The sequence below is a fragment of the Spirosoma luteum DSM 19990 genome, assembly GCF_000374065.1.
In the GTDB taxonomy this organism is placed as follows: Bacteria; Bacteroidota; Bacteroidia; order Cytophagales; family Spirosomataceae; genus Spirosoma; species Spirosoma luteum.
The window spans coordinates 1-57,671 of sequence record NZ_KB893272.1 but is presented as its reverse complement, the minus strand read 5'-3'; the positions used below and the strand labels follow the sequence as shown (position 1 = coordinate 57,671).

The window sequence follows — 57,671 nt, the reverse complement described above, 5'->3', positions numbered from 1 at the left end:
AGAACCGTACTTGAGAGTTTCCCCTCATACGGCTCAAGCCTCACAAACGCCCGACCTTCGCCCGACGCGGCTTCTCGACAGAAAGACCAAGACTATGTACTTTCCGGTGGCAGTCAGGATGCAACAGTATCCGATTCTCCGACGTATCAGCTCCACCTAGCACACGGGGTTGGATATGGTGGTTATGCCAACCCGTCTGGTCGGTAATATACTCCGAACAGACAGGACATCGACCAGCCTGTTCGCGCCAGAGATAGTTTAGCTGCTCTCTACCCCGAAAGGTAGCCTTCATCCGTTCGGTCAGTCGATGCTCAAAGTACTCTTCCCAACGTACATCAAAAGGGTTGGCTCCCTCTTTGATGCGAACATGGCGCCGGATTTTGACGTCTGAAGCATAAAATAGATGCGGTTCAATTGGCTGACCATTTGTTTTGATCGCTTCGCCACTGAACGTCCAGTTACGGGTGCCGTATCGTTTAAAATACTTCTGTTTAATCCACCGCTTTCCCTTCTTCCGGTGTCGCCGGAGTGCCCACCGCCACAAGCAGCGGAAGAGTTGAGCGTCCAGCCAACGAAAGCTTTTCGAGCTGCAAACATGCCGGTAAAAGTAGGCCCACCCCTTGATTTTAGGATTGAGGTAGGCAATCAACACGCCGGCAGAAGCGGCTTTATTGGCCTTGATCAGTTGGCGCATCGATCGCACAAAAGCGAGTAAACTCTTCTTGGCTGGTTTAACGAGCAACTTCCCATTGAACTTCCGGAAGGTAAATCCCAGAAAGTCGAATCCCTCAGTGATGGCCGTTAGCTTGGTTTTCGATTCGGAGAGTCGCAAACCTCGTTTCCTTAGGAAATCACGGACGACAGGTCTGACCTGTTCATCCAGTTGCTGACGACTGATACCGGTAATAATAAAATCATCGGCATAGCGTACCAGCCGCACCTTGGGGTTATAGCCCCGGTCAGGCTGTCTGCGACTCTTTGGAAAGTGTGTGGCTAACTCCTTGGCTAAACCATCTAAGGCCATGTTAGCCAGTACCGGCGAGATGATGCCACCCTGCGGAGTGCCTTCCGTAGTAGGCCACCAGTTGCCTTTTTCGAGATAACCCGCTTTGAGCCACTTTTGTAGAATTGATTTCTCCATCGGAATATGTTGGAGCAACCACTCATGATCAATGCAGTCAAAGCAAGCCTCAATGTCGGCTTCCATTACCCACTGGGGACTGTCCTGACGGCTTAACAGGCCAAAGCACCGTTCGACCGCATCGGCTACCTGCCGACTTGGCCGGAAGCCGAATGAACAAGGGTCAGCCGTCGTTTCAGCCACTGGCTGTAGGGCCATCAGGTAGAGGGCCTGCATGGCCCGATCCTTCATGGTTGGGATACTCAGCGGTCGCTGTTTGCCATTGCGTTTGGGAATGTAAATACGTTTGAGCGGCTGAGGACAATAGCCCCGGCTTCTCAACTCACCGATTGCTTCCCGTTTACGGGGTGGATTGGCCCACCGTTGACCATCCACGCCACTAGTACGGTTCCCTTTGTTTTCTGTCACTCGTCGCACCGCCAAGGCTTTGGCACTGAACGAGCGGGTGAGCAGTCGTTGTAAGGCTTGCACCTTACCCCAACGGCCCGCCTGAGTAGCCTTCACAATACGCGCCTGAAGCCGCTTGACCAGGTAGCTAGCTCGTTGCCACTCAATGGCAAACCAGCTTTCCATCTCGCCGGAAACCGCACCAGTTGTGCCTTGCGGCCCTTCCGTCATCTGCTTTGTCTCCTGCATAGGTTAGTCAGTTTATCTTGTGAAGTGAGACCAAGTGGAAGTGGGCCCGCTTTCGCGTGGGGCGATATTGCAGCCCCTATCCAGTCCGTTACAGACTAGCCTTCGCTTTCTCCACTCTCCTTTACCCGCAGTTTCGTCGAGTTTCCTTACGGGAACTCTACCCCAGTGGGAAAACTACGGGCTTACCGTGTTTCGAGTTCTGAACATCGAATGGGTTAGGCTCCTTCTTTCCGCCGGTGGCTGTTTTGTCCACGGTTGGGGAAATATTCAGCCCCAACACCAGCCACAGTACCTTTTGGTTCAAGCCTATCAGCATCATTTGGCTTGTTCGCGATAACGACGTTTATCGAAGATTCACCTGAGTTAGCCATACCATCCACGCTTGCCCTATTCCGTCGGATGCTAACGGAACCACCTTCGCCTCACGGTTAGGGTGGATTTTGGTACGTTGTCAGAATGCTTAGTACCGACAGTTGCCCGTCCGCACGTCTTCCTAGCGTACAGCCAGTGGAATGGCTGGTTTTGTCGCGGGGTTGTCCCCGGCAAAACAATTCAGAACTCGACTTTTCACGTCGCACAAAATTATTACCATCAACGAGGCCGTACATACTTAGGTGGTTTAGAAACAATGAATGTGACCACACCTAGCACCCGAAATTGATCCTTGTCCAGGTGGACGTAGATCGGCGGGTACTTCTCATTACTGGATTCAAGCATAATCATGTGCCCTTTGCGGACGAACCGCTTGACGCAGCACTCCCCGTTGACCCAGGCCACCACCACGCTGCCTGAAAACACCATCTTAACCGAATCCACAATCAGAATTGAACCCGGATAAATGTAGTCGCCAATCATGCTCTCCCCTACTGCCTTAACAAAGTACGTACAGTCGGGATGGGCCACGCATAATTCATCCAAACTTAGCTTTTCACGGATATAATTCTCGGCGGGAGAGGCAAATCCGGCGGGAACTAATGACTCATAAAACGGCAGTCGCCTGCGCCGGGCGGCGTTAACCAGGTAGATATTTTCGGGTGGGATGCGGTCCGGGGTATCAATCATAGGCGGTTGATGCATACGGCATCAAACCGCTATAATACTTATTTGTTATATATAATACAAATAACATATAAAAGACATCACATCGGCTACGCTCTTTTCGTTACTACATACGATGACAGAGAGAGAAATTGCCCTGAATGCGCTGGCCGTTGGCCGGCTGGTTTTTGTGGATACCATCGCGTTTCCGGCCAATGGTCCCTTAGTATCTGTTGAGCTGTCTCCCAGACTAGTTTCCATCCTGCCCGCTGACTACCACGCGCTGCGACTACGGCGGGAAAGCTTTAATGTAGCCAGTGTAATCACCCGCTATGAGCGCTATGTCGTGACGTTAGAGCGGCACGGGTACGAGGAAGCGACAGCCGTAGCCGAGGAAATGCTGCGAACGGCTAAGATCCAGGCTGCTAAGCGTTAAGGCTTACCTACCAGGTAGATGGTAACCCTCATTGAGGATGAACGGCCGAACTGCCGTTGGATTCCTTTATACCTGAACGGAGTCGGGAGGTTGCCAACATTCCGGGAAAATGTTTCAGATTACTGGACATGGAGGGTAAAAAACAGAAAAGTGGCTGACCGACGGTAAGTTTAAGTTCGCTAAAACTTATCAAAACTATCACTATGGCCAAGCCACTTTTCGCCAAATGTAAACGCTTCTTTCCGGATCTGCCAGAACACGTCTTCCGAAACCTGCTGCTGGTCTGTGCAGCTATTGTGCTGGCTCGCTCAACTAACCGCCCGGCGGCCCGGCTCAATGTCCTCAAAGACTACTTGCCCCAGCTGCTGGATAACGATCACACCAAAGCAGACTCGCACTACAAGCGGCTCATTCGTTTCTTTCGGTTGACGACGCCCAATCAATTGATAATCTGCATTCTACAGTTCGTCTTTCGACTTTTTGACAGCCGGTTCACGTACCTAATTCTGGATGCCACCACTTGGCGGGTTGGTAAGAAGCCAATCCACTTGCTGACCCTGTGCATGCTTTATCGAGACACTGCCATTCCTATCTACTGGATTCAGCTCAATAAGAAGGGACATAGTAGTGAGGTGGAACGACAAGAGTTGATGACCGGAGCCTTGCGCTATTACCGCCTAAAGGGTAAAATTCTGTTAGCGGACCGCGAATACGTTGGCGAGAAATGGCTACGCTATCTTTGTCTGCAAGGGGTCGATTTTGTCATCCGGCTTAGCGCGGGTTGTTACCGGCTACCTATTGGGGCAGCACCCGGTCCAGCTTATTCAAAGTTAGTCCGACAAGCCCACCACCGCAAGCGGGGCGTGATCAAAGGGTTCGTCCTGAACGGCTGTTCGCTCTCCATTGTGATGCTCAAAAACCCCAAAACTGATCCTGAGGAGCCAATTTTATACTTCATATCCAGCTTGATTCACAAGGTCAAGATCACAGAAGCCTACCGCCGTCGCTGGCGGATCGAAACGTGTTTCAAACACCTAAAGACACAGGGTTTTAATATCGAAGATCTTAATTTCAAGGACGATGGGAAGATTATGCTGCTCATCGCTATCGTCGTAATGGCTTACGTTCTATCCCTGCGCGAAGCCTTCGAGAATGGCTCGTTGAAGCAAAAGGTGTACCGAGATGGCCGCTCGTCAATGGCCATCTCGTTCTTTCGTCAAGGCATCAGTTGTTTACGTAGCCATGTTCAGTCGCTGGTCGGCTTTACTCGCTACTTGGAGTCCATTGCGCAGACACTCATCACCCCCAAATGGGTCTATGTCCAGTAATCTGAAAATGTTTCATCAGCCAGTAGTAACACTCTGAATTTTAGTGCGTTATAGGAGAAGATCGGCGGGTAGGATTTCTCTGAGCGTCATGAGGGAGTAAAGTGAAACGAACGTATGAATGTACCTGTCCCCGAGCAGGAAAAGGATCAATAAACTCATTCTTAAGTGCTCAAATTAGTTAATCGAACTTGTTCAGCAATCAAGGTTCAGACTATTCGGTTAATCCGTCAGCTAATTTGAACAAATCCAATGAAAACAGTGGAGTGGCCGCAGTGGCGGACCATCAACATTCGTATCAAGAGGGAGACCGGAATCTAGATAAATCACTGTTTATCAAGTAGTAAACCTCATCTGACGAAACATTTTCCCGGAATGTTGGCAGGTACCCGGAGTCCTGACCTCAGCGTTTACATTAGTTGAGATGGAGCTGCCTGAGGGCATACAGATGCTGGTTTAACTTATCCAGTTGATTGGCCTGCTGTTGAATCATTGCCCGGTGCTCCTTGACCAGTTGCTCCTGCTCCTGTAAAAAATGACTGTGTCGTATTCGCTCAGTCTCCAGTCGCGCTATCTGCTCGCTATAAGTTTTCTTTTCAGTCCGTCGTTCCCGGCGAAGCACCGAATTTCTGGCGGCCAGGTAGGCTACGATGTTTACCAACAGAAAGGCCAACCACTCATCACGGGAGGGCATGTGGCTCAGGAAGTAGGTCAAAAACTCGGGCATGGTTAGTCCATCATTAACAGGTGTAAAAGCGTATGTTACTCGTTGCCTAACTCCTGTGTGGTCTCAAATCTCCCGAAGATATAGCGTGGTAATTCCCTGCCGGAGTTGAATAGGAAACGTTTTTAACTCCCGATCGATCAATTTGTGATCATGTGGCACCGATTCATTGATGTATTCGGGATCAATGAAAATGATGTTTAGCCGTTCATGTACCTCATGGCCTACCCGCTCGGTATGCTTGAGCAAATGTTCACTCGAGGTGGTGGTTTTCATGGTAGCCAGATCATCAAAATAGCGGTAGGTGCAATACCAGTAGTAATATTTGTGGTGGTAATTGGAGAAGCAGGCCTGGTAGGCATCGGGCTCTTCCCGAATGGTACGTAATAGTTCGTCCGTCTGTTGAAGTTCTTTGAGCTGGCCCACGCTAAGCTGCTGCATTAAGGACAAGTTCAATAATTCGTCCCGGTAATTCTTGATATGCTGCACGACATCACCGTGGGTGACGGCGCGCTCAATGGAGTACTTGTGCTTGAAAAAGAAAGACAGGGAAATGGCGGGCTTGTCGTAGTTGACCAGTTTCAGGTTTTTCAGGGGCTTACCCGGCCGGTTGTAGGCTTGGTACTGCTTCATATACTGCATGGGAATGAAGTAGTATTCCAGGTGGGGGTCCGCCGGGGGTGCATTGCTAATCTGGTTAATACCCGGCGAAAGCACAACGGCCTGTGTTTTGAGGACGGTGCGCAGGGCAGAAAGGGGTGCTTCGTCGTTTCGTTTGGCGGGTTTTCTGGGCATTAGTACAAGCTTGAAGTATAGGCCACTTATTTACTATAAAAGTAAATAAGTAATTGTTATCAACAAATATCTTATCCGATTTCTTTTATTTTTGATTTTCATTCCTTTTATCATTTCCACAAAAGCCGTACAATTCATTATTTATAGATAGTTATAGTCTTTTTTTTTCTATTGAATGGATATGATAGATAATAGGGGAGGTCTAACCAGTTGATGATTAGCTTTTTATCATGCTTAATTCTTACAAATCCGCTACTTCACCTTACAAATCCACTGCTTTACCTTACAAATCCACTGCTTTACCTTACAAATCCACTGCTTTTATCCTTACAAATCCGCTACTATTCCCTGACAAATCCGCTCTATTTGTGCTGTTTGTCCTTACAAATCTACTACTACTCTTACAAATCCGCTCCAAATAGTAAAGCGTTGAGCCCGAATGCACATGGGCCAACAAGCTAGCTGGCTATTTACTTCATAATCAACAGTATATTAGTAAAAGTTTTAGTTCATTTGCTCCATTCCCTTACAAATTTGCTCTATTCGGTATACCCAAGTTGCTTGGCAATTTCAGGGTTATATTTCCTCACAACAGGCGATGATTTCAGCATTTATACCGGGCAAAAATTTACATTTTATTTAGTTAATAGTATTTAAACTAATTTTTAAATTAAATTAGTTTGTGCTTATCAGAACATTCCTTATCAACCTTACAAATCCGCTACTATTTATAGCCATTTAACCTTACAAATCCGCTACGGTTTGAACAAAAATTACAGGCAAAAAGTGACTTTATACGCCCATACAGCTTCATTTTGGAAATTAGACTACGATGCCTTAAGCTCCTGGGGGCAATCTTTCACAAAGTAGATTTACCAAAAAATAAAGCTGTCAAATAAAATGAAAATGCAGGGAAAAACTAAATTTCATTATGTTACTACTTGTTCAGCGAAAAAGTTATCCTTACATGTCTTGTCTTCTTGTAATCTTACTCCGTTAGCTTACATTTGCTTATAAGTCAGCACGAAAGACCTTGTTTTTAACTGCTTTTAACCTTGTAGACCATGTCTGAGCCAATGCAACCCTCTAATCTTTCCGACCGACCCTCAAGAAATACGGCCCGGAAAGGACGGCATCAACAAGTGACTCAAGAGAATAATCAGCTAGCCATTGATTTCTACAGTGAGACCGTCAAAAAGTCAAACACGAAAAGTCTATCATTTGGGTTGCACTCGGCTCATACCAATGAACTCATTGTCAAATCGATTGTACGTGAGCCTATGCGCCTGTTACATGCGCTTATGCATCTGACTGTTTTGGAACGAAGACTGTACTGGTTGGTATTGAATCAGATTCGGAACATTCAGTATCGAAACCCAGATCAGGTTAAGCCCTATGGCGCGTTGACCTTTTATTTTCATTCGTCAGACATTATTGCCAATGACGTGAAATGGAGCGTTACCTACATCAAGGACATGATAAAATTGTTGGGTAAGCGCGCCGTTGACTGGGAGACGGAGGAAGGCGTTTATACGCATTTAACTGTATTTCCTACCGCTCAATACATACGCGGTAAAGGCGTCATCATGCTGCAACTCCATCCACTGTTGATTCCAGGATTTCTTGAGCTAGGCAATAACTTTGCGCAATTTGAACTGTATGCAGCACTAAAACTAACCAGCGAATACGCGCAGTTATTGTATTCGTATTTATCCCGGCATGCCTGGCGGGGCAAGTGGGTAATTGATCTGAATGCGTTTAAAGAAATTATGGGTGCCACCAGTAAATCCTATGAAGAATTCTCTAACATCCGAATTCGGATTTTAGAGCCAGCAATGGAGCAAATCAGCAAATTCACGGATTTGGATGTATCGTACGTCACATTGGGAGTCGGACGGAAAGTCAGTTCACTCGAATTTACGATTGCCTTTAAAGAAGCTAATTCGCTCGAAGCCAGTCAGGAAATCGAAGAGACGGCCAAACACAAGTTGAAAGAGTCTTTAGAAACGATTGCTAATTACACGATGGAGGAAAAGCAGATCTTTGTCCATAATAGTTTACGGGATTATTATAACCAGTTTACGGCCGATGAAAAGAACCAAATACTGAATATCCCAGAGTATTTAAACCGCTTTTGTGTCGCTGAATGCTACATCAGTTCGGGTCAGGTTAAGCGGGACAAGCATGATGCCTATATGCGTAAAAGTGTATTCTTTCCAATAGGCGCTAATCAGTTACCGGCTCCGAGCGGCCCAAAAAAAGGAAAGAACTGATGAAATTATACTAAATCGCTTAGTGGAAATAGAAACGATAGCTTAAAATATGAAAATTGCTTGTTTAGGATGGGGCTCTCTAGTTTGGGAGCCGGGAGATTTACAGGTTCAAAAGGTTTGGTTTGAAGATGGCCTATTCTTACCATTAGAATTTATATGGCAATCCCAAAATGGTAGAATCACACTCGTAATTAATAAATCCGAAAGAATAGTCCGTAGCTTATGGACGCTGACCAGAGTTACCAACTAAGATGATGCCAAAGAGTTGCTTCGGGTTGGAGAAGGTAAACCGAGACGGGAATGTATTCATTTTATAAAAAAGACAGACACTACAGAAGATCCGATAAAAGAGTCTATACGCCAATGGATGATAACGAAAGATATTGATGCTGTAATATGGACTGGGCTTCCTTGTAAGTTCTACGGAGTAGATTTTGTAAGATATACCATTGATCAAGTCATAGACTACCTTTCTAATATAGTGGAGCCAGACATTAAAAAGTTGGCGGAAGAATATATTCGCAAAGCTCCAAAACAAATTGATACTGACTACCGCCGAGCCATAGAAAAGGCACTGCAATGGTATCCCATAACTTAAGTCAGATTAAAGCATCAGCTAAAAGCCGTTTAATTAGAATTTAAGGAAGCAATTTTGACAAAGTTGTTATTTGATTAACTTAGTCAACGTATCCTATTTGAACTGCCCATGAAATCCTCTGAAGAAACCTTTCTATTCAAACAGCTCTGTCAATTTGTTACCTCCACTTTAAGTCAATCTGACCGCTATTATGAATTTCCAGAAGTGGCCAGGAAGCGGATTGTTTCTTTTTTAGCCGCCTGTCTGATGGTTATCATCTTAGCTACCGCCTGGGGAATTATGTACCTGGTAGCCAATGTATTGCCGGATAATCTATTAGGAGCTGCTCTATATACTAGCGCCCTTTATGCAATGGTATGCGCTAATTTCTGGGTAGCCTGGCTGGTACTGACGCGCTTATCGATTATGATTAATTATCTACCGAGTAGCTACGGACCGTTGTTGATCAGTGGGGTCATGCTGATGTGGCTGATGCTATCAGTTAGTGATAGTTCTAACGCTGATCTGAATCAACATGAACGCTATGTGTTGGTGCTTGCCTGGGCGTTAACCTGTTTACGGCCTGCTTTATTTGCCCGCGTATCCTCCAACCAATAAATAACCAGACTGCACGGGGTGGCAAAGAAGGGCGTCCAAAAAGAGGGACCGCAACAGAACAGACAAATCATTATGGCCAGGAGAAGACCCCGATCCCCTTTATCACCAGGCAAAGGGTTTGATTGCGGAGCCAAGATCATGGAAACGCTTCTGCTCAAATCCTTTAAGTAGGCAAGGCCCTAACGAAAGCAGGGCAACGCTCGATGGCTAGGTCGACAAAATCAGCTGCTTACCGGAGGCCCTCAACTCCTCGTTCTAAAAGTTCGTCCAGTATGGGCTCATGGCTAGTACTGGTACTGGCCATTGCTCTATTTTTTTCTTGATCCTTGGGTAGTTCTTCGGAGAGGGACGGGGCCACCTGAGCGGTCCGACTCGGAGCCGCGCTCGGCTTGCGGCCATTTGAGAGAAAAAAAATATCCCGCACCGGCGGAGCCCGTGGTGGCCCGGTCACAAACGCAGCTATATCCCTAAAAATTAGATTTTGATTCGTGCGATAGCAATTTGATTGGACTCAAAATTTAATTTAAAATTCATTTAAATTAAACTAATATAGTCGAATTAATAGTACTTTTAATAACTCAATCTGCCAGACGTTGAACCGCTGGTTTGCGTTGGCGGATATGGTGAGGATAGAACGGGGCCGCCCGCGCGGCTGAAACATGAGTCATCCCGAATTTTGGCTCCATAGATGAGTGAAGGCAATTCGGATTCGGTAAAGCGGTGCTGAGGCTTCTCGGCACCGCTTTCCAGTTCGGTGGCAACCCAGTCGCAAGAGTAATTGCTGCCAGTGGCTTAGCTCAGCCCGTAGTAAGGAAAGTAAAAAGGCATATAACAAAGCGACGATCATCATCAACTTGAGTCGGTTTTCCCAGAACCATAAGCGAGGGGATTCTAAAGCCAGTTCCGATTTGGAATAGCGGAAGGCGGTCTCAATCTGCCAACGACGGGCATAAGCAAATACCATTTGCCAGGCCGCTTCCACTGAGTCAATAACCTCATTCGTCAGCAAATACCAAGGCGTACGCCCCTTACCAGGGCGCGATACAATCAAATACAGAGCCACATCAGGGTAAGCTGGATGCCGGACTGGCTGGTAAATAATACCCATTTTTCGATAACACTTCTGAACGGCATCATACACTAACCGATGATCGACTGACCGTTTGCCACGGGTTATTTCCCAAGTCTTTATTGATTCGCCCGCTTGATGCAGTAAGCGATAATGGGTTTGCCACCGAATCAGGCCTTTCAGTTGAGCCGTCAATAACTTTCCTAACCAAGTCTGGGAGGCATAGCCTCGATCAAAGACATGCAAGACGGTCTGACCAAAACGCTGGGTCAGTTCGCTCAAAGTATCATCGAGCACATCCGTCCGCTGGCGGGCATGCTCCCCCCGCCTAGTCCACCACTCAAACTTATAGAGGCAAGGAGCCCCACTCGTACCAGCTAATAAAATGCCTACCCATTCCAGGCCTGGGACACAAATGGGTTTGCCATCGGGTGGATTGAAGTAGCCAGGACGAATGCGTTTGAGTCTCCGAGCTTTACTGCTGCGAACGGCTGCCAGATCCTCACTAGCCAGTGTCTCAGGCTTTTCCATCACACTTTCATCCCACAGGATCAACACGCGTTGGCCTTGTTGATGAAGTTGGTCATAAAAGGTTTGGGCTTTGGTCCGAATACCTTTCTGGATTAGGGTATGACTCCAATGAGGGCATCTTAGCAAATTGGAGATTCGTTTGGTACCCGCTGGGGCTTGACGAGCGGAGAGTAGATGTTCGCCTAATTCGCTCAATAACAGCCCATTATTTCGGTGCCTAAAGCGTAACAAAGTGATCAGAAGCTGGCTAAAGGTGCGCACCAGCCGCACATCCATCAAGGCTGTTAACTCCTCAACAATGCTTCGGGTGAACTGAGTTAAGCGTTGTTGATAAAAAAGGCCTACTGATAGCGGCCATTCTTGCTCAGAATTGGTTTGTTTTGCAGTAGTATTCATCAGAAAACCTCCTGTTTTGTAGTTTGGCGACCACAAAGTTCAGGAGGTTTTCGCTTTTCTAGTCAGACCCAAAAAATTCGGGATGACTCATGTTTTTTTACGACCCAACGATTTTAGTCTTCCACGACTGTATATAGAAGTTGAATGCAACCCTGGGGCCGCTGGTATCCGTTGTGCTTAAGGTAATCTACTGTCCATCCTTCACATTGTGACAGGTCTTCCAACCTATCATCTGTTAGGCTGCCGACTAACTCAACAGGCTGTTGTAACACCTTAACTATAAGCCGCTCGCCCTGGCCTACCACTTTCCCCGACCAGAATACCAGTAAGTCCCCCGGCTGCAGCGTTAAGAGCGACTGATAATGCCAAGGTGTTTTTTTATACCATTCTTTCTTCCGTAAGGTGGCCGTTCGTTTACCCGCTTTGACCGCTTCGAAGGTGGTCGTATACGCCGCGTAATCAGGTCGTTGCTGGCCCTGATACGCAAAATACATGGTCAACTGCAGACGTACACGAGGGAGTGTCGGAATGGATTTTGCGCGCGTAGTCATGATAGGAGTCGGCCGGTTACTGAAAATTATGTCGTTAAAAACAACAAAATATTAGGATGTAAAAATATTTAAAATTTATTTTAATAGTCGTAAAAGAAATGAATTTTAGATAATGGCTTTGGCTCAACACTGGATTATCGGCATAATGCTACTTCTGCTGGGGATATGGTTACTTTGGGTCTGGTTTGGCTTCGAACCCGATTTGACCAAAAACCCCAGGAGTTTGCATTTTGCCAGCTCAGCGGCTTACGCTGATTTCCTGACTCTAGCTAAACCTAACCTGGAAGCCCGCCGTCTGAGGTTTTTAAAGCAGGTAGACTATCCCATTTTCGTTGAAATTATCAAGCTTGGCTTTCGCCAGTTGGTTGCCGACGATCTACAGGTTGAGCTAACTACCGACAAATTAGCCTTCACGGTTATTGCCCTAAGAGGGATTAATGGGGAACGGCTGCTGGTTGCCTGTTGCCAGGGTTCCCTCCGCAAAAACCCTACCTGGGCCAACGAGTTCGGTCACCTGTGTCAGATCAATCAAGTCAGTGGTCTTTTTATCCATCTGGGGGTGACCAACCGTTCCCACGCGGTACACCTTGGCTGGGCCTGCTCGATTCACCTACTATCGGGCAGCCGCCTGATCTATTTACTGACTCGTCAGGATAATCGATTGGCCTGGCTCTTCCAGGTGCTGGAAACAAACCTATCTACGCTTATTTCAGCCCGTATTACCACTTAACTAGCTATATAATGAAATCCAGCTCACTTACCCGAAACCGGCCTTACCGGATCTGGCTTTTTAGATTGGTTGCTATCGGTCTGTTTTGCCTGCTCACAGGGGTAAGCATTGCGCATTTTATTGTCCATGTGTGTGCGAAGCAATATCCTGTCTCACCCGCTAAAGGCACTGTTCAGCCGCTTTACCGGATTCACTTGACTTTCTAACCAAGGTCGCTTGACCACTAAATCCGACGACTATGGATTCCCTACAGGAAAAATTTGATGTATTGAAGCAGTTCACTAAACTCCAGTTAAACAGGGCTGATACAGTTATAAATCAATTTATCAACGAAGGGCTCTTTCTTCCGTCGACTTCGTCAGTTGAGGTCAAGCACTCGGCTTGGCACGTAGGTAGTTTTCTGAAGCCCAAACGCCGAACGCTAGAAAACCAACCAGAATACGATCCGGCAACCGCTTTCTTATTACGCTACCAGGTAGCGCAGTTACTGGTTGACCTAACCCACCTGGCCTATAACGAGAACGAGTGTATTGATCACCTGAGATCAATGATGACCAACGTGAAACCAACCGTTCAACGCTATTTTGATAACGATGACAGGCGGGCCATACCGGCCCATCAATTCAATTATACCTTAAGTCGTTACGCGTACCTGGTATTAAACCGATGGCTTGTAGCTGATTCACCTGAGCTGGACCAAATGCTTACTGAGTTGGATACCCGCTCGCAAAATGACGATCAGGTAGATTTAGCCGTTGATTTGTCAACGAATACAATTGATGCTAGCTACGAATCAGAGCTTACTAACATTGCCGACTGCATTGAGGTCGCTTTCAATGAGCAGAATCGGGGTGATTCTATAGACTTTGCTTCTCAATTCTTGGCTAACCAAGTTATTTCTTCTTTGTCTCATAAGCCTAGTATAGGCCCTATATCTGAAGCAAATGAGTATTCTATTTACGATTTATCAGGGGAAATAACCCATCGGGATCATTTAACAGACGAAGTTCCCATGGATGAGATTGTTTCCAATAATCAGTTAAATACATATTCCCGAAATCAGTATTTAGATCGGCTTAAATTAACGGATTATGAATTACTTACTTCATTACCTACCCGTGAGGTAAAGATATGCCCCGAGTGTTTTGGCCGGTCGCTAGTCGAGCGTAAACGACCGGTAAACGAGATGACAACGTACTGCCAGACCTGCCGTACACGCGTCGAAACGGTTTATGGACCTTATTATTACCAATCCTACACGGCTAATCCAGCGGTTGCTATTACTCGCCATCGTCAGTTTTTAGTCGATCGGCTGAAAACCCGCTACTTCGCTCCGGAGGTGTCATACAAGTCGACACCTTCATCCCAACTTATAATACCTCCGGTTTCGAAGGCTTACTTTTTTAGCATTGCGATCATCGATGAGGAAACCTATAAAGGCTTGGAAGCTAAATACAGTGAGTTTCTAACGGATTATGCCCAGCGAGTTCCGCTCAACCGGGTCAGTCCAGACCGGGTATCTATTCAGATATGCTCAACAGGGGGTAGCGTTTTTCAAGTAAAGCGACTGATTAGCCTGATTAATTCCCATAAGAATTATACAACAGTTACTGGCGACGTACTCTACAGTGCAGCCTTTCGACTTTATTTCTCATTGAACTGCCCTAAATCACTGGCCTCACACGCCGTTGGCATGTTTCATTTAGCCCGCACGGTTGAATACGTGCTGGAGAGCGGAAAAGTACTCGACTGGTCGGTTCAAACCCATAGCGATGAATCGCTTGCTTTCTGTCGATCGCTGGGCCTGAACGGCCAACAAATTGCAACGATTGCTGAAGGAGGAGACGTGTATTTCGGTCGATTTGAATTAGAGCAGCTCGATATGATATCTGCCGGTAAGATGGCTCTGTCCTAAACACATTCGCACCACCTTCGGACCTATTGTCCGTAGGCCGAATACAGTCGTTAAAATTCGCTAGTTATGGAAGCGCTCAAAAAGATAACCTATTATCTCCATCCTGATGATGAGCAGCCTCGTCCAGGACAATTCCTGGTCACAATCAGTCTAAGCCGCAACCGACGGCCCCAGACGTATGATGGTGTGCTTTCGGTCATGCTCATTAAAACGGTTCGAAAAATTCGTCACAAGCTGATTAGTGATTCCTAGGGGTACGCCCTTGAATTACATGATAAACCTGAATTTAAGCCGCCTACGGTTGTTGAACGGCTGAGTGATGGGGTTCAGGTCTGGGTACGTGGTGAAGAATCCTTGCCTTGTTTTTGGCTACCCAGGGGTAAACCTACATGATTTACCAGCAGCTGCGTACTAAAGCCTTGCCGTTTACTCGTACCCCAGTTGTCAACGTACCACCTCATAAATCAGCATTGTGCTGTATAAAAGACCTTTATGAAAACATTGCTTTTTCTTTTTTGCGCCGGAACCCTGGGTTTTCTAGGCTACATGGGCTATAGGTCAAATCCACCTGCAAAAGCGGATCACCATGCGGCTAATTCATTTGCCTATAAACCATTTAGATACGGTAAGGCTGCTGGCTCTTATCTGTATGCTCCCCCAGGTAGTAACCTTACTGCCGAATCTGATCTAGTTTCAGCAACGAATTTTCCAAATCACATTAAGCTCTCCAGAAAGGATAACCATCAGTTTAAGGGGTTATTCGATTTGCCTAGAGAAAGTTTTATCTACGTCGCTAAACGCTTAAGCCAGGACGATCTCAACCGGCTTATACTGTACGGGATAACACTCATTCGGCAACAACCCAAAAAAGCCAACCAGTATGCCTACCGACTTTCGGTATGCCATTTTCTACATAATCCGCTAGGCGACGAGTTTGCTCAGCCGTCCGATGTAATGTCTGAACCTTTTGGCCGAACCCATTATCTACCGGGAAGCAGTCCGTTACGGGGCGTAGTCGGTGGTACTGATTTAGTTGATTTATTACCCGGCTCAACCTTTATAACCAATAAATCACTGGTTGATTTTCTTGGCTCTTTACTAATCTTTCTCTACTACTGTACTACAGGTTTGTGCTGTCTGTTGGTAGCAGGGTTTATCGGGTATCACCTCATGCATTTACCTTGGCAGCAATCAATAAGCTTGACCTTATCTCCCCGTCCCGAAGAATTTTTCGCTCCTTACCGTGAGCCTGACAACGATTCAATGAATTCGTCAGGCTAATACCTTTCCTCGTTTATTCACTCGCTCACAGCCTTATTAATTTCCCCCGACTTATAAGTCATTTTTCACCTTTTAACCGGTTAAATCGCCATGGATATTTTTCAAATTAATGAAAGGATTGATCGTCTGTCTACTAATCTGGAACAGAGGTATCCGTTTTTTACAGACCTGACCCAGCCGATCGCACGAATTGTATTAGTTACTCTGCCAATTGCGGTTGCCGCTCTTTATAGTAAAATNTTTTCCTTTTGTTGGTCGGTAATCGAGCCACTTCATTTGTTTGCGCCAGGGACTGAAACCGAGTACTCGCTTAGCTACCTTTTGCTTTTTGTGCCAGTAATGTGCCTGACATCCATTTCACTAATTTTACCATCCTGCTGGGCGATTCGTAATTTAGATTTGACTGATAAAAATTCTGTAATTGACCTTATCGGTGCGTTAATTATCCTAATGATTTTAGGGTGGGGCTTACCTATGGCCAACCAAGAAATGCTAAAGGCTTTAACTGTCATAACAGCGGACAGAGCAACGGTACTGAGCGCGGTATGTTATGTTTCGGTAGCCCTAACCTTTGCTTTTTGCCACTGGCCACGACAGTTACGGGTGAGGAAATCATTTGTATAAGTTAAGTACTGAAACATCATACCAAAACCGGAAGAGGTTAGCCTTCGTAGTCGGGATGGCGCTTTTTCCGGTTTTATCTTCAACGTTGATTATCGAGTATAGGCATGACTTCTGAATGCTGTGTTGATTGATGGCCATCAATCCGGCGGCATAGGACGTATTTACGAATAAGTGTTCGTTCGTCGTTGTCTTGGTAAAAAATTACAAATCGAGTTCCGTTGATGCGTTCTGGTAAATGACATCCCGCCGACGGTCATATCGATCAATCATCTGGGTTGTTTTATGCTTGGTTTGATTCTGAATCTTCCGGTTATCGACGCCCGCGTCTTTGGAGATGGTCACAAAGGAGGCGCGCATGGAGTGGGCGGAATAGTACTGACCGAAGGCAGCCTTGGTCAGCAGATTCACGTAATCATCAGATAAACGGTCCAGGGTTGGCCGTTCTCCCTTGCGGATGCGAACAAATAAAGGCCCTTCGGCCCGGCCGATGAGCGTCAGCCACTGTTGAAGGGTACGAAGCGGACAATACGCTTCCTGTTTTGCCTTTGCTACAAATTTGGCTTCTTCAACCCCATCCTGATTCGTTTTCGAATGATTGATTGTAATTAAGATACCATCGGAACGACACTCCAGATTTTCTACATTGATATCGACCAGCTCCTGACGCCGGAAGGCGCCCGTGAAGCCCAATAACAAGATAAGCCGGTTACGTAGACCGGTAGGCGTCAGGGGTTGGCTGTCGACCGCTTGTCTAAACTCGTCCAGGGTGAAGGCCATGGCCTGTTTTTGCCGAATCGTCTTTTCTCGTCTCACCCCCTTCATAAATAGCTTAAACTGCTCGTGGATTGTCGGCGAAGGCAGGTTATGAATCCGGTGGTATTTGGCAATGCTGGCCAGCCGCCGCTGAAGCGTAAAATAGCCTTTGTCGGTTGAAAGTTCGGTCATGTATTCAGCCAGCGCCTGAGATGTAGACGGCAGGGCTTCGTAGCCTTTATGGTGGTACCAGGCCAGGTATTGCTTTACATCGGATTGGTAGGCTTTTTTTGAATTGGGTGCTCCGTAGAGTCCACTTTCATAGAACTCCCGTGCTTTTTGTTGCTGTTCATTCAGGCCCGGCAGTCGTTGACCATCGGTTGTGATCTGACTATAAACAGCCGGTAGTGACTCACCTGTTTCCATAAAGTAAGATGGGGCGATGGCCGAAGTAAAAAATGATTGCAGCAGGGCTTGCCCACCGTTACAGTAAGGTCGTTCTACCCTCCCGTATCTCCTGCTTTAGTTCTTTCAGGAGCGGATCTAAGCGGCCGCTCTCCAGATCCTGTTCGATCTGTTTATCCCATCTGGCGAAATCGTGTTCGGTAATCCATTCGGTGAGTTGTTTGTACTCGGCCTCTGGTAAATTAGCAATTGCCTGTTGGATTTGGTTTAAGTCCATGATATGATTGATGTTTTACGGATACAGCTTTTGTGCCTGGTTCTCTTCTTAGCTTTATGGTAGTTGACCCGAAACGACAGGACCACCACTGGCGCCCTAGTTGCAAGCGGCAATAAGTGCGCCACTAGGGCGACGATTACAAGGCAACTTGCCCGTTTATCTAGAATTGACGGGCAATTTACAGAAAAAATGATTATCTACGATAATTAAATGTTATCGTAGATAACGGCACCTGTAGTTATAGTTAGAACACGTCCTGATGAAGCGAATTTTCTTAGATCCGCATGAACCGTATCGGGGCCGCCGGGCAGACTCCCGCGCATACGGTTCGCTTATGGCCGTAAGCAACGTCGACTTCGCGCTTGAGTCGCCTGGGAAGTGAAGCGTACGAAGTAAAATCATCTCCATGCGAATTAATTATAGGGTTCTTTTTTTCTTTAGTTTCCGGCTCCAGTACACGATAATGGGCACGCCCAGCAGGGCTGGCAAAAACCAGCCCACCAGACTCACCCTGGATGAACTGTTGACGACCAGAAACGCCGTGTAGGCGGCAATACTCGTACCGATCATGCGCGTTAAATGAACCAGTAACCAGGTGGATGGTGCTACTCCCTGTTGTTTGAATAAGCGCCAGTCCTGCCACAACATGCGAAACGAACTTTGGGCGAAAAAGATGAAGACTAACCCAAAATAATCGCGCTGAAAAAGAATGTAAATTCCGTAGCCCAGGAAGTAGAGGCTAAACAGCAGCATTAAAACGGAAGTGACCCGCTCTAGTAGACCCGTTTGGTTGAGAAATCCCTGCCGTTTTTGGCGCAGAATCGCGTAACCGGTAATGTTCATGTAACCGCTGAAAATACCCACCGCAAACAGAAACGGGATGTTGTGCAGGATGGCCAGTACCAGGGCTGAACTAGCCACCACGAGCATGGTATATTAAAAGACGATACCGAGGCGGCGGTGAGCTAGCCCGCCTTTTTTGACCGCTATAGCCAGGGGCCCCGTCAGCAGGCCAATACTGCCGGCGAGAATATGAACCAGTAAAAAAGATTGGTAAAGCATGGTTGTAAATGGCCCCAGTTGGGGTAGCTGACAGATTACCAGACTCCAGTAGATGAACCTGGCATTTAGTAATCAATTTAGGATGGTGATCAAGGGGGACGCCAATTCGACTTAGGCAGGCCATTAATTAGCCGTTATCTTTTGGCTAGCGCACGGGTGAGCTTACCTTATTTAATGATTCAATCTACGGACTCGCCCTGGCTGAATGAGCGACGGGGACCGAAGCAAGTGGGGATAATAACACTGACCATAAAGGCAATTAGTAGCGAAACGGTTATGACCTCGGCGTACGTTGCCTCAACGGTACGGTTTACAAACTGAATGGCACCCATCACCAATATCCAGGTCAGCACAAAGGCTGAGTTAGCAGCCGAAAATAGCGATTTCGGATGCGGGTTGAAGGCAAAATCTATAGTCTGTACCAGGCCGTACCAGATTCCCCAAAACCATGAACCATACCTAAGTGTCTCCAGACCCAGATACGTATAGTATTGCCAGGTATTATCGATTGGTGATCCCAGTACAGGTTCTACCAGGTCAATTAAACTCTCCAAGCTACGGCTTAACAGAAAAGCCAGTAAAATCCTGGTCCAAAAATCTCGGGCTGGATGAGCCGGAATGATTTGGCAGATAAATGGGGAAAAATATTGATAGTAACGGGTTTGTGTAAAGAGTTTCATGTGATTAGATTTTGTCGGTTACAATCAGTTTTTAATACGTATGATTTGAGTTAAGTTCTCAAAATTTTACTGAAAATGTTGCCAGATGCTTTCACCGAATAATAATTTCATCGTCTCAGGGAAAATCCTGTGCAACCGGTAATTTACAAAAGCTAGTACAACTGCCCCAAGCAGCACATTTGGATAGTATTTCGCTAATAACAATCGAGGTGTAGGACTTATTTCTTCTATAGTTTGCTCAATTTGCTTCAATTCTTTCTTCTCTTCAAGCGTGGCTAACCCCTGCTTTTTTATCGACTTAAGTACTTTATAAAAGTCTATAATGATCTTAAAATACGGTTCCTTCTCCACGTTTTTGTATAATCCTGGCAGTAGCCGGGCCGTGTGAGATACTGGAAAATGCCACAGCCAATAAGAGGCAATGACAAAATTCAAGAATGCACTTCCTGGAGGCATGGTGAAATAAGTTCCATATAATAAAAAGATAAATATGTCCTTGGGCATAAGATCAGTGTAAGGACGATCAAGACTCATTGTTGCTGTTTGCATAGGGATATTCAAGTATAAATGATTCTATATTTTTTGTATGATCTTCACTCCTTTTGACGAATGGCAGGCACTTAGATTCGGCTGACTTTCATGAAAACGAAATAATTTCCACATCAATTTAGTAAATTTAAATAAAACATAGTTTAATTTTAGAACTATACTGACTTTTTATCAACCCTATCATCCTAGTATTTCGTTCGCAGTCCAACAGCTTTACCTATGCATAAACACCTTACCCTTAGGCACATTCCTGCGTTAACCGGTCTTCGAGTCTGGGCTTTTGGTTTAGTATTGCTTGATCACTGGGTACCTATTTTTCACCACGTATTGATGGCTGGAAACGGGGGCGTTTCATTATTTCTGGTATTAAGTGGATTTTTAATCAGTCGACTCCTAATCGAGTCAAAAATGACTAATACCAGCTTTAACGATTATCTGTCGCACTTTTACCGCCGACGGGCTCAGCGAATTTTTCCGCTTTATTTTCTGACCATATTAATCCTGTTGTTAGCAGGAAATGACGTAGTGCGTCAGAAGTGGGTTTATTTTTTCACGTTTACGGCAAACTATTACTTAATCAACAACCCTAATTCGCTCCTGGACCACTTCTGGTCGTTATCTGCTGAAGAACAACTTTATATTTTCATACCACTTCTAATCTGGTTGTGTCCCCTCAATCGGTTGCCAGTACTGGCCCTCCTCCTTATCAGTTGCAGTTGTGTATTTCGGGGGGCCGCTTATTACTGGAAAAGTGAACCCAGTTGGTGGCCATTCAGCTATGAGTCCGTTCTGGGATGTTTTGATTGTTACGGCATTGGCTTGTTGGTTGCTTATCTACAACTAATTAAACCACAGTGGGCAAGCCAGTTTTTTTCCTCGGCGCTTGTTCTCAGAACCCTGTTTATACTCTGGTTAACGGTGCTCCTGCTGGGAATTTACTGGGAAGTGCGTGGATTTGGGGCTTATTGCAACCCCGTCACGGCAGTGAGTGTGCGGCTGGCGGTTGCGCTCTTCGGCGGTTACCTGATCGGGTACTGTCATCAGAGTTTAGGTCGCTGGGGGGGATATCTGTTATTAAACCCAGTTTTTCAATATTTGGGGTCTATCAGCTACGGACTTTATATAGTTCACAATCTAATTTATAACGCGCAAATGTCCGTAACATACCCGACGCGTTACGCCTGGCGCGAGATTGAGCAGCTTCTTTTTTCCAGTAATTCGACGACCACTATCCCGCATCCTGCCCTTGAACTAACTTTTTACTTTCTGTTGACTGTCTGTCTGGCCAGTATATCTTGGTATGCCCTAGAAAAGCCGCTCCTTAATCGTTATACAAGAAAACGTAAACCATCCCTTATTTTGTCCTCTTAGCAATAAAAATCAGTTCACTATCTAAATTCTATTTAGTAAGTTGTTTCCACTTAAATCAACTTATAAACGCTAGCTGTTATGATAACTCGAAGCGAAAAACAATTTATTGGTTTCATGTTGCTAACCACCGCTTTCAATGGGTGGTCTTGGCTCGTGCTAAAAGCCCCCCTTACGCTCCTTTCCCATGTGAACGAAACTGCTTACAGGGGCAAACAGGACTGGATTCAAGGTCACTCTCTATTGGGTATGATTCAACAGCTGGTTGATCACCTGGTCATCCTTTCGGAGATTGGAGCGGTTGTCCTTATCGGGATCTGCTTTCTCTGGTTGGCTTACCAGTCTATATACTTCCCTGGTTCATTACCGATCAGAAATCAAACCGGGTGCAGTTCCATATAGGCAACTGTTTGTTAATTTGTTTACCCGCTTGATCGCTTCCTGATGGGTATCTGTTTTATCCTTTACTCTGTTTCTTACCACTACACACGTATGAAACTGGGAAGTTCGGACGACCAACGTATCAATTCAAGCTAGTATAAAAAAAAGGAAACCAGATCTGGTTTCCTTTTTTAGTAATGAAGCGGGTTACATCAGCGCGTGAACCGGTAAGGTTCGAAATCGACAAAATCAGTTGCTTTCACGTCAACGCTCACGCCTTTACCATTTTGGGTACTAAATAAAGCAGGTGCTATGCCAAAACGGGGGTTAGAAAATGTAATCCGGAATTCATCCTTATCCATATAATCAAGTCTGGCCGTTAAATCTGGATGATGTTGAAAATGGATCAGTAAGCTATTTTTCGATTTGCTTTCGGGGGCTACTTCTATCCTTATCGTTCCATAAAGTGGATTTCGGTAAGTTCCAGTATAAGCCGATAGCGGCATTGGGGGTTGATTATTTTTAGCGACTCTATTTTCTAGTTCTTTTATATCCTGGCTTTGCTTTTTATCCCGACGAAGGCTTCGTTCATAGAAGTAGGCATTCTTGTCCTCATAGGGCGCTTTTGCATAAGCATCCAGGATTTGAAAGCGTAGTGATTCATGAAAATTACTGTTATCCTGATTTATTAAAACGACGATTCCCAGTTTTCGGGATGGCACAAAGGTTACATTGGTATGAAAGCCAAAGGCTCCTCCAGCATGAGAATAGACGTCCATATGCTGATAGTCAAACAAGCCAATACCCAGACAATAAAATTCATAGGTAAAGGGCGCTATTGGGTGTTTTTTGTACGTAATAATTGTACTGGCCCGGCGGGTAGCCTCAAGAACGGAGTAGGGTAAGATACGTTTTCCTTCATAGCGACCCGAGTCCAGCTGCATGATTAACCACTTGCTGATATCGTTGACTGATGAGACCATTCCGCCGGCAGGCCCCAGATTGTCAAGATTGTCAAAGGCTACCTGCATTAGCTCCCCCCCACTTGTACAGCAGTTTGTATAGCCGTAAGCAATATTTTTCCGCTTGGCATAATTGGCCGTTAAGAGGTAAGTATTAGTCATTCCTAACGGTTTGAGTATAGTCTGGTCAACGTATGAATTCCAGGACTGCCCCGTCACCTTAGGAATGACTAACCCCGCTGTTACAAAGCCGGCATTGGAATAACTATAATCCTGTCGAAACTGGCCCGCTGGTTTTACTAATCGCAGATTCTTCATGACGTCCTGCATGGTATAATCTGAATTCCAGTAGACAAAATCTCCTTCGTACGATTTTACGCCAAGTCGGTTCGCCAGTAAATCACGAATGGTCGCCATTTTTGTGGCCAGCGTATCATACAAGGCAAAATCGGGCAGGTGTGTTAGTATCTTGTCGTCGAGGGATAATTTCTTTTGATCTGCTAAGCTGGCCAGGGCGGTAGCTGTAAAAAGCTTGGTATTGGAAGCCATGTAAAAGAGCGTATTGACATCAACCGAATCAGATTTACCAACCTGTCTGAGGCCGTACCCTTTGGCTACAATCACCTTACCGTTTTCAACGATGGCAATGGCCAACCCCGGAATTTTGCTCGCTGCCATATTCCGTTTAATGTACGTATCGAGGCTATCCGTAACAAAAGCAGGCGTTTGGCCGAAGATTTTGAGTTGATGGAGTAATAAAGCAAGAATCAGTCTGTAAGTTGTTTTATTCATGAGTTAAGTCAGTTTATGAGTAGAGAGGTTGTATTTGGTATGCCCTTATTAAGCGTATATACCCCCTGCAAGAGGGAAGGTAACTATTTGCGTGTTCCGTTTCCCTGCAAACGGTCCTGTTCAGTCTGGGAGCCAAAAGAGCGTTCCTCCACGCTTTTGGCTTTTAAATTTCCGAGACGGTAGGTGTAGGTCAGCAAAATCTGCTGGCTTTCGTATCGATGCGCAAAATCAATACGGTTGTTTAGGTAAACGCCATGATTTTTTATGATCGCTGAATGAAATATATCCGTAGCAGCCAGCTTAAGTGAACCTCGTTCCCCTACTGACCTTTGTACTCCGGCGTCAATATTCCATAGTGGATCGTATCGGAAATACCCGATGACGGCTCCGGTTCGACCAATGAAATTAAGATTTGCCGTAAAATACTTTGTTTTAAATGTATTAAAAAGCCTAAGAATGGCCGTTGATTGACCTGTATAGACATCAATATCATTGTAATTAGAATAATAGCGCGTGTTATGCGCCGTTACTGCGGCTTGCAGCTGCCAACCAGTTTTGATAGTAAATGGGTAAGAAAGCGTCATTGACCAGCGGCGCTCCCAGTCAAAGTTTATGTTCGTATTTAATGTAGTGGCCTGGATTGAATCAATTCGATAAACGACTTCAGTAATTCTGTTTTGCGTTTCATAGTGCAGTAGGGTTAAACTCAAGCGTTTCGGAGTTGTCAGCGTAGTTTGAACGGTTGTCGTGTACTGCGGGATTAACAGTGGATTGCCCGTATAAAGTGTTAGGGGATCGAAATAGAGGTAAGCAGGATTAAGTAAGTCAAAGGCCGGGCGGACGATACGACGATTCGCGGATACGCTTATACCATATTCGCTCTTACTTCGATAATTTAGAGATAAGGAGGGAAATAGGTTGGTATAATTTCGGGAAACGGCTTCGTTACTTGTTGAACGGCCATCATAGCTAGTGTGCTCAAGCCGTAATCCGGCTGAAACATTGACTTTCTTTACGCTGAACGACAGATTACTGTAAGCCGAGCTGGTGTTTTCCTGATAGTGAAACCCGTTGGCAAGTTTAGCTTTTACATCCAAAAAACCATCTGTAAGGGTATTTACAAACGGTTGATTATTCATTAAAATCGTGCTGTATTTTACGCCCGTTTCAAAACTGCCTTTTTTCATGAAGGAAGATTGATAGTCGATTTTAGCCGTTTTAATGGTGACCCGGTTTGGATAGTTTATATTAAATAATTCGGTAGACGGTACGTTATTTTCCCGCTCATTAAACAGAGCGGTAGATCGGTACTTGTCATCATAGCTGGCAATATCAATATCACCCGTCAGCAACCTGGTGCTGGTAAAGTTGGTACGAAAATTAAGGTTAGCCGCCAGATTCCACGTTTTTTGCTGCAATTGGTTCTGTGCATCGATATGCATCAGGGGCGCGTTTGGCGAGGAGAGCCGGTAATCGAGCGATGCTACCGGATTTTGCGTTTCGTTATTGTGGGATCCTTGAAGCACGCTGCCAATCACCGTATTTTTACTAACCGTCCAATCCAGGCTGGACCGTAGTAGTTGACCAAAGCAATCCACGTAATTAAACTGACTGCCCGATGAATAGCCATCCGCTCTATTGGCGTTAAACAGCGTCTGCTGCCGTTGCCAGCTGTAATAAGTTGGTTGATAATTCGGGGCAAAAAATAAAGCAGCTTGAAGCTTTTTGGTCTGTAAACCAAGGGAAAGTGATGCGTTACTTTTTACATAGCGGCCGGCTCCCCCGGTCACACTAAGTTCTCCCGTTAATCCTTCCTTGATCATATTCTTGGTTTGGATCAAGATAACACCAGCGCCAGCTGCGTCGTACTTTGCCGGTGGAGATGTCAATATTTCAATTTTTACTACGTTAGCCGCGGGTAACGTTTGAAGGTAAGCTATAATCTCGCTGGGTGTCGAATAGAGTTGCTTTCCATTTACATACAGCACTAATCCCGTTTTGCCGTCTAAGCTTATGGACTTGGAAATAGGGTCTATCGTCAGACGGGGAGCTGCTCCCAGCGCATCGAATGTGTTCCGACCGGCATAAGCGGGATTATCTTCCAGATTTAGGAGTATACGGTCTCCGTTTAACTCAAATAGTGGCTTTTTATCTTTGATGGTAACTTCACTTAGCGAAACAGACTTGGGTTGTAACGTTACATTCATCGGAACGGGGGCTACCGAATCGGACCTTATAAGGAGTTGCTGCAGGGGTAAAAAACTGATGTGTGAAATGATGAGCTGGAGCGTGTCCCGAGTGCTGTAACGAATACTAAAGGCCCCTCTCTCGTCTGAGAACGTTGCTTTAACCAGGCTGGAATCTTTTTTTAAAAGGGTCACTAACGCATTCGATACGAACTCACCCTGAATGCTTTTTAAAGTGCCATATAGTATCTTTACTGGCACAATAGTAGTATCCGTTGCATCTCCTGTTTTTTGTGCATTAACACGACAAACCGACACACTCATCAGCAGAATTAAGATGATGAGGTCTAATTGGCGTGTTCGGCTTAATTTAAAATTTATCATATTAATTTATGCTGCATTTCAACTTTAAAACTACTAAAAAATTGTTATTTTCGGATGGGCCTCAGGTTTATCTGCCCAGAAGAGCCTGGAACTGGCTGCGAATTGTCTGCCATATCATCTTCTGGGGTTACAATTTTTCAACATCCTTTTTTGCCTTTAAAAAACAGTTACAGCCCTCACCGGACGAGCCTGCATCGACAAACTTGTTTGTGTTTGTTGCCGGCGTCCACATGATTACTACGCTGTTAGCTTTTTACATAGTGGGTTATAGAGTTGTTCCGTCATTTATGAGGTCCTTGCTGGCTTTACGGTGGAAAAATGAAATTTTACTCGCCAATGTGGTCTATGTGGCAGGTTGCTGGTTTACCATGCTATGCCTGTTCAACGTTATAGATTACTGGTCATTTGACTACGCTTTTCATCATTTTACGCCCCCTCCTCCCTACGTAACGCGTGTATGGACGTTTTTGGAGAAGACGGGACCAATCGGCTGGCTGACAGAAATCGTCAAGGGCGAATTTTTTATTTATACGTTTGTTTCGGGCTTTAACGTGTCTTACGTGTTGTTACCGCTGTTGCTCCGTATCATTCGTTTATCCATCGCTTATGGCTATGATGGAATTTCAGCAACAGAAAAAAATAAGATGCTGATCGCGGACCAACTACAGGTATTGGAGGTCAATCAGCAATTGCTGGAAGATCAGTTCAAAACGCTCAAGGAGCAAATCAATCCTCATTTTCTGTTTAACGTCTTTAATAATATATACGCACAGATTCACTCAACCAATAAGCGTGCGGCTTCGTTACTAGGAAATTTATCGAAGTTAATGCGCTATACGCTCTACGAAACAAGTGATCTTTTTGTGCCCCTTTCAGGCGAGTTAACGTTTATTAGTAATTACATAGATATTGAAAAAACGCGTATTTTCTCACCAGAGCGCATAGAACTTACCATCGAAGGCAATCCAAGCAATTATTTAGTGCCCCCCCTGTTGTTGATCACCTTTATTGAAAATGCGTTTAAACACGGCATCGATAACAGCTATTCGGAAGGTTGGGTGCTCATTAAAATAAGCATTAACGAAAATAAGAATTGCCTTGAAGCGGAAGTAACAAATTACGTCGCCAGCGATGAGCCTGCGGATGGGTTGCCGGCAGTTAAACAACTACCTAAAGTAGGAGGGCTTGGTTTGAAGAATGCCAGAAAGCGTATGGATTATCTTTTTAAGGATAAATACACATTACTGGTTAGTGAGCCGCAAAATGAGTATCATCTTCAATTAAGTATCCCTTTAAACCGGGCTTAAGTATATGAACATCGTCCCTAAGATTAAATGTCTGATAGTAGAAAATGAGCCGTCTGCCCAGGAATTGATGCTGGATTTTGTTAAGTCAACGCCAAGCCTGACGCTGGTTGGTGTAGCGTCGAACGCTCAGGAAGCGAATCAGTTATGCGTGACAAAGAAGCCTGACTTACTGCTGCTTGACGTACAAATGCCCCGGTTTTCAGGTTTTGACTTACTGGAAATGCTGCCCAAGCCCGTTCCGCTGGTAATTATAACGACGGCCTATAAAAAGTACGAATATGCAATCAAAGGCATTAAATTCGCCGTTGTCGATTACCTAACCAAACCGTTTGATTACAAAGAGTTTTCGGATGCTGTTCAAAAGGTAGAGCTGCAGTTGGGTGTTAAACGATCCGATTTTGATGCCGGCATCCAGGAATCCCACATTGAGAAGTCTTCGCGGATTTTAACCGTCAAAGTGGATCGAGTTGATAAAGACATTCCCATTGAATCGATCATTTATTTAGAATCAGCCGATAATTACGTAAAAATTCACCTCCTGAATGCAGCCAAGAATAGCCTTATAACTAAAGTCACGATGAAGGAGCTTGCCTCCTTGCTTGGTAATACAGAGTTTGTGCAAATCAATCGTAGTTACGTAGTCAAAATCAACCAGGTTAAAAAAGTTACCTCAACTAGTGTCAGATTGGCTTCAGGTCATGACTTACCAATCGGTTCTAGTTACAAATCGTACATTAAAGATTTCTTTGCGTACCTGACTAGTTCGATTTGAACCTTAAATTCGCCAACTAACCAACTATTCTTCAAATTCGCCAACTTTTTAAGGTGTGCAGCATGATTTTTCTTCTACTTGCAATCAAAAAAAGCAAAGTGATTATGAAAAAAAGCCAAACTCAACCGGAAGTACGCTTCAGACTGATGAAGCGTCAGATTGCCAGCCGCCAAACCATGCGAAAAGGCGATGGGCGAATTATTTCAGGCTCAACGATTGTCAACACAATTGCCTGAGGACGCAAGGTCGTTGGCTGATAACAGAGGAATATGGGGTTTCAGGATGGTATAAATACTTTTCGTATGATTACCAGCAGATAGTTTAGTAACAAAATTTGAAATTTATTACTTTTACTACTGTTGAAACCTAATTCGTATTGATCCTATGGAAAAAGTAATGCCCTTTTCAGCTCAACAACTTCTTGGTAAAAAGAAGCTTAATTCAAGGATGACCCGCATTAAGGGCTGCAATAATCCAAAAGCAGTTGGCGGTAATTCAACGGGTAGTGTTAATACCTACGATTAAATTTGCTTAGCTTTTTTACCTACAAAAAATCCCGCTTAGTCCTCGATTAAGCGGGATTTTTTGTAGACCTTTTGCTACTCATGGACCCTGTATTTACTCACTTTGACTTTTTTTGCCTGCGGGTAGCTCAGAAGCCAATCACCTACCTACGCGAGAAGATTGATGAACTCCTGGCAACGTCACCAACGCCTGATAGCTACGTCCTGCTTGAGCCTATTTTGCAGCTACCCTGGGTTAAAGAAGCCTTATATTTGGCATCTCCTAACTTATACACCAGTTGGTTCTCAGCCCTGGAATCAGGTAAGCAACCGGGGCAGGCGGTAGCACAAGCCCTTTGGCGGTACGTATTTAGACTCTTCAGTCGATCAACGCCCTTTGGTTTATTTGCGGGTACTGCAGTGGGCACGCTCACTACTGAATCAGTGATCAGCTTTGGCCCGACCCCCTGGCAACCTTACAGCCGGCCGGATGCATCGGTTTTAATCGGTATTGTTCACGCTTTAGACTTGCAACCTCTACTTCGTCCCTACCTGACCTATCGACTCAACAATAGTGTTTATAAAGCGGTCGATTCTTTCAGGTACGCGGAGGCTGTTTACGATGGAGATGATACCAGGATCATTTTATCTTCCGTCGAAAGCAGTCCTCAATTGGAAGGCCTATTAACCAAGTTCTCACCAACCCGATTTGATACGTACGATCAACTCCTTAAACTGGCTCAAGGTGTTGAACTATCTTCCGATATTATCGATGCGTTGATCGAGGCCCAGGTATTGACTAGTAATTTACAGTTGGCTGTTACGGGGCGTAATCTGCATGAATCGCTTCTGGAGCAGTTGATTCCAATAGAGCACCTGGAACAGGTTGACCAGTGGACCGGGCAGCTTCAGGCAGCCCTTCAGCGGCTTACTCCGGCGCTGACTCTTCAAAACCTGTTCAGCGCTCAACATATGTTAGCTCAGCTAGCGATTCAAACGAATCCAGGCGCCACAGCGCCAAAATCATTGATTCAGACAGATCTTTATTTTAAACCAGCGATATTATCCTTGGATAAGTCACTGGTTCAATCGATTGCTCACCAGTTTAACGAGGTTCTTTCCTTAATTCAATCGACTACAAATCCACCTTTTCAACAATTTCAGTCTCAGTTTAAAGAACGGTACGGTCACCAAAGTGTAGCGTTGCTCGAAGTCCTGGATCCCGAGATTGGCATCGGATACAATTCTGACGAATTAGCCAAGTATCCTCTACTAACCGAACTGGCGCATGTTAACAAGAAATCGACTTTGGTAAGCACATTACCGGCTGATCTGGATGAATTCAGAAAAAGTCTGTATAAACGATATCTATTAGGGAAAAACCATGAACTACGCCTTACCGAGACGGATATAGATCGGCTTCGGGAACGTAAAGCCCAGTTGCCGTTACCACCCTGCTGGTTTGTACACGGTGAAATGTACCGGAGCAAGGAAAAAACCATCAAAGCTGCCGGAGCGGACCCATCGTCCAATTGGTCGTTTCTGGTCAATCCCAGTATAGGCAATAGCCCTTCTTCGCTCCTGGGCCGATTCTGTTTGGGAGATCCCGAACTCTCAGACCAGGTGCACCGTATGTGCGTCTGGGAACAGGCGCAGTTTCCGAACGATATACTGGCTGAATTTGTCCATTTACCGACTAAATCAACCAGTACGGGTAATTTAATTATTCGGCCAGTGCTTCGGCCTTACGAAATACCCTACCTTAACCCTTCCTCGGTGAATGGCCCGCATACCCTGTTGTTAGCGGATTTGTACGTAAGCGTAGGGGTTGATGATCAGGTTATTCTGACGCACAAACCGACCGGAAAGCGCGTACGTCCTCGCCATAGTACCGCCCATAACTCCCTACGCGGTGATGAAGTTTACCAGTTTATGGCTCACCTGCAGCAGGCAGAAAGTAACGTGCATTTCTGGAGTTGGGGGCATTTTGAACAGATGCCCTTTTTACCCAGACTAGTGTATAAAAATCTAATTATTGCTCCCGCTCAGTGGACGCTTGACCAGATTGCCTCCACGAAGGGTCAATCCGCTACTATTGATGATCTGCGAACGCTTTATAAATTACCTCGTTATGTTCTATTGATTGAGGGCGATAATAAACTGCTACTCGATCTGGAGTTTGTACCCGCTCAAACCATTATACTCGACGCATTACACAAACGAATTGTGCTTCTCTACGAATGGCTGGGTGATCAATTGGAACAGTGGGTAAGTGAGGGGAATAACCGGTATGAATCTGAATTTATTATTCCTTTTCGAACGGCAAATAGTCCTGTCAACTCTAGTAAATTACCCCAGCTTACGGCCATTAGACGCACTTACTTTCCTGGGCAGGAATGGTTCTATGTCAAAGTATACTGTCAGGAACTAGCCAGTGATGAAGTGCTTTTGAAAGCGATCTTGCCCTTTTGGGAACAGGTTCAACGGCAGGGTTGGAGTTCACAATTGTTTTTTATCCGCTATACCGATCCTGGGTACCATCTCCGGATTCGACTTTTATGTGATCCGGCTAAGACAGATGCGATCTTTAAGCTTCTCCCCGGCTGTCTTTCACCCTTTTTGGATTCTGGGCTAATTGAACGGTACCAGATTGATACTTACCAACGAGAACTTGAACGGTATAACCCGGATTTGATAACCTACAGCGAGGCCATTTTTGCGGCAGATAGTCAACTGATGTTCCAGTTTCTGCAGCAAACAGAACAACCCGATGAACTCGAACGCTACACGTTGGCGATGAGTAGTATCGATCAGTTGTACGCCGATTTTGGCCTGTCGATGGAACTTCGGGGATTTCTAAGCACTAAACTGCAACAGGCATTTTGGCAGGAACACGGCTCAGTCAAAGAAGTTAAACGTAAGCTTAATGATACCTACCGATCCTGGGAAGCTTCGCTGATTGAGGGGATGCGCGATTTGGCACCTCTGTTTCATACGCGGAGCGGCAGCATTCACAACCAGGTAACTTACGTTCAGACCTATTTTGAGAGTCAACCGGATCCTAATGCGCTGTGGGACTGGTTAATGCACCATAATCACATGAGTTTAACCCGAATATTTACGGGTCAAAACCGGCAGCATGAAATGGTGACCTATCATTTCTTAGCTCGGTATTATGCCGCTACGTTAGCGAAACAAAAATTGGTTTTTACGAAGTAATTCATTGCCATATTTAGTAGGTAATAATTTGGTAATCAATTCATTGCGGCCTGCACAAGTCATCTAAAATAGGCTAAAGATCAGCTTATTCAGTCTAGAACATTTGGCTTTTACCAGTATTTTGTACGTGACAGAATCAATTTCACCCCCGCAAAACCCCGTTTTGAACCGAAATTCACCCCCCGGCCAACTTTAATCGTAGTTGGCCCACTTTATTTCTCCTATTTCTTTTTTCATAGCAACTTAGGGCTGTAAAACTTACTTTCGGTAACCTATAAATGACCCGAGCCATGTTTCTTTATCCTTCCGTTAGCCCTAAAAGTGAATCACAGCTTCATGAACAATTTTTGACGTATCAGCGCCTGTCTTCTGTCATTGCTGATTCACAGCTGCAAGTTCTGTTTGAATACGCGCAAGAACGTCTGAATGGGTTACGACTAACAAATCGTTTGAGTTCGCTTCATGCCATCCTGCTTCGAAGCGGCTTGCAGATTTTTCGTATTGAGATGGAACTGGCCAGCCAGGATGATTCTGGCGAGGCTCTTCCTGGCTATGAATTAATCAATTTAGAATGTTGCGATGATTTAGTCCTGGAAACAATAGCGACTGAAATCAGTAGCGCTAAACACATTGTGAATCAATGTGGCCAGGAAAAACTACTGGCTAGCTACGAAGTCACAATACTACTTTGTGCTTTAGAATTACTAGGTGCTCAACTGGAAAAGTTCGGAAATGGTAGACTTGATAGCGTACAGGAACAATAAGAACTTAATTAATATTCCCTAGACTGAATATACCCGCGCACTACTAAAGCGCGGGTATATTTTTTGGTTTTACTGGCAAACAAGTTTACTAAAATTAGATAATGTAAGGAGTTAGCAGTTCAGGCCCATGGTGGCTGATTGCTTCACCGGATTCATTTTTTTTGCACCTTCTTACGCTTTTTCTCCGCCATTAGAAATTGGTATCGATCAAGAATGGTAGCCTGCTCGTTGTAGTGAATGGCTAACTCCAGTAGATCCGCTATCCGGTTTCGTACTGAGGCCAATAAACAGGCCTCAGCTGGCGTGGGCATCACTACGGGCCAACCTTTTTCGTAAAGCAGATGACCAGGTATTGCCGCCTCGATTCGTTGACGCTCTCGACTTTTCCGTTTTGCTTCAACCAAACCAGCCCTTTGAGGCTCCGTTAGCCAGGCGGGTTTAATATCTGCAAGCCAGTGCCCCTCTCTAAAACTGAATGACGATTCAATTTCTAAATCTACCAGTAACGAGTAAGCTACCCGATTACCGGTATACGTTGCTGCGTTGAGAAGATCCGTCTGACTCGCCAGAATACAGAAAGCGCAGGAAACCCGGCTCATACTATACTCCGTGTATGCCTCATGGATTGGGAGATTATAGCGATGATGCAGGGCCCAGACGTCCGAATGCTTCCACTCAATTATTGGATTCCAATTCATTCCAGCGGTGGGCGGACTATTACGAGGGGTACGGCTTAAATCATTACTCCAGGAGGCAACCGGTTTCTTTTGTCGCTCTCTCGACTCCTGACGGCGTATACCCGTTACGGATAAGATGGTCTGACCCGGAAAACGCGTGGTTAAGTATTGACTGATTATTGATGTTTTAAGCTCACTTGTACAAAATCGCATTCCGGAAGTTGACCAGGGTAGTAGCACCTTCACTAAGTCAAGATTCGCATACCGGAGTGTATTATCCTGCCAACGTTTTTGCCAGCGATTAACCATATCACCCTGTTTCCATTGAACAACCACTAACTCCAAGCCCAGTTGCTGAGCCAGCCTTTCACAGATTTGGATTGACTGTTCCCATTCCACGCGGCCTAAATCCGAATGAATTAACAGCCGGGGGCCCTTGTGTCCCATCTGATCCAGATACTGAACTGTTGCAAGTGCGGCCGCCCCTGAATCCTTTCCTCCGCTTACGCCAATGGCAACGGGTGCATCCTGAGTAATCAGCCCTCTAACCTCGTCAGTGCAGGCAATACCAGGAAAGCCATATCCCGATATATCACCACCTTTTGGACCGATTTGGGATGAAGAAAACTCAAAATTTTCAAATAGCTGGGTCTGACCTGTACTAGGTAATTTAGCTTTCATAAGTGGGCTTGCTACTTGTATCAATTTACGCATAACCCCCCGAATTTCCTGGCTTTAGCTGCTGTTAATGAGCACTATAGTCCCCGTCCTTCCCCCTTTATCGCTTTGAATGTGTTGGTGGTGTTTAGTGCCTGTTACGTGCCGTGTGGGTGCTGAGTTTTCCGCTATGCGTTCGGGCAAGCCTAATTAGTTCAGCTACCTGGCCCGTTACGGATAAGGAGTTTTATCTACAAATCCCAGGGTAGTCAATAGATTCGTCACTTGGTTTTTTGCCTTTTTAGCGGATAATTCACGACCCGCCTTTAAGAAAGCTGTAGCAGGAATAGAGCGTATTTTAGAACTTAAATTCTGGAGGTGCAATCTGTTAGTGAACTTAAGAAGGTGTCAGGGGAAGTTATCACTTACTCTATTATTTGCTGACTGTGCTGGCCTCTTCAAAAAGCCGCATCGCCATTAAGCCCGTCCCCACGGCTCCACCTGCCCGTAACGCGGCTGCGATAAAGACCGTTTCGGCTATTTCCTCGCGGCTAGCGCCCGCCTGTACAGCGTTGTTAATATGAGATTCAATACAGTAGGCGCATTGAGTGGTCAGAGCAACAGCCACCGACATAAGCTCCCGATACTTGATCGGAATGACGCCATCGGTTCGCTCGGCGGTATGCTTCAGGTTCATGAAGGCAGCGGCCTCTTTAGGAGCTGCATTTAGTAGCGTGTTGGTATAGGCACGGTCTTTGGGTGTCTGATATTCAGTCATTATGGTTGATAAAATGGGTTAAGATAGGCGGCACCCTGACGTAAGGGAGATGAGCGCTTTTGTTACTCTTTAAATGACTGACTTAAGGAGTGATTTGTGAGACGATTGTCTTTCTAATAACTGTCAACTATGGGTAGTAGCATACGATACGGCCATTCCTGATCATCGCTCGCTGATTGTAGAGATAGTGGTTATTACAAAAGATCTTCACAGCGGCATTATTTGTACTCTTTTTGTTCACAAGCATACGACCGTATGCTTGTGAACAAAACATCATAAAAAAAACCGGATCACGATTGTTCCGGGCGCTGGAAATGGACTTTGATCGTGTGAACTTCCAAAAAGTCGGGGTACAACACAAATAGCTTTTGCCCTGTCAGTTGCCGAATCAAATGCCCGCTGATCGTTTCGTCGTTGGAATGAACTCGAACCCGGCAAATGCGTAAATCTTCGCTGATTTGAAACTGTACCATCACAATGCCCAGAACTCGCCGTTTTTCGCAATCAGGCGGTGTTATCATTCGGGCAAGCTGCTCACCAATGCCAGGCTGGGTTTTCATAGTCCAATCATCACCCTGGGCGGGGCAATGATTGGGGAAAAGCATGGTTATCAGAATCAGGATGGTTTTCATCGCTCATCAGCGGGCTATGCGTAGTGCCTCGGCGTAAGCATCTGGTAATTCGCATTGCTCAACGGCCTGGGCCGCTTTCTCCACGTCGTAGGCAACGCGCACGAATTCCACGGCGACCCCTTCGCGCGAACCTGGCCGCGCCGTTTCATCAATGGTTAACAGCACATAACCGGCCCTCGGATCACCGTCCTTGGGTTTACCCACTGAACCGATATTGATGGCATGGCGGAAATAAGTCTCTTCCCCCTCCGGCTCTGCACTGACCACTTTGTGAAAGGGTTTGTGCGTATGGCCGAAGCACATCACATCGGCTCCCGCTCCCTCGATCACCCGGCCCAAACTGCGGTCGCCCCGATCCTCGAAAAGATATTCATTCACGCGCCGGGGGCTACCATGCACCAGCAGCAACGTGAACGGGGGTTGTTGCTGCCAAAGGTGTTCAGGGTCGTTGCCTAGCTCAAATTCAAGCCGAATATGGGTTGGGAGCGTACGTAGATACTGCCGTTCGTCGTTGCCTACATGAGCATTGGTGTAGGCAATGGACACTTTACCATTGGCCTTTTCCTGCTCCTCTTTGTAGGCGCATCCGCAATCGTCGGAGCTGCGACCGATGCCATAATCATAATTCCCGGCAATCGTCGGAATGCCCCGTTTGCGAATAGTGCGGATCACTTCGTTCGGCCAGATGTTGTAACCGACCAGATCCCCCAAACAATACACCGCGTCAGGCTGGCGGGTGTCGATGTCGGCCAATACTGCATCGAGCGCGGGCAGATTGGCGTGAATGTCTGAAAACAGGGCAATTTTCATGCAGGTTTTTGAAAGGCTTTTGTGTAGTGGTGGGCAAACTTCTTTTCTTGTTTCAGCGCAAAATTGACCATCAGAATCAGCACCGGCACTTCGATCAGGGGGCCAACCACGGCGGCAAAGGCGGCCCCGGAGTTGATGCCGAATACGGCGATGGCCACCGCAATTCCCAGCTCGAAGTTGTTGCCCGCAGCGGTGAAAGCCAGCGAGGTCGATTTGGCGTAGTTGGTACCGGCGCGTTTGGCCAGATAAAAGGCCGAGAAGAACATGATGACGAAGTATACCGTCAGGGGCAGGGCGATGCGAAGCACGTCGAACGGGATCGAGACGATCAACCGGCCCTTCAGACTGAACATGACCACATTGGTGAACAGCAGCGCGATCAGAGTAATCGGACTAACGGCCGGTAGAAACGTTTTCTCGTACCAGTCGACGGACTTTAGCCGGGTCAGCACGATGCGCGACAGGATACCGGCCAGAAATGGCAGTCCCAGATAAATGAATACACTTTGAGCGACCTCCCCGATGGTGATATTAACCGTGTAGCCCTGCAACCCGAACAGTGGAGGAAGTACCGTGATGAATACGTAGGCATAGACTGAATAAAACAGCACCTGAAATACGCTGTTGAAGGCGACTAGGCCAGCCGCATACAGGCGGTCACCGCCCGCCAGATCATTCCAGACAATGACCATCGCAATGCAGCGGGCAATGCCGATCATAATCAGCCCCGTCATGTATTCGGGCTTGTCGGGCAAAAAGATGACCGCCAGGCCGAACATGAGCAGCGGACCGATCACCCAGTTCTGAAGCAGGGACAAGCCCAGAATTTTAGGATTGCTGAACACCTTAGGCAGTTCCCCAAAGCGGACTTTGGCTAAGGGTGGATACATCATCAGAATCAGCCCGATAGCCAGCGGCACGTTCGTCGTACCGACGTTGAATTGGTTGATAAACCCTTCGGTCTGGGGAAACCCGTAGCCGATGGCGACACCGATGGCCATGGCTAAGAAAATCCACAGGGTTAAAAAACGGTCTAAAAACGAGAGCCGGGGTTTTTGGGTAAGCGTTGGAGTACTGAGCATAAGAAGTTAGTCGTGAGTAATTAAAGCAGGCGTGAGTTGATTGAGATACGTGTTAATTTCGTCAGCCGTCGCGCGGGCCGACCGACCAACGCCGATCAGGGTGGCCGAGGCAAAGCCCGTCCAGGCACCATAGCCGACCAGCCATAAACCCGGCGATTGAGTGGCTTTCGTACCTTCAGTGGCGATTCGCCCCTGTGCGTCCAAGATGCCCAGCGGTCGTAAATAATCCGTCGCGGGGCGGAAACCGGTACACCAGATAATTGCATCGAAGGCCTCGCTTCGGCCATCGGCCCATTGAATACCCGTTTGGGTAAGTCGCGTGAAGGGACGAACACTGTGCAGCACGCCCCGGCTCCGGGCTTCCCGTACCGGGGGAACCATCACAATGTCGCCCAGATTACCCGTGGGGGCTGGGGTTTCGCCGGTCTGCAACGTCTGGTACCGCTCACTCGCCCGGCTGAACAATACCCGTCCGTCAACGTCATCGGGCAGGAACGTTGGCTCGGTGAGCGTCACCCAAACGGTTTGGGCTACCCGCGAGACCTCAGCCAAAAGCTGCGCCCCCGAATTCCCTCCGCCAACGATCAACACCCGCTGGCCAGCGAACCCATCCGGCGACCGGTAGTTTACCGAGTGAAGTTGTAAACCGGTGTAGTCAGTCAGGCCCGGATAGGACGGAATAACCGGATGGCTGGCGGTTCCGGTGGTACTGACCACGGCGTTCGTCTGCCAGGTTCCCTGATCCGTTTTAATCTTGTAACCGTTCCCGCTGGCCGATACCCGCTCGACCAGTACCGGTCGCTGAATGGGTAATTTGTAGCGAGCTTCATACGCGGCCAGGTAATCGACCACTTGCTGCCTGCCGGGAAATTCACCACTGTCATTACTACCCGTAGGACGGGGCATTGGCCAACCGGGTAATGAAGAGGCTTCGGCCGGGGAGAAGAGCCGCAGCGAGTCCCAGCCCTGATTCCAGGCTCCCCCCGGCGCGGGTCCGGCATCTAAAATGACGAAGGAACGCCCCGTCCGGCGCAGGAAATAGCCCACCGCCAGGCCGCTTTGTCCCCCGCCGATAACGACAATGTCTATTTCTTTACTGGAGGGTTGATTCATCGCTGTCAGGATTAATAGGCGCGTCGGAGCCGGTTGGCAAACTCATCGGGCAATTGGCTCTTTTCGATGGCTTGTGCCGTCCGCTCGATATCGTAGCTTACCCGGATCATGGTTACGTGTGGTTCGCCCCCGGTCCACTCCATCAGCACGTAGCCCGCCCGTGGATCACCGTCTTTGGGCTTACCGACCGAACCGGTATTGATGGCGTGGCGATAGGTTGGCTTTTCTGGGTTGTGGCCCGGTAGCTGTCGATGATACGGTAGATGCGAATGACCGAACAGCAGGATGTCCGCGCGGGCCTTCTCCATGACGGATAGCATATCGGTCTCGGTTCGGTCTTCGAGCAAGTATTCGTTCAGGCTGGTCGGGCTGCCATGCACCATCAGCAGATCACTCCGCCCATCGGCGGTATCAAACTCCAGACGAATGTGCCGGGGTAGGCTACCTAAAAAGGCCCGTTCCTCATTTCCCAACAAGGCATGGGTGAAGGCCAGTGACTGTGCCCCCGCCCACTTTTTATGGTCAGGCGGAACGGTCGGCAGGATCTGCCCCTCGGTGAGTTGGCTCAGGGTATAATCATGGTTGCCCATCAGCGTTGGAATCCGGTGCTGTCGAATGAGTTGGACAACTTCGTTGGGCCAGGGGGCGTAGCTAACCAGATCGCCCAAGCAATACACCGCATCCGGCCGTTGTCGGTCGAGATCGGCTAGTACTGCTTCCAGCGCGGGTAGGTTGGCGTGAATATCGCTGATAAAGGCAAGGCGCATAAATTGAAAAGGATCAGTAACGGACTATCAGACCAATGGACGGATTTAGCAACATTCGGATGATTCGGGCGGGCGATGCAGACCGGCGAAGAGGTGATTAAACTCTCCAATCATCAGATCAAATACTTCCCAGTTGATGCAGTAGCAGGATTTGGCCCCGTCGATTTCGCCTTTAATGAGGTCGGCCTTCTTAAGTTCTTTCAGGTGTTGGGATACCGTCGCCTGCGCTAAGGGTAACACATCGACCAATTCCCCGCAGACGCAGGTGCTCCGCTCAGCCAGGGTTTTCAGGATGGCGACGCGGGCGGGGTGGGCGAGGGCTTTGGCGAAGTCGGCTAAGGAGACTTCGGCCGTATCAAATGCTTCCTTCTTATTGGTGGCCATGTGTTTGATTGTATATCGCAAATATACGATTAATTAAGAATACACCAACCGAATTGATATTTAATCGTATATTTACGATGATAATTGACTTTACACGCTGATCATCTACCCAAAAAGGACTCTATTATGAGGTTTTTCAACATAGCTCTTTCTCTCCTTCTCATGGCAACGACCATCAGCTTGGGTAACGACCCCATCAAAAAAGGCGTTTTGAATGACGCTTTAGTCACATACATCAACGCTCTCAAACCTGATTTTGCTAAAATCCCGGATGATCGCAAAGCTCAATTGGATAAAATTACTGCGTTCATTCAGCAGCAGGTAAACACCGGTGAACCCGTGCAGCTCACTTATATCTGCACCCACAATTCCCGGCGCAGCCACTTTGGGCAAATCTGGGCGGCTACGGCTGCGGTTTATTATGGCGTTCCAAATGTGAAGACTTTCTCAGGTGGGACGGAAGTGAGCGCCTTTAATGAACGGGCGGTAGCGGCCTGTTCAAGGGCTGGTTTCGTCATCAAAAAAGTATCGGAGGGTCCTAATGCGTTATACGAGGTGCAGTATGCGTCCGATACCGAACCCATCAAGGCCTTTTCCAAAAAGTACGACGATGCCACCAATCCTCAGCGCGATTTTTGTGCGGTCATGACGTGCTCACAAGCCGATGCAGCATGCCCAATCGTTAGGGGTGCTACCACACGGGTAGCCACGCCTTATGACGACCCCAAAGCATTCGATGGTAAACCCGAGGAAACCGCGAAATACGACGAGCGGTGTAAGCAAATTGCCACAGAAACCCTCTACGTTTTCTCAAAGGTGAAGATCAAAGCCTAACACACACGTGCCTTCAGCCAACGACCAGGCTCCGGCGCTCAAGCAGTAGCACATCCCGCCAAACACCATTGTGCTGCCCCAGTTTTTCCCGGTATCCGATAGTCCGAAATCCGTGTCGGTGGTGCAGGGCGACACTGGCAGTGTTCTCGGTGAAAATACCAGCCTGTAACGTCCAGAATCCAAGGGTCTCACTGTCGGTAATCAGCCGGTCAAGGAGCTGGCCACCAATGCCCTGCCCCCGCGCCGTAGCGCCGACGTAAACACTCACCTCGGCCACGCCCCCATAGACGCAGCGGCCCGATACGGCTGATAACAGCGCGTACCCAATGACCGCGCCGTTCTGCTCGGCCACGAGTTGCGGAGCGGGCAAGTATTTAATGGCCATCTCGTCTGGGGGCGGGGCCTGTGTCTCAAACGTAGCCTGACCGGTGTCGATGCCTTGCTGGTAGATTAAGACTAATGCGGGCCAGTCTTCCGGCCGAGCGGTGCGTATCGTCATAGCGGGATTTGTTTATCGATTGGCTAAGGACCGTTTGGCCGCAATTTCGGCTTTCGCTTTGGCCAGATCCGCCTGAAAACTGGGCTGCTTCAGGAGTTCATTCACAAACCGACGAGCCCATCCCCGCGACACTTCCGAATCACTCGGATAGTGTACACTAATCACCTCACGGGAATACGCCATCTCAGCCGCCATCCTAACGAACTCCGAAGTCAGGTCAGGAGCTAGTTCGCTCATCACGTAGGCGTTGGCGTAGGAAGCCGCTGAATGACCGCTGGGATACGCCGGGTGACCGGGCCGCTCGACGGGCTGTAACCTAGGTTCAAGGGCGTAGGGACGGGGGCGCAGGTAGCGGTATTTGAGCGTAAAAAAGTAATAGGTCGCATCCTGGTAAACGCCGGACAGCAACGCGGCCGTCAGGGGCACATTCTGATACGTATACCAATCGCCGAGGGGACTACCCACATGACACAGGCTGGTCCAGTTTCGGATGTAATCGGGATCGTATGGATTACTGACCGTGGGACTATGGTAGATAGCGGCTAATTTGGTGTAGTGTTCAACCTCGGCGGGTGTTCGATTCGCCTGTAGGTCGAGCAGGTAATCCAGTTCGGCGTGGGTCTGATCTGATGAATTGGCGGGTGGAGCTGGTACGGTCAGCAACGTGGGTACGTCGGCGGGTAGGTAAACACCTCGCAGCCGGGTACTCACAAAAGAACCCTTACTGGCATCCTTGAGCAAAAAGTGAACCGTGTCCATACTGGCCCGCGCGGGATTAACCCGCCGATCAATCCCGGCCAGCCGCTGGTACTGGCCCGATATGGGAACGGTAGGTCTGGTCTGGGCCGAAGCCGTAGTAAATAATCGCGCCAGCGCGAGAAACAACAGTAGACGGTAGTTCATAGTTATGATAAGGTAGTGAGGTGATAAAATCAATGATCATTCACCGGCAAAATAATAATACCCTGCCGGTGATAATGAATGCCTTAGCAACAACCACCGCCCGGCTGACAGACAGAACCAGAAGCGGGCATCACATCGATCAGTTGAACCGGTATCCTTACCGTACCCGTCACAACCGGTTTTTCGGCGTAGGCGGTAATGCTGACAATCCCGGTACCCGAGGCTCTGAATGCCGCTATCTCGTCAGTCGTCAGGTAGGCCATCAAGAGTTCATCAGGCAAGAAGATAGTCTTCTCCTTTTGCAGGGTCATGTTCGTAAATCCAGCGGTCTCGATGAGTTGCAGATAATCCGCTTTCTGAATAGCACCGGACACACAGCCCGCGTACATATTGGCGGCCTGGCGGAGGTTGTCAGGTAATTCACCGACTAATACGATGTCGGAAATGCTGAAGTGGCCACCGGCTTTCAGTACCCGGAATATCTCCGCAAACACGGCCGCTTTGTTGGGTACCAGATTGAGGACGCAGTTGCTCACCACCACATCGGCCATCTGGCTGCTTACCGGCATCTGCTCAATGTCGCCGGACCGGAATTCAACGTTGTTGAACCCTAATGCATCCGCGTTCTGGCGGGCCCGGCTAATCATGGCATCGGTGAAGTCTATCCCAATCACCTTACCTGCCGGGCCGGTTTCCTGCCGGGCGACAAAGCAATCGTTTCCGGCTCCCGACCCCAGGTCGATCACGGTGTCGCCGGGTTTGATACGAGCAAACTGTGTGGGAAGGCCACACCCTAAGCCCAGATCCGCATCAGCGACGTACCCGGCCAGTTGGGTATAATCATCGGCCATGATGCCGTGTCCGGCCACGCTGGGTCCGGCTCCGCAGCAGGAGGCCGCATTGTATTCCCGCGTCTGAGTAGCGATTGTGCCATAAGCTTCCTGCACGACGTTCTTGAGTGCGTTATCGCTCGCTTGTTGATCGGTTGTCATCTTGTTTATTGGTTTATTGTGATATTACGATTTGATAGGTCAAAAAATAAGTGCTCGTCAGCAGCAGGCCTTAACTAATAACAGGTCGAACACCCCCCCGAACGCTTGCCGGGCTTCTTCCCAGACAGGTTCGTTGATGCAGTAACACACGCGGGGCGGATCAATATCGCCCTGGATAATACCAATGCGCTTGAGTTCTTTCAGGTGCTGAGAGACGGTAGCCTGCGCCAGCGGTAATTCATCTACCAAATCACCACAAATGCAGGCCTTTTTCTGGGCCAGCAGTTGCAGGATGGCCACTCGTGCCGGATGAGCGAAGGCCTTCGCGAGTTCAGCGACCCGGTTTTGTTCCGCCGTAAATACTTCAGTTTTGGTCACTCCCATGCGTCAAAGGTAAGCGATTCTATCTATATCGCAATATTGCGATGAATAATTTTTGTCTTTTCGTCAATCACTTTGGGGAAGGGAACGAGAAGGGGGTTAGCCGATTTGGTTTACGACTTCTCCAACTGGTACCGGGAGAACAAGCCCTGGTAACGCACATCGCTTTCCCACCAGATACAGATGAAGCTATCCGGGTCTTCGATCCACTGATTTGAATGTAACCATCCGGCGTGACGAATGTCCTGTGTAGCGTACTCAACGACAATCATCGGCGGACTACCGGTCCGCAGTTGGACGACATCGCCCAGATCCAGTGCTGCCATGTCTACGAATAATTAAGATTCGGATGCCATGCTAATGGGAAGCTAAAGTAGTCAAATACAGTACGTCTTCAAGTGCCTGAACCTTAATCTTATCGAACGGAATAGGAGATGCGAAACAGGAGATTCAGGCAGTACACTACTACTTGGGCAAGTAAAGAGTCAAATTGGCACAGATAAGAGATTCATGGTCAAATTTGTTATCTAACCAAGCGTCTATTTCAGCACACCTTTCTTGTGTTAAGTTACATGATCCACCTTTTGATCATATGCGGCACACTGCATTGGTCGGAATTTTGCCGCAGTGGCCCGCGACGGCCCACCGTTTCCAACTTCTTTGCTTGGTCATGCCCAATATTACGTAGCGAATAACCGGTAAGAAACCGTTACTTAAAACGCCCGTTTTAGGTGATGTAGATGATTATTGTCTTCGAAAGGACAATCTAAATAATATGAAGTCTCAAAATGTTATCTCACTAATCAAAATCGAAATCTCACATTTTAGCTGAGTTTGTGAGACTGATTTTTCCCCAAATGACGAATTTGGTCCGTATTTTAGATTTACCCTATAACTTAAGATACCCCGCTTTGCCTGATGAGTATTGTCAACGGCGGGTAGATGTTTATCTTCATTCACAGCTAAAAAGGGGAAAGGAATTAATAACGACTCATCACGCAGTGGCCGTGGGAGAAACGGTACGATTCAAGTTCTTCTAACGACCAGTCGTTATACGTAGTCAAGGCTTTTTGTAGAAACTCCGTCAGGGTAAGTTTTCCTTTCACGCCCAAATTTGTTTTTTTATCCTTGAACTTATCCAGTTTCGCTTGCTCTCGCTCAACCCAGTAAGACCAGGTAGAAGGGAACGCTCTGTATAAATAGACGATCTCAGCGGGACTTTGAAACGGGCACATCATACAGTTTGATGGGATGGGGACCTGATGGCCATAATTGGCAATTAATTGTTGACAGGCTGCCCGGTTCAACCCTAAGTGGACCAGTGGGTATTCATGACGAACGCAAACCTGCCGCCATACTGGAATACTATCCGTTTTTTGGGATTGCTGTTCAAATACGGGTAGTGTCTCGCCGATGACAACCGGTTTTTGAACGATTGCCTTTTCAATTCGTTTTTCTTCGCCGGCCGCGAATCCAATCCAGCTTACCAATTTCCCGTATTATGTGGAATAAGAGATTGCTATCATTAATACATATATTTCTACTCTTATTATCTATTGAACAGTGCAATTTCAAATACGGAAAAAGACAACGTAGGGAGTGCGTGCCATTTAAGATAATAGATCAACTTAGGCTGATTTTGATTGACAAGAATCAATATTGATTATATTAGATACCTGTACTTAGTCGGTTTTTGTTTCCTCAGACGAGAGAGCTCTGTGCTGATTGATAACTGGTAAGGGACTTAAACTAGTCGATTTAATAGGTCGCTGGCCGTCAGGCATGGGTACATCCACTAAGCGGTGCAATAGTGCATCCATGGCCCCAACTGTATCTTCGACGGCGGCCCGTTCATCCTCTAGTAGAGGAATCATCTGCAGCATTCGTTGCAAATAGGCTTTGCCCTCCAACAACGGACCCTTGGACGAGGTCTTGGGGCGATAGAACGAGCATTTGGCGCAGGCCATACGGTGGGGACATTGATCGAAGAAATCATACGTACAGTAACCATGGCCTAAATCATAGTACTTCCAAGGCTCCCCGTTGGCAGCCGCTCCGCTTTGAATGGCATCTTGATCCAGCAACACTTCGATCATCCTCACGTTCCGATCAAAGTATCCAGCATCCCGGTAAGCTTTGGTCAATTTCGTCGGCGTAATCTTTGCGTATTGTTGGGTAGAGTCCGGCGAGTGGTGACCTAACCAGGCCTGCAACTCAAACAAACTCATTGGCTCACGGGCGTTATAAAGTTGGGTGGCGATGGTCGAGCGAGCTCGGTGAGAGGTAATGGGACCGCGAGCATCTTTTTCTGGCACACCGGCTTTCCGGCAGAGCATGGGAATAAGAGTAGTATTAAGGTACGTATTGCCAATTCGCTTCCCTCGGTAAATAAACAGGAACTGAACACTCTCCCCCGTTTTAGTGTCCCAACTGTCCAATGCATTAGGCCGAACTTGCTCCCAGGTATTGATCGCTTCGCCCATCAAACTGTCCACCGGCTTGACAAACGACCGACCGGTCTTGTTAACAGGTACCTCCAAAAGGCATATCGGTCTATTATTGGTTGAACTGTTAACCGAAGAAGGGTCTGGCGCTTGCCATCGGACACAGCCTACTCGCAAGCGCTTAATCTCGTCAGAACGTAGGCCACCAAACAACCAAGTTAGAGTAATTGCCCGAACCAGTTCAAATGGGTACCAGGGTTGCGGTTGCGGTTGAAGAACCCGTTGTGCCTTGGCGGGATGGCCTTTGGGCAAAACCTGGTGCAGACAAAGGGGCAGGTCAGCCTGCGTCAAGGTGAGACCAGCGCTCATCAGTTTGGCCCATATGTCATCGGCTATCACCCGTGGGTTAGGACCCCGTTGGGCTTTTAGTGAGCGAGGGGTGATGATACTCCGTTGGGGGTCAAAGCGAACCGGTATCCACCCCCACCGTTGACAGTCAAAAAAGAAGGTGCGTACGGTAGCGATATAAGTGCACTTGGTGTTGGTCATGAGGGGCTTGCCCGCTAAAGGATGGGGAGCAGCCTCTGGATGGTTCCACTCACCGACAACCATTCGATCAACTGCCACCACCCATTGAGCGGCCAGATCCCGTGACCACTGCTCAGGAGAAGTAATCTGGGGGTGTTGGGCCATTAACCAGCGCCCGACCTTGATCAAGACAACAACCTTAGCGTCCCGGCACTGAGGAACGACCGTCGAGGCCGCTCGCCATCGTTCACACCAGCTTACCCACTCGGTTGAAACGGCATCGTTAACTCCGGCGCGGGGACGACAACCCATTGGAGTTAGTTCTAAGGGTTGGGTCAGAACACCTAATTGGTATAACGCCCGGGAAAGTGGAACACAGGACCGACGGGGGGAAGGGTCCATCTCCTGCCGTACTCGCCTCAACAAATCTGTGGATAGGTCACCCAGATCGGTACTGCGAGCTAATAGCATTGAGTAGGCTAAAACGATAGGCATGCTATTCTCAATCAATGATTGGCCCATACCCATCTGCTTCATCTTGGTGGCTACTCTTTGGGTGGCCGCCTGGACTGGCTCGGTGCCGAACACCCGCTTAGCAAAAAAAATCTGTTCTAAAAATCCGTACTGGGAAAAGGCGCTAAAATTGCCGGGTAAATAGGCACACGCCAGCAACAGCAGACGTCCTGAACTCCCATTACTACGAAGGCCGTACCTTTGACTAAACTTGGTTCCGCTGGTGCTCAGGATCTGGCACCATTCCCCTTCCAGCCAAGTCCACCAAGGCGTCTGACGTTGGTGCATCTCGGTCATTAAGGTGTTCAGGGCGAGTTGATACTCATCCTGACACCCCCCGACTCGGGAATGTATCAGGTTAAAAGGAGCAACCAGACGCCCCAAGTGCTGCTTCTGGCATTCAGCCATACACCCATACCGGTGTGCCTGACGATACATCTTCCGTTGCACTAAGGCGGCTTGTTCCTCTTCGGTCAGGACAGGAGTTAGATGACTAGGTGGTATCAAGTCCAGCCAGTTGGTTGGTGGAAAAGCTTTCATAGGGTCAGTTGGGGTCAATCGTAGACGTAATCCCGTGTAACAATGCCAAGCGTTGAACATGGATCGAGTTCATACTCCGCTGAAAGCGGTCAGCTAAGTCTCGACCGCTGAGGTGAATGTAAATCAGGGTCGTATCGGTATGCCGGTGACCCGCGAATTGAGCAATTTCGTGGATGTCCCAACCGGCCCGCGCTAAGTCGGTTAAGCATAGATGGCGTAGTGTATGGGAAGTGAATCGGAGCAGCTCGGCTTTTCGGGCGATAGTCTGAACCGCTTTCGACCAGGTCCAGATGCTGATAGGCATACTTCGATTGCGCCGTGACTCAGACAAAAACAGGGGACCACGGTTCCGACTTAGACTCTGACGTTGTCGTAAATAGGCCATGTAGAGCTCACCTGTTGCGACCGAATAGGGTACTACTCGGCTGCGTCGGCCTTTGGTCGCTTCGGCACGTAGCGTTATGAGCCGTCGAGAGGGGTCAATGTCGCCGGTTTGCAGAGAGCACACTTCCTCACGACGCAGGCCAGCATCGTAGGAGAGGGCAAACATTAACCGATTACGCAGGGTCTCGGTCTTTAGGTATGTCATTAACTGGTTCCAATCCTCATCAGAAGGAATCCAGGGCAGCTTCTGATAGTGGGGAATCAAACCCCGATCCCGATAGCCTGCGAAGCCCTTGTAGGGCGTGTACACCCCCCGTCGCACTGGGTTATCCTGAGTACGAATCCCCTCCTCGACCAAAAAATCATAGAACAAGCGAACGGTCACCAGCCGCTGCTGCATGGTGGCATTGGCTAACCCCACTTGACGCTCGGCCGTTGGACGAGCTAAGGGTTGATTCGCTAAGTGATGGACGTAGTGGGCAATATGTTCCCGAGTCGCAGTCTCGATGACCATGCTTTGCTGCAGACAAAACCGTAGGTAGTCAACCAGGTTTCGGCCATAGGCATCAATAGTAGCATTGGCCAAGCCTAAGTTGATCTGGATCGAGAACCAGTGTTCGGCCGCCGGCAAGGCATATAACAGGGGAAAACGCTGAATCCAATTCGTGTCCATAGCCAACCATCGGAAAAAGTTGTTAAAGCCTGGAGGTAACGTGGCTTAAAATAAAATGGATCTGAAGATGATCCCAGACGGTGTAGGTAGTTAGCGAAGTTGGAAAAAATCAGATCGAAAAGCAAGGGAATAAATCTGTTTTTTCTTATTCCACATAACTGTTAATGAGCTTTGTACTCATAATACACTTTGTGCCCAATCGCTTTAAAGCCGTAGGCCTGGCGTAGCCAGTCACCTAAAAACCGGTAACAGACTTGGACCTTCAACTGATCGGTACAGGACTTTTGAAAGCCTACACCCATGATAGTATTATTTTTTCCCATCTGGTGCATCAGGCTTTGCCAGGTACGGCCATGATACCCCATATCCGCGCTTATAAGGTAAAATTCAATGCCGACTTGTTGACACCAGTGCTGCAAGCTGGCTACGTACGCCATTGTTTTGGGAAACTCGTTACCGGTATCCGCCATGATACAAACAAAGTGGCCTTGAACAAACTGGCGACTAAACGCAACATCATAATAATACTTCAGTAAGAGAGCCACCGAATCCTGCCCCCCCCCCACAAATAAGACAATAGTGGGTTTAGTTAGCAGGCCCAACTTAGCATTCCGTTTCCACATAGACGAGCAGGCAGCCGGTAAATCGACCGTTTATATGTTTATGAATTGATCGACCGATTAAATGAAGGGAGGCAGGACCACTTGACACTGTTTATAAACGATAAACCTTTGTCTATCAGCTATATAAATATAATCAATCGAATTAGAAGGAGCAACAGAATGAATGGCTTAGCACTCTTATAAGCCCGTCCTCCCCCCCTTTATCACTTTGTGAATTTCGTGTTGTGTTTGTAGAGTGTCTGTGTAATGATGGTGTAGTGTTGTAGGGGCGGTTGTTGTCCGTTGTATACCCACCGGGATACACAACGGACAAGGGTAGTTAAGCCGCAACGGGTAAGGCTTCCGTCTGTAGATTACTCGCGTTACTTTCGGCCTCTAAAAGTTGCTGTAGCTGTTGCACGGATTCTTCGAGCGCGTCTAATTCAGCCTGCCGTTTGAAGGTTTGCGTTAGTCGGGGGCTGTATTCATCGATTACCTGCTGACTGTACGCTATAGACTGCCGGGCCGATACTGGCGCATCCGTAATCCGTTCTAAATTAGCTCGTAGGGATGGAATTAAGCCGCTGGCGTGTTTTATAGCAACCATTAAACTCAATCCCCAACTGTACTCAATTCCATAGGTAGGCTCTGTAAAATCGTCAACTATAAGCAGTCCCTGTAAGCCAATCGTTAATCCATTTATTTTCAGCGTTCCCCGCGCTTCGGCTCCCCGTTTAGCAAGGTGTCTTAACCGAAGAAAATAATCTTCTAAATCATGTCCCCACTTCTCCGAGTACATTTTACCCGCAAATTCTACGCTGTCAACCGTAAATCCATTGGGAAATTTACCGCCTATTATCTCAGCTTCCAGGTCCAGTTGAGGGAGCTGGGCAAGTAGTTTGTTTACTACGTTTCGGTTTCGTTCAATCATTCCCTGCGCGTCTATCAACGTCCGTTTCCAGTTCTTTTTCTGCTGTTTCAGGCGCGTAAGCTCATGGTTTTGTGCCGTGTACATCAAGGCGTATTGACTACCCGAAAGCGTTGCCATCATCTGGTCAAATGACATGGACGAAAAATCATCATCGGACGAAACATCACTGATAGAATCGGTTAAATTGGTGCCTTTTAGGACCTGATTAATAAACTTCTGTTTGATTGCCAACCGGCCATAAGCGGTTGCATCCAGGGTTCGTTCCACGCCGTAGGTCAAAATTTCTACTGGTATTTTCCAAAGCGCATGTAAGTTTCCTTGGCGAAGGATTCGCCCGTTACGCTGGCCGAAATCCGTTGGCCGTGCGGGGGCGTCGAGGTGGTGAACCGCGTATAGGCGTTCCTGAACGTTTACTCCTACGCCCATGCGTTCCGATGACCCTAATAATATCCGTACGTCGCCGGTTCTTACATTTTGAAAGATAGGTTCCCGCTTATTGGCGTCTGCTGGAACTATAGCAATCTGATTAGCTTCTACGCCTAATGCGATTAATTTAGCCTTTATATCCTCAAACAGGTTGAAACGAGGTTTGCCAAAATCAGGATTTGGGTAGCGTTGTTCGTCGTCCCAAAATTCGTCCGTAGTGGCCGGGCTCTGGTACAAATCGGAAAACACAAGTTGCGTTCCTTTATAAGATGCGGTCTGAACATAGCGGCTGAATAGTTCAGCTACGGCGCGGTTAACTTTAGAACCGTCTTCGTCGGGATTACTAACCGATAGTAACCGAATGTCGAGGGTGGCTTTTTTGGCCTGCCCGAACATGACTAACGGAACGTGAGCGTTTTCCTTTTTCTGCTTGCCCGACAATTTTTCGTACCAGGATAGCGTCTGTCGGACCACGTTTAATTCTGCCGCAATCCCTTCTGTTTGGGGCAATAAAATACGGGTATAACCGGGTTCTATGCGCTGGCTACCGTCTTCCTGGGTTTGGGTTTGCTCCTTAAGAACGGGTAAGGTGGCGTCTTCCTTAAACTCAACTACATCCTCATTCAGCACGACGTCAACGTGACTTCGGTAGAGGTCTGATAACTGTTGAACATTCACAAATTTTGCGAACCGTTCAATTGCCTTAAACTGGCCGCCCGGTGTTAACTCAAACGATGGAATAATTTGTCCAAAGGTGCCCGCAAACTGGTCAAACGTAGTCAGTTGCAGGGATTCCAACCGGTCAATGGCAAGGTAGCGTAGCATCGTCCATGCCTCGGCCATAGTGTTACTGATCGGCGTACCCGTAGCCAGTACAACCCGCCCCCCTTTGCGTTGAATTGTCCGGCATTTTGCCATTGCCTGGAATGCATCTTGTGACCCCTCCGAATCGATCCCTTTAACATTTCGGCGGTGCGTGTGGAAGCCGTAGCGCTTATATTTGTGGGCCTCGTCTAAGAATAAACCATCTACACCTAACTGCGCGAAATGTAAAATATCGTCCTGCTTGCGGTCGGCCTGCGCTTTGCGCCTGACCTCAACGCTCAGTTTTAATTTGTTCAGCGCCTTAATGCGCTTTTTACTGGCGCGTTGGTCTTCTCTGGATGAACTGCCCTGCGCTTCAATTCGGGCAATTTCTTCACTGATCAATTCTTCCTCAGCGGTCGGGTCGGAAGGTATTAATTTCAAGAATGATTGCGGTAAAACAATTCCATCAAATTTATTGGTGGCAATGCGTTGTAGAAACCGTTTTCGATTGGTGGTTTCCAGATCGGATTTCTCCGGTACATAAATTAACGCGGACGGATACAACGTTCGCCACGCTCTAGCAAAATCCCTTACCGTTGAATTTTGCACGGCAATAATGACCTTCGACAATCGCCCTAGCCGTATCATTTCCATTGCCGCTGAAATCATGGTAAAGGTCTTACCCGTACCTACTTCATGGGCCAACATGGTATCCTCATCCTTTATCCGTTCAACGCCTTTAAACTGGTGGTTCCGCAAAAAAATGAACGGACTGGCACCGGGATAATGGGCAACCTGTGGCCGGTGGTACGTTTTAAATACGTGGCCGTTAAAACGGTCATTAAACGCTTTTTCTATGCGTTCCACGTAGTTTGTCCGGCAGTAGTCAATAAACAGCTCCTGTAGGACTTCCTGCGCTTGTACGGCCTGTGAAGTGGCTTCAATGTCTTTAATCTCCCGCTTATTACCTTCTGCGTCAAGAATGGTTTTTGTAACTACGACGCTACGTCCATTAAGCGCGGATTCGATCAAATCAGATGCTTTACGTTCTGCCGTTCCCATAGATCGGTTTTTCACCGCGTACGGATTGTTGACCGTAAGATCATACGCACAGGACTGGTCGTTATACCGTAAGCGTATATCCAGTTCAAGTTCGTGCTTTACCCATCCCGTAATTAGTTCGGCTGGTAGCCAGACGGAACCTAACTGGAAAGTGATTAATGAGAGCGGAACCGTTGGGGGCATGACAGCTTCCAGGGCAAGAATGTTGGCCTGTAATGCTGGTTTCTGATCCAGCCATAATCTTGCCTGTACTATCTTCTCCCGAATATCCCCTGACAAATACGTGTCACGATTAATCAACTTATCAGTCGCCGGGTGTCGAAAAACCAATCGTTTTGTGATTAATTCATGCTCAACTTCGGAAACTGTTTTGGTTAATTTTGCCGCTATAAAGGCGCTGTCTATGCGTCCGCACTCATAAAGGGAAACCCGTAATGCATCCTCGGCGGTTTCGACCACTGACAAGGGACGGAGCGGATAAACCCGCTCGGTCAGAATAGCCGATTTGCTAATGACATCTTTTCCGTCCTTTCCTTTTTCAATCAGTTCAAGGGCCTGAACCATCAAAAATTTAGGGTCGTACCCTTCCAGAAAAGCAATTGAGCGGTTTTTATTAAGCCTACCGAAACAACCCGTAAAGCGGTAATATTCGTTGTTTAATGCCTGCCGCAATGGGTCGATAACAACATCGGCTTCTGCGTTCAGTTCCGCACGTAGCAACGCGGAGAAGGCGGCTTTTAAGGTCTCGTACTCGCGGATAATCAGGGATTGGGTAAAACTGCGCCCTTTGATGTTTACGCGTCCTGCATAGCCATTCACCGCCATACGGCCCAATTCGCCAAATGGGTTCCGGTTAAGGGGTTTAAAAATGGCTGTTGGCAAAAGGGTTAATGCGCCGTCAAGACGAGTGGTCAATTCGTTGGGATTAGCCAGAAATAACGTTTGGGAATCTCCCCGGTATAAACCGCCTTTGCCAATTTCTTCGGCCAGAAACATTTCACCCAGCATCATTGCAGGCCGCTCGGCAAAATACTCATTAATGATAATCGATTTTGCAATTTCGGTTTCTTCATCGACCGGGGCTATCGTGCGTACAGTCGTTGTTCCGACAAATGAAAATTGGCTAAACCGGCGTACACTAGCTACGCACTTTTGCATAAATAAAATATCGGTCGTTACTTCTGTACCTGCGTTTTGCTCAAACGCACAACTTGGCAACCGGATAGCCCCTACCAGTTCCATTCCTTCCCGATGCAAGTGTTGGCGAAACTTACGGCTTCCACTATCCAGCGTTCCCGCTGAGGTTATCAGAGCCAGTAACCCCCCTTCCCGAATTAACCGGGCTGAACGACCAATAAAGTAATTATGAATTGGTAGATCGGATAAATCCCGATTGTGACGGTCGTACACTTTGTAGTTGCCAAAGGGTACATTTCCAATGACTAAATCAATACTTTCAGGCTGAATCTGTACGTCCTCAAACCCGCTCACGTGGGTTTCAAGTTCAGGATACAGCAACCCTAGAATCTGCGCCGACAGCGTATCCTTTTCGATAGCCGTTACGCGGCTTTGCTGACGTAAATTGTCCGGCATGGCACCAATAAAATGACCACTACCCGCCGCGGGCTCTACTATGCGCCCTCCGGTAAATCCCATTGAAACAACGGCTTGCCAGATGGCTTTGATAACGGTATGACTGGTATAATACGCATTTAGCGTTGATTGGGAAGCACGTTCTATTTCTTCATCAGATAACAGTTCCCCTAGTTCCAAACGTGCTTTATAATAGCGTTTACCCCAACGTTCCACCTCGGCGCTCATGGGCGAGAGCTGGGCGGTAGCTTCTCCGTACTCGGCAAAGGCTTCCAGATTCCACACGTTTGCCAGTTCCCCCCAGCCTGAAAACTGAACTAACAGCTTTTTTTCGTCGTCGGTAGCCGGTCGATCTTCCCGCAGTAATTGTTTTGCTAACCGGATAGCCGTGACGTTGGCAATTAATTTGGCCTTTTCTCCAAAAGGGGTTAATACCGTATTATGATTAATTCGGAAATAGGAATGCAGGGGGGGGATTGCGTCAAGCAGTCCAGAAGCCGCAAGCGCAGTTGGCTGAGTAAGCTGGCTGACGACCTCTTTAGTCAGGGCATCAAACCCAATGGAATCAAAGATGCTCAACTGCTGGTACAAAGATTGTCCAGCCGTCGTTTTTTTCTTTACGGAGCGGTTCATTAAAAGGGCGTATTTGTTGCGATTATCTATTACTAAAATACGCCTTTATTTTCAAAAGAACAACTATAAAATCAAATATACGAAAGCGATTAGCCGCTTTTCCCCTTATTCCCTATTGTGGTGAGGGTGTCTGTGCCTAACGGTATTTTCTATACGTTTAATAAAATGGTATTGTGTAATATAGTGTGGTGCAGTAGTTCTTTGCTTAATCCCTGCCGCCTGGCACGTACTACTGTCAGTAGATTCGGTAGCGTTTGAATAAATCAGCAATGAGCCTGGTAGCTGGCTCATTGCTATGATGGGATTCAGGTAATTCCTTACAAGGAATCAACAACGAGTACTTTACCGTTCGAAAGTTTTCTGATGATGTGTAGCAAATTTCGATCAATAAGCCAGGCTTTGGGAAACGCAGTGTAAACATCCGCTTCCCCTACGCAGAAAAAGCTACCCGTAGCTTTCTGGACAACATCAACTGACTCATTGAAGGCCAAATAATACTTACCCTCACCGATCAATACGGTTGGCATAACCAGTTTATTGTTGATGTATTGAATACCGTGTTGGTTGGCATCCCTAAGTAGAGAGGCTTGTTGAGTAGTCATAGCGGTCACGATTATTGATTTACTAAAGATAGTAAATTATTAGCGTCAACCGAAGTTAAACAGTTAACAGTCAGAGTAATACAAAAGACTTATCCCCTCTGTCCCGTTACTTATACCGGAAAATTGACTCAGTGCCAAATTAATTCATCTGTTTTAAAGTCCGGATGATAGACCGTCCCATTTGGGTCTTGAACGGTAAGCACGATACGGGTTGCACCCTGTTGGATGACTGATGAAACCAGTTGCTGAATTTGTTTTTCCCGCTGTTGAGGCTGGTCCGATGGTTGCTGAAGTGGTGCAACGGCGGTTCTTGTCCTGCCTTTATAGTATTCGTACAAATCCAGTATTTGAGCCTGTGGGTACAAATCGTTAACTGCGTCAAAGTGAACCGTCATGAGTTTAGCCCTGTAAGGTTTATCCTTTTTATACTAGTCTGGGAGTGCATCCTGCATCCTATCAAATATACTACCTATTGGCTTTCACTCAGGAAAACTGCTCTATTAATGTTTCGGGGATTGCCTTGGCTTTGTAGTAGTCCCTTTCTGGTGAAATGTTACTGGCAGTGCTGGCGTTGAGTTGCTTACTGTTAGAATACCCTGTTGATGCGGATTAGCGGCCAGGGGTGGTTTGGGCGGGGGAAGGAGTTGAATATGTCGTGGGTTGGCGACGCTCTGCCGGATGATCTGTTTAGTTGTTTCCCACCTGCGGCCATTTAGCATATCAATGGCAGTAGTGGTACGTTCAGCATCATCAAAAAATGTAATTGCCCGGCGTGTATGCTCAAGTGCTTGTGGGGAAGGGTTAAACTGTTTTTGATAGTTAATTAATATTCTCTCAAATGGCATTTTCTGGAGCAACTCGGCTAAATCAACGTAATCCCGACGGGCTCCCCGGTTAGCGGCCGCATGAAGTTTCATGGCCGATGCATCATCGAGACCTAGTACTCTCAACCCATTGACCTCAAGCGGGCTGTGCTTCATTGGGTAAGGAAACTTGATCATATCCAGTTTAACACCGTCCAAAAAGCCCCTGATTCCCAAGTCACCCATAGACGTTATATCCAACCGGTCCCCGAAGGTTTTCTCCATAAAGGATTTCATCTTGGGCGCTGTTACATTAAGGGGACTGAAGAGGTCAATGTCAGTGCTCATGCGGTGACCCAGTTGAAGCGTTAGTGCCGTTCCTCCGCACAGGACAAATCCAGCCTCCTTAAGGGTTGGGTTCGCCATTAATTCATGAAGTACGTTGAACGTACTGGTATCCAGGCTCTGATAATGCAGCATCATTTTCTACGCAGGTTAAACACTCCGCATTGTCATTATAAAATGAATTTTCAATAGACAATATAGAAAATATTTATCGTTAATAATTGCTCATTAATAGGCTTTCGAAAGCTTTCACTACGAGTATGTTCTTAAAAACTGACGAATTGAATGGGTTCTGCGGCTTTTTTACGGTAGCTCAGGAAAGCAGTTGGCTCAACACTCCACCACAAACTGCAGAAAGAAATGGTAGTCGACTGGAGTTCGGGGGCGTTAAATAATGCCTGTTTAATTCGTTCAATACCAAAATAACGGACTGCTATGGCTCGGTCCTCATGCGTACCATTGTCCATTACCCTCGCTATAATCGTATCCGCATCGACTGGGTTATTGATATCCATCTTTTGAGTATCTAAACCCCAAAAACTACGTTTATTGAATTGCAGAGAAACGGGTTTGGATTCAGTGGAGACATTCATCGTTTTTGTCGTTTAGATATGATTTGTTGACCGGCAGAGTCCTGTTGTTAAGAAAACCTTTAATACTTAAAAATAAGCGAGATAGGTGTCGTAGTCAAGTGTTTTAGGTCTGTCTCGACTTAAGGCGCTAACAGGCAGTAATTTAGAATTATAGGTGTGTGGCAAATGAGCAGTTTTATTCGCCAAGTGACGGTAAAAAGACTGCCGGCTTCTTCGGTTTCCTCCAGTCTAACAACGATTCTGTCCATAAACTGATGTGGTAAGTTTAAAGTCTGTAAGATTCGATTACCGATCACGTAGTAGTGAAAAATCAACAGGGCATATGGTAACCATTTATAATCAAAATAAGCACGCTATTTGTCTTGTTCAAAGTCCTTTCTCATAAGTGGTCGACTATTTGATGTAAGTTGAGATACCGTCAATAGTTCGTCAATAATTAAGCAGCTATACAGCCGAAACTATACAGTTGACGCACTTGAGGGTCATTTTTAGTCAGCTCAGTGCCTTGCGGTAAGATGGAAAAAAAACGATCCAGTAATAACTTGTTGTGATACAGGGTCTTTACATCAGCCATCGAAAAAGGCTGCTGACCAACGCCCTGCTCTATTTTGGCGATATTGACCGCTGACAAAGCGGTGTTCACATGGAAATCCAACTTG

Annotated in this window: 52 protein-coding genes; 16 read left to right on the top strand and 36 right to left on the bottom strand. The window is 47.1% G+C overall.

What is annotated here, in order from left to right; translation table 11 throughout:
* Positions 1-40: 40 nt before the first annotated feature.
* Both ltrA and B156_RS0120490 read right to left on the bottom strand, forming a co-directional pair.
* Complete coding sequence (gene ltrA / locus B156_RS0120500; RefSeq protein WP_018621656.1) at positions 41-1,777, bottom strand: group II intron reverse transcriptase/maturase; 1,737 nt, start codon at positions 1,775-1,777, stop codon at positions 41-43.
* A gap of 591 nt (positions 1,778-2,368) precedes the next feature.
* Positions 2,369-2,839: a LexA family protein gene (locus B156_RS0120490; RefSeq protein WP_018621654.1), complete on the bottom strand. Its 471-nt coding sequence runs from the start codon at positions 2,837-2,839 to the stop codon at positions 2,369-2,371.
* 112 nt (positions 2,840-2,951) lie between these two features.
* Here B156_RS0120490 and B156_RS0120485 point away from each other — a divergent pair, with 112 nt between their 5' ends.
* Together B156_RS0120485 and B156_RS0120480 are read left to right on the top strand one after the other, a co-directional pair.
* Complete coding sequence (locus tag B156_RS0120485) at positions 2,952-3,251, top strand: hypothetical protein (protein ID WP_018621653.1); 300 nt, start codon at positions 2,952-2,954, stop codon at positions 3,249-3,251.
* A gap of 203 nt (positions 3,252-3,454) precedes the next feature.
* Positions 3,455-4,579 (top strand): transposase, encoded by a 1,125-nt coding sequence (locus B156_RS0120480; protein WP_018621652.1) that lies wholly within the window; start codon positions 3,455-3,457, stop codon positions 4,577-4,579.
* Between the two features lie 412 nt (positions 4,580-4,991).
* On the opposite strand, the gene B156_RS0120475 is transcribed toward B156_RS0120480, so the two are convergent.
* Positions 4,992-5,303 carry a hypothetical protein gene (locus B156_RS0120475; protein WP_018621651.1) on the bottom strand — a complete coding sequence of 104 codons (312 nt, stop codon included), beginning with the start codon at positions 5,301-5,303 and terminating at the stop codon, positions 4,992-4,994.
* Positions 5,304-5,366: 63 nt separating this feature from the next.
* Positions 5,367-6,095, bottom strand: a complete 729-nt coding sequence (locus B156_RS0120470) for a hypothetical protein (protein WP_018621650.1) — start codon at positions 6,093-6,095, stop codon at positions 5,367-5,369.
* Between the two features lie 1,064 nt (positions 6,096-7,159).
* On the opposite strand from B156_RS0120470, the gene B156_RS0120465 reads away from it, so the two are divergent.
* Complete coding sequence (locus tag B156_RS0120465) at positions 7,160-8,368, top strand: RepB family plasmid replication initiator protein (protein ID WP_084757810.1); 1,209 nt, start codon at positions 7,160-7,162, stop codon at positions 8,366-8,368.
* Positions 8,369-9,074: 706 nt separating this feature from the next.
* Complete coding sequence (locus tag B156_RS0120455) at positions 9,075-9,563, top strand: hypothetical protein (RefSeq protein ID WP_018621647.1); 489 nt, start codon at positions 9,075-9,077, stop codon at positions 9,561-9,563.
* Positions 9,564-10,227: 664 nt separating this feature from the next.
* Here B156_RS0120455 and B156_RS29580 read toward each other — a convergent pair.
* Together B156_RS29580 and B156_RS0120445 are read right to left on the bottom strand one after the other, a co-directional pair.
* Positions 10,228-11,559, bottom strand: a complete 1,332-nt coding sequence (locus B156_RS29580; protein ID WP_018621646.1) for a transposase — start codon at positions 11,557-11,559, stop codon at positions 10,228-10,230.
* Positions 11,560-11,672: 113 nt separating this feature from the next.
* The gene (locus B156_RS0120445; RefSeq protein WP_018621645.1) at positions 11,673-12,110 is read right to left on the bottom strand and encodes an ASCH domain-containing protein; all 438 of its coding nucleotides are present in this window, start codon (positions 12,108-12,110) and stop codon (positions 11,673-11,675) included.
* Positions 12,111-12,222: 112 nt separating this feature from the next.
* On the opposite strand from B156_RS0120445, the gene B156_RS0120440 reads away from it, so the two are divergent.
* From B156_RS0120440 to B156_RS0120425, 4 genes are all read left to right on the top strand, one after another.
* Positions 12,223-12,840 carry a hypothetical protein gene (locus B156_RS0120440; RefSeq protein WP_018621644.1) on the top strand — a complete coding sequence of 206 codons (618 nt, stop codon included), beginning with the start codon at positions 12,223-12,225 and terminating at the stop codon, positions 12,838-12,840.
* 547 nt (positions 12,841-13,387) lie between these two features.
* A complete protein-coding gene (locus tag B156_RS0120435; protein ID WP_157627114.1) occupies positions 13,388-14,755 on the top strand; it encodes a hypothetical protein in 1,368 nt (455 codons plus the stop codon).
* A 66-nt stretch (positions 14,756-14,821) separates the two neighbouring features.
* Complete coding sequence (locus B156_RS31495) at positions 14,822-15,007, top strand: hypothetical protein (RefSeq protein WP_157627113.1); 186 nt, start codon at positions 14,822-14,824, stop codon at positions 15,005-15,007.
* A gap of 240 nt (positions 15,008-15,247) precedes the next feature.
* Entirely contained in the window at positions 15,248-16,036 is a 789-nt protein-coding gene (locus B156_RS0120425) for a hypothetical protein (protein WP_018621641.1), read from the top strand.
* Between the two features lie 825 nt (positions 16,037-16,861).
* Here B156_RS0120425 and B156_RS0120415 read toward each other — a convergent pair.
* The 5 genes from B156_RS0120415 to B156_RS0120390 all read right to left on the bottom strand — a co-directional run bounded on the left by B156_RS0120415 (position 16,862) and on the right by B156_RS0120390 (position 20,386).
* On the bottom strand, positions 16,862-17,839 hold the full coding sequence (locus tag B156_RS0120415; protein ID WP_018621639.1) for a tyrosine-type recombinase/integrase: 978 nt from the start codon (positions 17,837-17,839) through the stop codon (positions 16,862-16,864).
* A gap of 58 nt (positions 17,840-17,897) precedes the next feature.
* The gene (locus B156_RS29575) at positions 17,898-18,095 is read right to left on the bottom strand and encodes a hypothetical protein (protein ID WP_018621638.1); all 198 of its coding nucleotides are present in this window, start codon (positions 18,093-18,095) and stop codon (positions 17,898-17,900) included.
* Between the two features lie 417 nt (positions 18,096-18,512).
* Complete coding sequence (locus tag B156_RS0120405; RefSeq protein ID WP_211211243.1) at positions 18,513-19,019, bottom strand: hypothetical protein; 507 nt, start codon at positions 19,017-19,019, stop codon at positions 18,513-18,515.
* A gap of 317 nt (positions 19,020-19,336) precedes the next feature.
* Complete coding sequence (locus B156_RS0120395) at positions 19,337-19,837, bottom strand: hypothetical protein (protein ID WP_018621635.1); 501 nt, start codon at positions 19,835-19,837, stop codon at positions 19,337-19,339.
* Positions 19,838-19,903: 66 nt separating this feature from the next.
* Positions 19,904-20,386, bottom strand: a complete 483-nt coding sequence (locus B156_RS0120390) for a hypothetical protein (protein ID WP_157627112.1) — start codon at positions 20,384-20,386, stop codon at positions 19,904-19,906.
* A 219-nt stretch (positions 20,387-20,605) separates the two neighbouring features.
* Here B156_RS0120390 and B156_RS0120385 point away from each other — a divergent pair, with 219 nt between their 5' ends.
* Positions 20,606-21,757: an acyltransferase family protein gene (locus B156_RS0120385; RefSeq protein WP_084757808.1), complete on the top strand. Its 1,152-nt coding sequence runs from the start codon at positions 20,606-20,608 to the stop codon at positions 21,755-21,757.
* Positions 21,758-22,347: 590 nt separating this feature from the next.
* On the opposite strand, the gene B156_RS0120375 is transcribed toward B156_RS0120385, so the two are convergent.
* Both B156_RS0120375 and B156_RS0120370 read right to left on the bottom strand, forming a co-directional pair.
* Positions 22,348-23,889 carry a serine hydrolase gene (locus tag B156_RS0120375; protein WP_018621631.1) on the bottom strand — a complete coding sequence of 514 codons (1,542 nt, stop codon included), beginning with the start codon at positions 23,887-23,889 and terminating at the stop codon, positions 22,348-22,350.
* A gap of 83 nt (positions 23,890-23,972) precedes the next feature.
* Positions 23,973-26,459 carry an outer membrane beta-barrel family protein gene (locus B156_RS0120370; protein ID WP_018621630.1) on the bottom strand — a complete coding sequence of 829 codons (2,487 nt, stop codon included), beginning with the start codon at positions 26,457-26,459 and terminating at the stop codon, positions 23,973-23,975.
* Positions 26,460-26,467: 8 nt separating this feature from the next.
* Between B156_RS0120370 and B156_RS0120365 the strand changes: the two genes are divergently transcribed.
* The 6 genes from B156_RS0120365 to B156_RS0120345 all read left to right on the top strand — a co-directional run bounded on the left by B156_RS0120365 (position 26,468) and on the right by B156_RS0120345 (position 33,024).
* Positions 26,468-27,766: a sensor histidine kinase gene (locus B156_RS0120365; protein WP_018621629.1), complete on the top strand. Its 1,299-nt coding sequence runs from the start codon at positions 26,468-26,470 to the stop codon at positions 27,764-27,766.
* Positions 27,767-27,770: 4 nt separating this feature from the next.
* The gene (locus tag B156_RS30440) at positions 27,771-28,538 is read left to right on the top strand and encodes a LytR/AlgR family response regulator transcription factor (protein WP_018621628.1); all 768 of its coding nucleotides are present in this window, start codon (positions 27,771-27,773) and stop codon (positions 28,536-28,538) included.
* 104 nt (positions 28,539-28,642) lie between these two features.
* Complete coding sequence (locus tag B156_RS32430; protein WP_281167531.1) at positions 28,643-28,774, top strand: hypothetical protein; 132 nt, start codon at positions 28,643-28,645, stop codon at positions 28,772-28,774.
* 148 nt (positions 28,775-28,922) lie between these two features.
* On the top strand, positions 28,923-29,063 hold the full coding sequence (locus B156_RS31490; RefSeq protein ID WP_157627111.1) for a hypothetical protein: 141 nt from the start codon (positions 28,923-28,925) through the stop codon (positions 29,061-29,063).
* Between the two features lie 80 nt (positions 29,064-29,143).
* Entirely contained in the window at positions 29,144-32,260 is a 3,117-nt protein-coding gene (locus B156_RS0120350) for a lantibiotic dehydratase (RefSeq protein ID WP_018621626.1), read from the top strand.
* Between the two features lie 290 nt (positions 32,261-32,550).
* On the top strand, positions 32,551-33,024 hold the full coding sequence (locus B156_RS0120345; RefSeq protein ID WP_018621625.1) for a hypothetical protein: 474 nt from the start codon (positions 32,551-32,553) through the stop codon (positions 33,022-33,024).
* Positions 33,025-33,176: 152 nt separating this feature from the next.
* On the opposite strand, the gene B156_RS0120340 is transcribed toward B156_RS0120345, so the two are convergent.
* The 8 genes from B156_RS0120340 to B156_RS0120305 form a co-directional block, all read right to left on the bottom strand.
* The gene (locus B156_RS0120340) at positions 33,177-34,382 is read right to left on the bottom strand and encodes a phosphoadenosine phosphosulfate reductase domain-containing protein (protein ID WP_157627110.1); all 1,206 of its coding nucleotides are present in this window, start codon (positions 34,380-34,382) and stop codon (positions 33,177-33,179) included.
* A gap of 409 nt (positions 34,383-34,791) precedes the next feature.
* The gene (locus tag B156_RS0120335; protein ID WP_018621623.1) at positions 34,792-35,136 is read right to left on the bottom strand and encodes a carboxymuconolactone decarboxylase family protein; all 345 of its coding nucleotides are present in this window, start codon (positions 35,134-35,136) and stop codon (positions 34,792-34,794) included.
* A 290-nt stretch (positions 35,137-35,426) separates the two neighbouring features.
* Positions 35,427-35,768, bottom strand: a complete 342-nt coding sequence (locus B156_RS29565) for a hypothetical protein (RefSeq protein ID WP_018621622.1) — start codon at positions 35,766-35,768, stop codon at positions 35,427-35,429.
* 6 nt (positions 35,769-35,774) lie between these two features.
* Positions 35,775-36,578: a metallophosphoesterase family protein gene (locus tag B156_RS0120325; RefSeq protein WP_018621621.1), complete on the bottom strand. Its 804-nt coding sequence runs from the start codon at positions 36,576-36,578 to the stop codon at positions 35,775-35,777.
* Positions 36,575-37,660: an ACR3 family arsenite efflux transporter gene (gene arsB, locus B156_RS29560; RefSeq protein WP_018621620.1), complete on the bottom strand. Its 1,086-nt coding sequence runs from the start codon at positions 37,658-37,660 to the stop codon at positions 36,575-36,577. The genes B156_RS0120325 and arsB overlap by 4 nt, the downstream gene beginning before the upstream one ends.
* Before the next feature lie 6 nt (positions 37,661-37,666).
* Positions 37,667-38,773 carry an ArsO family NAD(P)H-dependent flavin-containing monooxygenase gene (locus B156_RS0120315; protein ID WP_018621619.1) on the bottom strand — a complete coding sequence of 369 codons (1,107 nt, stop codon included), beginning with the start codon at positions 38,771-38,773 and terminating at the stop codon, positions 37,667-37,669.
* An 11-nt stretch (positions 38,774-38,784) separates the two neighbouring features.
* Positions 38,785-39,540: a metallophosphoesterase family protein gene (locus B156_RS0120310; protein ID WP_018621618.1), complete on the bottom strand. Its 756-nt coding sequence runs from the start codon at positions 39,538-39,540 to the stop codon at positions 38,785-38,787.
* 45 nt (positions 39,541-39,585) lie between these two features.
* On the bottom strand, positions 39,586-39,924 hold the full coding sequence (locus tag B156_RS0120305) for an ArsR/SmtB family transcription factor (protein WP_018621617.1): 339 nt from the start codon (positions 39,922-39,924) through the stop codon (positions 39,586-39,588).
* 162 nt (positions 39,925-40,086) lie between these two features.
* On the opposite strand from B156_RS0120305, the gene B156_RS0120300 reads away from it, so the two are divergent.
* Complete coding sequence (locus B156_RS0120300; protein ID WP_018621616.1) at positions 40,087-40,758, top strand: low molecular weight phosphatase family protein; 672 nt, start codon at positions 40,087-40,089, stop codon at positions 40,756-40,758.
* A 13-nt stretch (positions 40,759-40,771) separates the two neighbouring features.
* Here B156_RS0120300 and B156_RS0120295 read toward each other — a convergent pair whose 3' ends face one another.
* The 15 genes from B156_RS0120295 to B156_RS29540 form a co-directional block, all read right to left on the bottom strand.
* Positions 40,772-41,257, bottom strand: a complete 486-nt coding sequence (locus B156_RS0120295) for a GNAT family N-acetyltransferase (protein WP_018621615.1) — start codon at positions 41,255-41,257, stop codon at positions 40,772-40,774.
* Positions 41,258-41,269: 12 nt separating this feature from the next.
* Positions 41,270-42,160, bottom strand: a complete 891-nt coding sequence (locus B156_RS29555) for a phosphatase PAP2 family protein (protein ID WP_018621614.1) — start codon at positions 42,158-42,160, stop codon at positions 41,270-41,272.
* Between the two features lie 83 nt (positions 42,161-42,243).
* Positions 42,244-43,152: an arsenite methyltransferase gene (locus B156_RS0120285; protein WP_018621613.1), complete on the bottom strand. Its 909-nt coding sequence runs from the start codon at positions 43,150-43,152 to the stop codon at positions 42,244-42,246.
* Positions 43,153-43,209: 57 nt separating this feature from the next.
* Positions 43,210-43,536 (bottom strand): ArsR/SmtB family transcription factor, encoded by a 327-nt coding sequence (locus B156_RS0120280; protein ID WP_018621612.1) that lies wholly within the window; start codon positions 43,534-43,536, stop codon positions 43,210-43,212.
* A 110-nt stretch (positions 43,537-43,646) separates the two neighbouring features.
* On the bottom strand, positions 43,647-43,859 hold the full coding sequence (locus B156_RS0120275; protein WP_018621611.1) for a DUF2158 domain-containing protein: 213 nt from the start codon (positions 43,857-43,859) through the stop codon (positions 43,647-43,649).
* A gap of 654 nt (positions 43,860-44,513) precedes the next feature.
* Positions 44,514-44,771, bottom strand: a complete 258-nt coding sequence (locus tag B156_RS31965; RefSeq protein ID WP_211211242.1) for a hypothetical protein — start codon at positions 44,769-44,771, stop codon at positions 44,514-44,516.
* Between the two features lie 444 nt (positions 44,772-45,215).
* Positions 45,216-46,670 (bottom strand): tyrosine-type recombinase/integrase, encoded by a 1,455-nt coding sequence (locus tag B156_RS29550; RefSeq protein WP_169518270.1) that lies wholly within the window; start codon positions 46,668-46,670, stop codon positions 45,216-45,218.
* An 892-nt stretch (positions 46,671-47,562) separates the two neighbouring features.
* Positions 47,563-48,615: a tyrosine-type recombinase/integrase gene (locus B156_RS0120260; protein ID WP_018621608.1), complete on the bottom strand. Its 1,053-nt coding sequence runs from the start codon at positions 48,613-48,615 to the stop codon at positions 47,563-47,565.
* A 161-nt stretch (positions 48,616-48,776) separates the two neighbouring features.
* Positions 48,777-49,238, bottom strand: coding sequence for an adenine nucleotide alpha hydrolase family protein (locus B156_RS0120255; RefSeq protein ID WP_018621607.1), 462 nt, complete (start codon positions 49,236-49,238; stop codon positions 48,777-48,779).
* A gap of 319 nt (positions 49,239-49,557) precedes the next feature.
* Positions 49,558-54,669, bottom strand: a complete 5,112-nt coding sequence (locus tag B156_RS29545; protein ID WP_018621606.1) for a DEAD/DEAH box helicase family protein — start codon at positions 54,667-54,669, stop codon at positions 49,558-49,560.
* Between the two features lie 317 nt (positions 54,670-54,986).
* Complete coding sequence (locus tag B156_RS0120245; protein WP_018621605.1) at positions 54,987-55,271, bottom strand: hypothetical protein; 285 nt, start codon at positions 55,269-55,271, stop codon at positions 54,987-54,989.
* Positions 55,272-55,399: 128 nt separating this feature from the next.
* Positions 55,400-55,666, bottom strand: a complete 267-nt coding sequence (locus B156_RS0120240) for a hypothetical protein (protein WP_018621604.1) — start codon at positions 55,664-55,666, stop codon at positions 55,400-55,402.
* Positions 55,667-55,771: 105 nt separating this feature from the next.
* Positions 55,772-56,557 carry a nucleotidyl transferase AbiEii/AbiGii toxin family protein gene (locus tag B156_RS0120235; protein ID WP_018621603.1) on the bottom strand — a complete coding sequence of 262 codons (786 nt, stop codon included), beginning with the start codon at positions 56,555-56,557 and terminating at the stop codon, positions 55,772-55,774.
* Between the two features lie 128 nt (positions 56,558-56,685).
* Positions 56,686-57,012: a DUF6922 domain-containing protein gene (locus tag B156_RS0120230; protein ID WP_018621602.1), complete on the bottom strand. Its 327-nt coding sequence runs from the start codon at positions 57,010-57,012 to the stop codon at positions 56,686-56,688.
* Between the two features lie 436 nt (positions 57,013-57,448).
* A partial coding sequence (locus B156_RS29540; RefSeq protein ID WP_018621601.1) for a hypothetical protein occupies positions 57,449-57,671 on the bottom strand: 223 nt, incomplete at its 5' end.

Excerpts from the sequence above, each read along its gene's own strand:
- B156_RS0120325 (WP_018621621.1), bottom strand. The coding sequence starts at position 36,578 with ATGAAAATTGCCCTGTTTTCAGACATTCACGCCAATCTGCCCGCGCTC.
- B156_RS0120480 (WP_018621652.1), top strand. The coding sequence starts at position 3,455 with ATGGCCAAGCCACTTTTCGCCAAATGTAAACGCTTCTTTCCGGATCTG.
- B156_RS0120315 (WP_018621619.1), bottom strand. The coding sequence starts at position 38,773 with ATGAATCAACCCTCCAGTAAAGAAATAGACATTGTCGTTATCGGCGGG.
- B156_RS0120445 (WP_018621645.1), bottom strand. The coding sequence starts at position 12,110 with ATGACTACGCGCGCAAAATCCATTCCGACACTCCCTCGTGTACGTCTG.
- B156_RS0120235 (WP_018621603.1), bottom strand. The coding sequence starts at position 56,557 with ATGATGCTGCATTATCAGAGCCTGGATACCAGTACGTTCAACGTACTT.
- B156_RS0120280 (WP_018621612.1), bottom strand. The coding sequence starts at position 43,536 with ATGGGAGTGACCAAAACTGAAGTATTTACGGCGGAACAAAACCGGGTC.
- B156_RS0120470 (WP_018621650.1), bottom strand. The coding sequence starts at position 6,095 with ATGCCCAGAAAACCCGCCAAACGAAACGACGAAGCACCCCTTTCTGCC.
- B156_RS29555 (WP_018621614.1), bottom strand. The coding sequence starts at position 42,160 with ATGAACTACCGTCTACTGTTGTTTCTCGCGCTGGCGCGATTATTTACT.
- B156_RS0120465 (WP_084757810.1), top strand. The coding sequence starts at position 7,160 with ATGTCTGAGCCAATGCAACCCTCTAATCTTTCCGACCGACCCTCAAGA.
- B156_RS0120370 (WP_018621630.1), bottom strand. The coding sequence starts at position 26,459 with ATGATAAATTTTAAATTAAGCCGAACACGCCAATTAGACCTCATCATC.
- B156_RS0120375 (WP_018621631.1), bottom strand. The coding sequence starts at position 23,889 with ATGAATAAAACAACTTACAGACTGATTCTTGCTTTATTACTCCATCAA.
- B156_RS0120340 (WP_157627110.1), bottom strand. The coding sequence starts at position 34,382 with ATGAAAGCTAAATTACCTAGTACAGGTCAGACCCAGCTATTTGAAAAT.
- B156_RS0120345 (WP_018621625.1), top strand. The coding sequence starts at position 32,551 with ATGTTTCTTTATCCTTCCGTTAGCCCTAAAAGTGAATCACAGCTTCAT.
- B156_RS0120475 (WP_018621651.1), bottom strand. The coding sequence starts at position 5,303 with ATGCCCGAGTTTTTGACCTACTTCCTGAGCCACATGCCCTCCCGTGAT.
- B156_RS0120415 (WP_018621639.1), bottom strand. The coding sequence starts at position 17,839 with ATGGAAACAGGTGAGTCACTACCGGCTGTTTATAGTCAGATCACAACC.
- arsB (WP_018621620.1), bottom strand. The coding sequence starts at position 37,660 with ATGCTCAGTACTCCAACGCTTACCCAAAAACCCCGGCTCTCGTTTTTA.
- B156_RS0120255 (WP_018621607.1), bottom strand. The coding sequence starts at position 49,238 with ATGTGGAAACGGAATGCTAAGTTGGGCCTGCTAACTAAACCCACTATT.
- B156_RS0120260 (WP_018621608.1), bottom strand. The coding sequence starts at position 48,615 with ATGGACACGAATTGGATTCAGCGTTTTCCCCTGTTATATGCCTTGCCG.
- B156_RS0120390 (WP_157627112.1), bottom strand. The coding sequence starts at position 20,386 with ATGCAAACAGCAACAATGAGTCTTGATCGTCCTTACACTGATCTTATG.
- B156_RS0120285 (WP_018621613.1), bottom strand. The coding sequence starts at position 43,152 with ATGACAACCGATCAACAAGCGAGCGATAACGCACTCAAGAACGTCGTG.
- B156_RS0120365 (WP_018621629.1), top strand. The coding sequence starts at position 26,468 with ATGCTGCATTTCAACTTTAAAACTACTAAAAAATTGTTATTTTCGGAT.
- ltrA (WP_018621656.1), bottom strand. The coding sequence starts at position 1,777 with ATGCAGGAGACAAAGCAGATGACGGAAGGGCCGCAAGGCACAACTGGT.
- B156_RS0120440 (WP_018621644.1), top strand. The coding sequence starts at position 12,223 with ATGGCTTTGGCTCAACACTGGATTATCGGCATAATGCTACTTCTGCTG.
- B156_RS0120240 (WP_018621604.1), bottom strand. The coding sequence starts at position 55,666 with ATGACGGTTCACTTTGACGCAGTTAACGATTTGTACCCACAGGCTCAA.
- B156_RS0120245 (WP_018621605.1), bottom strand. The coding sequence starts at position 55,271 with ATGACTACTCAACAAGCCTCTCTACTTAGGGATGCCAACCAACACGGT.
- B156_RS29565 (WP_018621622.1), bottom strand. The coding sequence starts at position 35,768 with ATGAAAACCATCCTGATTCTGATAACCATGCTTTTCCCCAATCATTGC.
- B156_RS0120230 (WP_018621602.1), bottom strand. The coding sequence starts at position 57,012 with ATGAATGTCTCCACTGAATCCAAACCCGTTTCTCTGCAATTCAATAAA.
- B156_RS29550 (WP_169518270.1), bottom strand. The coding sequence starts at position 46,670 with ATGGCCCAACACCCCCAGATTACTTCTCCTGAGCAGTGGTCACGGGAT.
- B156_RS0120305 (WP_018621617.1), bottom strand. The coding sequence starts at position 39,924 with ATGGCCACCAATAAGAAGGAAGCATTTGATACGGCCGAAGTCTCCTTA.
- B156_RS29545 (WP_018621606.1), bottom strand. The coding sequence starts at position 54,669 with ATGAACCGCTCCGTAAAGAAAAAAACGACGGCTGGACAATCTTTGTAC.
- B156_RS29580 (WP_018621646.1), bottom strand. The coding sequence starts at position 11,559 with ATGAATACTACTGCAAAACAAACCAATTCTGAGCAAGAATGGCCGCTA.
- B156_RS31495 (WP_157627113.1), top strand. The coding sequence starts at position 14,822 with ATGGAAGCGCTCAAAAAGATAACCTATTATCTCCATCCTGATGATGAG.
- B156_RS0120310 (WP_018621618.1), bottom strand. The coding sequence starts at position 39,540 with ATGCGCCTTGCCTTTATCAGCGATATTCACGCCAACCTACCCGCGCTG.
- B156_RS0120455 (WP_018621647.1), top strand. The coding sequence starts at position 9,075 with ATGAAATCCTCTGAAGAAACCTTTCTATTCAAACAGCTCTGTCAATTT.
- B156_RS0120335 (WP_018621623.1), bottom strand. The coding sequence starts at position 35,136 with ATGACTGAATATCAGACACCCAAAGACCGTGCCTATACCAACACGCTA.
- B156_RS0120425 (WP_018621641.1), top strand. The coding sequence starts at position 15,248 with ATGAAAACATTGCTTTTTCTTTTTTGCGCCGGAACCCTGGGTTTTCTA.
- B156_RS0120385 (WP_084757808.1), top strand. The coding sequence starts at position 20,606 with ATGCATAAACACCTTACCCTTAGGCACATTCCTGCGTTAACCGGTCTT.
- B156_RS0120295 (WP_018621615.1), bottom strand. The coding sequence starts at position 41,257 with ATGACGATACGCACCGCTCGGCCGGAAGACTGGCCCGCATTAGTCTTA.
- B156_RS29575 (WP_018621638.1), bottom strand. The coding sequence starts at position 18,095 with ATGGACTTAAACCAAATCCAACAGGCAATTGCTAATTTACCAGAGGCC.
- B156_RS0120350 (WP_018621626.1), top strand. The coding sequence starts at position 29,144 with ATGGACCCTGTATTTACTCACTTTGACTTTTTTTGCCTGCGGGTAGCT.
- B156_RS0120490 (WP_018621654.1), bottom strand. The coding sequence starts at position 2,839 with ATGATTGATACCCCGGACCGCATCCCACCCGAAAATATCTACCTGGTT.
- B156_RS0120300 (WP_018621616.1), top strand. The coding sequence starts at position 40,087 with ATGGCAACGACCATCAGCTTGGGTAACGACCCCATCAAAAAAGGCGTT.
- B156_RS32430 (WP_281167531.1), top strand. The coding sequence starts at position 28,643 with ATGAAAAAAAGCCAAACTCAACCGGAAGTACGCTTCAGACTGATGAAG.
- B156_RS31490 (WP_157627111.1), top strand. The coding sequence starts at position 28,923 with ATGGAAAAAGTAATGCCCTTTTCAGCTCAACAACTTCTTGGTAAAAAG.
- B156_RS0120435 (WP_157627114.1), top strand. The coding sequence starts at position 13,388 with ATGATGACCAACGTGAAACCAACCGTTCAACGCTATTTTGATAACGAT.
- B156_RS0120395 (WP_018621635.1), bottom strand. The coding sequence starts at position 19,837 with ATGAAACTCTTTACACAAACCCGTTACTATCAATATTTTTCCCCATTT.
- B156_RS0120485 (WP_018621653.1), top strand. The coding sequence starts at position 2,952 with ATGACAGAGAGAGAAATTGCCCTGAATGCGCTGGCCGTTGGCCGGCTG.
- B156_RS0120275 (WP_018621611.1), bottom strand. The coding sequence starts at position 43,859 with ATGGCAGCACTGGATCTGGGCGATGTCGTCCAACTGCGGACCGGTAGT.
- B156_RS30440 (WP_018621628.1), top strand. The coding sequence starts at position 27,771 with ATGAACATCGTCCCTAAGATTAAATGTCTGATAGTAGAAAATGAGCCG.
- B156_RS31965 (WP_211211242.1), bottom strand. The coding sequence starts at position 44,771 with ATGATGTGCCCGTTTCAAAGTCCCGCTGAGATCGTCTATTTATACAGA.